This window comes from Agrobacterium sp. P15N1-A, assembly GCF_044626815.1.
GTDB classification, from domain to species: domain Bacteria; phylum Pseudomonadota; class Alphaproteobacteria; order Rhizobiales; family Rhizobiaceae; genus Agrobacterium; species Agrobacterium leguminum.
In genome coordinates this window covers 1-54915 of sequence record NZ_JBIUPF010000002.1, presented here as the reverse complement: position 1 = coordinate 54915, position 54915 = coordinate 1, and the positions used below count along the sequence as shown (strand labels likewise).

Annotated in this window: 56 protein-coding genes and 1 pseudogene (1 of these 57 only partly in view); 22 read left to right on the top strand and 35 right to left on the bottom strand. The window is 59.3% G+C overall.

Annotation, left to right across the window (positions count from 1 at the left end; all coding sequences use genetic code 11):
* Positions 1–2989: the 3' portion of a transcription-repair coupling factor gene (gene mfd, locus ACIK7D_RS08125; RefSeq protein WP_400156049.1), read on the top strand. Its footprint begins 509 nt before the window's first position; the window shows 2989 of its 3498 coding nt (coding positions 510–3498); the start codon falls outside the window, past its left edge; it ends in the stop codon at positions 2987–2989.
* Positions 2990–3220: 231 nt separating this feature from the next.
* Positions 3221–3565: a hypothetical protein gene (locus tag ACIK7D_RS08120; RefSeq protein WP_400156048.1), complete on the top strand. Its 345-nt coding sequence runs from the start codon at positions 3221–3223 to the stop codon at positions 3563–3565.
* 58 nt (positions 3566–3623) lie between these two features.
* Here the strand turns inward: ACIK7D_RS08120 and ACIK7D_RS08115 are convergent, their stop codons facing one another.
* The 3 genes from ACIK7D_RS08115 to ACIK7D_RS08105 are packed head-to-tail and all read right to left on the bottom strand — an operon-like array spanning position 3624 to position 7169.
* Entirely contained in the window at positions 3624–4556 is a 933-nt protein-coding gene (locus ACIK7D_RS08115) for a DMT family transporter (protein ID WP_137453098.1), read from the bottom strand.
* 51 nt (positions 4557–4607) lie between these two features.
* Positions 4608–5276 carry a DsbA family oxidoreductase gene (locus ACIK7D_RS08110; RefSeq protein WP_262532943.1) on the bottom strand — a complete coding sequence of 223 codons (669 nt, stop codon included), beginning with the start codon at positions 5274–5276 and terminating at the stop codon, positions 4608–4610.
* Between the two features lie 45 nt (positions 5277–5321).
* A complete protein-coding gene (locus tag ACIK7D_RS08105) occupies positions 5322–7169 on the bottom strand; it encodes an extracellular solute-binding protein (RefSeq protein WP_269314790.1) in 1848 nt (615 codons plus the stop codon).
* 307 nt (positions 7170–7476) lie between these two features.
* Here ACIK7D_RS08105 and ACIK7D_RS08100 point away from each other — a divergent pair, with 307 nt between their 5' ends.
* On the top strand, positions 7477–8133 hold the full coding sequence (locus tag ACIK7D_RS08100) for an invasion associated locus B family protein (protein ID WP_003523420.1): 657 nt from the start codon (positions 7477–7479) through the stop codon (positions 8131–8133).
* 92 nt (positions 8134–8225) lie between these two features.
* Here the strand turns inward: ACIK7D_RS08100 and hspQ are convergent, their stop codons facing one another.
* From hspQ to ACIK7D_RS08080, 4 genes are all read right to left on the bottom strand, one after another.
* On the bottom strand, positions 8226–8555 hold the full coding sequence (hspQ, locus tag ACIK7D_RS08095; RefSeq protein WP_003523419.1) for a heat shock protein HspQ: 330 nt from the start codon (positions 8553–8555) through the stop codon (positions 8226–8228).
* Positions 8556–8644: 89 nt separating this feature from the next.
* Positions 8645–9565 carry a DMT family transporter gene (locus ACIK7D_RS08090; protein ID WP_137003661.1) on the bottom strand — a complete coding sequence of 307 codons (921 nt, stop codon included), beginning with the start codon at positions 9563–9565 and terminating at the stop codon, positions 8645–8647.
* A 95-nt stretch (positions 9566–9660) separates the two neighbouring features.
* Positions 9661–11070 (bottom strand): type I glutamate--ammonia ligase, encoded by a 1410-nt coding sequence (gene glnA / locus ACIK7D_RS08085; RefSeq protein WP_003523416.1) that lies wholly within the window; start codon positions 11068–11070, stop codon positions 9661–9663.
* 71 nt (positions 11071–11141) lie between these two features.
* Positions 11142–11480: a P-II family nitrogen regulator gene (locus ACIK7D_RS08080; RefSeq protein ID WP_003515720.1), complete on the bottom strand. Its 339-nt coding sequence runs from the start codon at positions 11478–11480 to the stop codon at positions 11142–11144.
* A 358-nt stretch (positions 11481–11838) separates the two neighbouring features.
* Between ACIK7D_RS08080 and ACIK7D_RS08075 the strand changes: the two genes are divergently transcribed.
* Positions 11839–13314: an NAD(P)H-hydrate dehydratase gene (locus ACIK7D_RS08075; protein ID WP_400156047.1), complete on the top strand. Its 1476-nt coding sequence runs from the start codon at positions 11839–11841 to the stop codon at positions 13312–13314.
* A gap of 237 nt (positions 13315–13551) precedes the next feature.
* Here the strand turns inward: ACIK7D_RS08075 and ACIK7D_RS08070 are convergent, their stop codons facing one another.
* Positions 13552–14592 (bottom strand): GlxA family transcriptional regulator, encoded by a 1041-nt coding sequence (locus tag ACIK7D_RS08070; protein WP_065655157.1) that lies wholly within the window; start codon positions 14590–14592, stop codon positions 13552–13554.
* Between the two features lie 271 nt (positions 14593–14863).
* Entirely contained in the window at positions 14864–15082 is a 219-nt protein-coding gene (locus tag ACIK7D_RS08065) for a hypothetical protein (RefSeq protein ID WP_262532934.1), read from the bottom strand.
* Between the two features lie 126 nt (positions 15083–15208).
* Between ACIK7D_RS08065 and ACIK7D_RS08060 the strand changes: the two genes are divergently transcribed.
* Positions 15209–16147 carry a LysR family transcriptional regulator gene (locus ACIK7D_RS08060; protein ID WP_020810641.1) on the top strand — a complete coding sequence of 313 codons (939 nt, stop codon included), beginning with the start codon at positions 15209–15211 and terminating at the stop codon, positions 16145–16147.
* 156 nt (positions 16148–16303) lie between these two features.
* Here ACIK7D_RS08060 and ACIK7D_RS08055 read toward each other — a convergent pair whose 3' ends face one another.
* Positions 16304–17224, bottom strand: coding sequence for a methylenetetrahydrofolate reductase (locus ACIK7D_RS08055; RefSeq protein WP_400156046.1), 921 nt, complete (start codon positions 17222–17224; stop codon positions 16304–16306).
* Positions 17225–17314: 90 nt separating this feature from the next.
* A complete protein-coding gene (locus ACIK7D_RS08050; RefSeq protein WP_400156380.1) occupies positions 17315–18091 on the bottom strand; it encodes a formyl transferase in 777 nt (258 codons plus the stop codon).
* A gap of 192 nt (positions 18092–18283) precedes the next feature.
* Between ACIK7D_RS08050 and ACIK7D_RS08045 the strand changes: the two genes are divergently transcribed.
* Together ACIK7D_RS08045 and ACIK7D_RS08040 are read left to right on the top strand one after the other, a co-directional pair.
* Positions 18284–18445 (top strand): entericidin A/B family lipoprotein, encoded by a 162-nt coding sequence (locus ACIK7D_RS08045; protein WP_003495552.1) that lies wholly within the window; start codon positions 18284–18286, stop codon positions 18443–18445.
* A 118-nt stretch (positions 18446–18563) separates the two neighbouring features.
* Positions 18564–19316: a phosphodiester glycosidase family protein gene (locus tag ACIK7D_RS08040; RefSeq protein WP_400156045.1), complete on the top strand. Its 753-nt coding sequence runs from the start codon at positions 18564–18566 to the stop codon at positions 19314–19316.
* A gap of 318 nt (positions 19317–19634) precedes the next feature.
* On the opposite strand, the gene ACIK7D_RS08035 is transcribed toward ACIK7D_RS08040, so the two are convergent.
* Together ACIK7D_RS08035 and ACIK7D_RS08030 are read right to left on the bottom strand one after the other, a co-directional pair.
* Positions 19635–19985, bottom strand: coding sequence for a hypothetical protein (locus tag ACIK7D_RS08035; RefSeq protein ID WP_080816830.1), 351 nt, complete (start codon positions 19983–19985; stop codon positions 19635–19637).
* A 387-nt stretch (positions 19986–20372) separates the two neighbouring features.
* A complete protein-coding gene (locus ACIK7D_RS08030; RefSeq protein WP_162935857.1) occupies positions 20373–20639 on the bottom strand; it encodes a hypothetical protein in 267 nt (88 codons plus the stop codon).
* Here ACIK7D_RS08030 and ACIK7D_RS08025 point away from each other — a divergent pair.
* Entirely contained in the window at positions 20638–22041 is a 1404-nt protein-coding gene (locus tag ACIK7D_RS08025; RefSeq protein WP_059760254.1) for an L-serine ammonia-lyase, read from the top strand. The two genes, ACIK7D_RS08030 and ACIK7D_RS08025, sit on opposite strands and share 2 nt — an antisense overlap.
* 65 nt (positions 22042–22106) lie before the next feature.
* A complete protein-coding gene (locus ACIK7D_RS08020) occupies positions 22107–22541 on the top strand; it encodes a DUF1489 family protein (RefSeq protein ID WP_400156044.1) in 435 nt (144 codons plus the stop codon).
* Between the two features lie 82 nt (positions 22542–22623).
* On the opposite strand, the gene ACIK7D_RS08015 is transcribed toward ACIK7D_RS08020, so the two are convergent.
* From ACIK7D_RS08015 to ACIK7D_RS08005, 3 genes are all read right to left on the bottom strand, one after another.
* On the bottom strand, positions 22624–23232 hold the full coding sequence (locus ACIK7D_RS08015) for a transglutaminase-like cysteine peptidase (RefSeq protein ID WP_035260634.1): 609 nt from the start codon (positions 23230–23232) through the stop codon (positions 22624–22626).
* A gap of 712 nt (positions 23233–23944) precedes the next feature.
* A complete protein-coding gene (locus ACIK7D_RS08010; protein ID WP_003508056.1) occupies positions 23945–24562 on the bottom strand; it encodes a PilZ domain-containing protein in 618 nt (205 codons plus the stop codon).
* A 183-nt stretch (positions 24563–24745) separates the two neighbouring features.
* Complete coding sequence (locus tag ACIK7D_RS08005) at positions 24746–25303, bottom strand: PAS domain-containing protein (protein WP_162936632.1); 558 nt, start codon at positions 25301–25303, stop codon at positions 24746–24748.
* Between the two features lie 354 nt (positions 25304–25657).
* On the opposite strand from ACIK7D_RS08005, the gene ACIK7D_RS08000 reads away from it, so the two are divergent.
* Together ACIK7D_RS08000 and ACIK7D_RS07995 are read left to right on the top strand one after the other, a co-directional pair.
* Entirely contained in the window at positions 25658–26395 is a 738-nt protein-coding gene (locus ACIK7D_RS08000; protein WP_003523400.1) for a rhomboid family intramembrane serine protease, read from the top strand.
* A gap of 154 nt (positions 26396–26549) precedes the next feature.
* Entirely contained in the window at positions 26550–26984 is a 435-nt protein-coding gene (locus ACIK7D_RS07995; RefSeq protein ID WP_080816834.1) for a CBS domain-containing protein, read from the top strand.
* A 52-nt stretch (positions 26985–27036) separates the two neighbouring features.
* On the opposite strand, the gene ACIK7D_RS07990 is transcribed toward ACIK7D_RS07995, so the two are convergent.
* From ACIK7D_RS07990 to folE, 4 genes are all read right to left on the bottom strand, one after another.
* Positions 27037–27366, bottom strand: coding sequence for a hypothetical protein (locus ACIK7D_RS07990; RefSeq protein ID WP_400156043.1), 330 nt, complete (start codon positions 27364–27366; stop codon positions 27037–27039).
* Between the two features lie 55 nt (positions 27367–27421).
* Positions 27422–28363, bottom strand: a complete 942-nt coding sequence (locus tag ACIK7D_RS07985) for a patatin-like phospholipase family protein (RefSeq protein WP_080816837.1) — start codon at positions 28361–28363, stop codon at positions 27422–27424.
* 94 nt (positions 28364–28457) lie between these two features.
* Entirely contained in the window at positions 28458–28910 is a 453-nt protein-coding gene (hisI, locus tag ACIK7D_RS07980) for a phosphoribosyl-AMP cyclohydrolase (RefSeq protein WP_269314784.1), read from the bottom strand.
* A gap of 126 nt (positions 28911–29036) precedes the next feature.
* A complete protein-coding gene (folE, locus tag ACIK7D_RS07975; protein WP_003495569.1) occupies positions 29037–29663 on the bottom strand; it encodes a GTP cyclohydrolase I FolE in 627 nt (208 codons plus the stop codon).
* Between the two features lie 282 nt (positions 29664–29945).
* Here folE and ACIK7D_RS07970 point away from each other — a divergent pair, with 282 nt between their 5' ends.
* The 4 genes from ACIK7D_RS07970 to thrS all read left to right on the top strand — a co-directional run bounded on the left by ACIK7D_RS07970 (position 29946) and on the right by thrS (position 33406).
* The gene (locus ACIK7D_RS07970) at positions 29946–30392 is read left to right on the top strand and encodes an iron-sulfur cluster assembly scaffold protein (protein WP_142859264.1); all 447 of its coding nucleotides are present in this window, start codon (positions 29946–29948) and stop codon (positions 30390–30392) included.
* A 3-nt stretch (positions 30393–30395) separates the two neighbouring features.
* Entirely contained in the window at positions 30396–30755 is a 360-nt protein-coding gene (gene yidD / locus ACIK7D_RS07965; protein WP_080816842.1) for a membrane protein insertion efficiency factor YidD, read from the top strand.
* Positions 30752–31276 (top strand): DUF1697 domain-containing protein, encoded by a 525-nt coding sequence (locus ACIK7D_RS07960; RefSeq protein ID WP_400156042.1) that lies wholly within the window; start codon positions 30752–30754, stop codon positions 31274–31276. The genes yidD and ACIK7D_RS07960 overlap by 4 nt, the downstream gene beginning before the upstream one ends.
* A 126-nt stretch (positions 31277–31402) precedes the next feature.
* A complete protein-coding gene (thrS, locus tag ACIK7D_RS07955) occupies positions 31403–33406 on the top strand; it encodes a threonine--tRNA ligase (RefSeq protein WP_400156041.1) in 2004 nt (667 codons plus the stop codon).
* A 259-nt stretch (positions 33407–33665) separates the two neighbouring features.
* Here thrS and ACIK7D_RS07950 read toward each other — a convergent pair whose 3' ends face one another.
* Entirely contained in the window at positions 33666–34646 is a 981-nt protein-coding gene (locus ACIK7D_RS07950; protein WP_400156040.1) for a hypothetical protein, read from the bottom strand.
* A gap of 110 nt (positions 34647–34756) precedes the next feature.
* On the opposite strand from ACIK7D_RS07950, the gene ACIK7D_RS07945 reads away from it, so the two are divergent.
* The 3 genes from ACIK7D_RS07945 (at position 34757) to ACIK7D_RS07935 (ending at position 37215) form a co-directional block, all read left to right on the top strand.
* Entirely contained in the window at positions 34757–35338 is a 582-nt protein-coding gene (locus ACIK7D_RS07945; RefSeq protein ID WP_400156039.1) for a nitroreductase, read from the top strand.
* Positions 35338–35949 (top strand): flavin reductase family protein, encoded by a 612-nt coding sequence (locus ACIK7D_RS07940; RefSeq protein ID WP_080816851.1) that lies wholly within the window; start codon positions 35338–35340, stop codon positions 35947–35949. Before ACIK7D_RS07945 ends, ACIK7D_RS07940 begins: the two co-directional genes overlap by 1 nt.
* A 75-nt stretch (positions 35950–36024) precedes the next feature.
* Positions 36025–37215, top strand: a complete 1191-nt coding sequence (locus ACIK7D_RS07935) for a DUF2336 domain-containing protein (protein WP_400156038.1) — start codon at positions 36025–36027, stop codon at positions 37213–37215.
* A 60-nt stretch (positions 37216–37275) separates the two neighbouring features.
* On the opposite strand, the gene ACIK7D_RS07930 is transcribed toward ACIK7D_RS07935, so the two are convergent.
* The gene (locus tag ACIK7D_RS07930) at positions 37276–37683 is read right to left on the bottom strand and encodes a hypothetical protein (protein ID WP_400156037.1); all 408 of its coding nucleotides are present in this window, start codon (positions 37681–37683) and stop codon (positions 37276–37278) included.
* Positions 37684–37788: 105 nt separating this feature from the next.
* Between ACIK7D_RS07930 and ACIK7D_RS07925 the strand changes: the two genes are divergently transcribed.
* Entirely contained in the window at positions 37789–38244 is a 456-nt protein-coding gene (locus ACIK7D_RS07925) for a GNAT family N-acetyltransferase (RefSeq protein WP_127756945.1), read from the top strand.
* Between the two features lie 192 nt (positions 38245–38436).
* On the opposite strand, the gene ACIK7D_RS07920 is transcribed toward ACIK7D_RS07925, so the two are convergent.
* On the bottom strand, positions 38437–39675 hold the full coding sequence (locus ACIK7D_RS07920; protein WP_137003645.1) for an AI-2E family transporter: 1239 nt from the start codon (positions 39673–39675) through the stop codon (positions 38437–38439).
* Positions 39676–39906: 231 nt separating this feature from the next.
* On the opposite strand from ACIK7D_RS07920, the gene ACIK7D_RS07915 reads away from it, so the two are divergent.
* The gene (locus tag ACIK7D_RS07915; protein ID WP_400156036.1) at positions 39907–41640 is read left to right on the top strand and encodes an ABC transporter ATP-binding protein; all 1734 of its coding nucleotides are present in this window, start codon (positions 39907–39909) and stop codon (positions 41638–41640) included.
* Positions 41641–41664: 24 nt separating this feature from the next.
* Here the strand turns inward: ACIK7D_RS07915 and ACIK7D_RS07910 are convergent, their stop codons facing one another.
* Positions 41665–41892 carry a hypothetical protein gene (locus ACIK7D_RS07910; protein ID WP_003523379.1) on the bottom strand — a complete coding sequence of 76 codons (228 nt, stop codon included), beginning with the start codon at positions 41890–41892 and terminating at the stop codon, positions 41665–41667.
* Between the two features lie 373 nt (positions 41893–42265).
* Here ACIK7D_RS07910 and ACIK7D_RS07905 point away from each other — a divergent pair, with 373 nt between their 5' ends.
* Positions 42266–43591 carry an Nramp family divalent metal transporter gene (locus tag ACIK7D_RS07905; protein ID WP_400156035.1) on the top strand — a complete coding sequence of 442 codons (1326 nt, stop codon included), beginning with the start codon at positions 42266–42268 and terminating at the stop codon, positions 43589–43591.
* A 6-nt stretch (positions 43592–43597) separates the two neighbouring features.
* Here ACIK7D_RS07905 and ACIK7D_RS07900 read toward each other — a convergent pair.
* The 10 genes and pseudogenes from ACIK7D_RS07900 to ACIK7D_RS07855 all read right to left on the bottom strand — a co-directional run.
* Positions 43598–43759: pseudogene (locus tag ACIK7D_RS07900) on the bottom strand (helix-turn-helix domain-containing protein); the annotation flags it as partial.
* Between the two features lie 18 nt (positions 43760–43777).
* Positions 43778–44773 carry a RelA/SpoT domain-containing protein gene (locus ACIK7D_RS07895; RefSeq protein ID WP_400156034.1) on the bottom strand — a complete coding sequence of 332 codons (996 nt, stop codon included), beginning with the start codon at positions 44771–44773 and terminating at the stop codon, positions 43778–43780.
* Between the two features lie 281 nt (positions 44774–45054).
* On the bottom strand, positions 45055–46968 hold the full coding sequence (locus ACIK7D_RS07890; RefSeq protein WP_400156033.1) for a TniQ family protein: 1914 nt from the start codon (positions 46966–46968) through the stop codon (positions 45055–45057).
* 11 nt (positions 46969–46979) lie between these two features.
* On the bottom strand, positions 46980–48053 hold the full coding sequence (locus ACIK7D_RS07885) for an AAA family ATPase (RefSeq protein WP_400156032.1): 1074 nt from the start codon (positions 48051–48053) through the stop codon (positions 46980–46982).
* 15 nt (positions 48054–48068) lie between these two features.
* Complete coding sequence (locus ACIK7D_RS07880; protein WP_400156031.1) at positions 48069–50306, bottom strand: integrase; 2238 nt, start codon at positions 50304–50306, stop codon at positions 48069–48071.
* A complete protein-coding gene (locus ACIK7D_RS07875) occupies positions 50303–51082 on the bottom strand; it encodes a hypothetical protein (protein WP_400156030.1) in 780 nt (259 codons plus the stop codon). Before ACIK7D_RS07875 ends, ACIK7D_RS07880 begins: the two co-directional genes overlap by 4 nt.
* Complete coding sequence (locus tag ACIK7D_RS07870) at positions 51072–51344, bottom strand: hypothetical protein (protein ID WP_400156029.1); 273 nt, start codon at positions 51342–51344, stop codon at positions 51072–51074. The genes ACIK7D_RS07875 and ACIK7D_RS07870 overlap by 11 nt, the downstream gene beginning before the upstream one ends.
* 3 nt (positions 51345–51347) lie before the next feature.
* Positions 51348–51707 carry a hypothetical protein gene (locus ACIK7D_RS07865; RefSeq protein WP_400156028.1) on the bottom strand — a complete coding sequence of 120 codons (360 nt, stop codon included), beginning with the start codon at positions 51705–51707 and terminating at the stop codon, positions 51348–51350.
* Between the two features lie 141 nt (positions 51708–51848).
* On the bottom strand, positions 51849–52160 hold the full coding sequence (locus ACIK7D_RS07860; protein ID WP_400156027.1) for a hypothetical protein: 312 nt from the start codon (positions 52158–52160) through the stop codon (positions 51849–51851).
* A gap of 10 nt (positions 52161–52170) precedes the next feature.
* A complete protein-coding gene (locus tag ACIK7D_RS07855) occupies positions 52171–52566 on the bottom strand; it encodes a hypothetical protein (RefSeq protein ID WP_400156026.1) in 396 nt (131 codons plus the stop codon).
* Positions 52567–53082: 516 nt separating this feature from the next.
* Between ACIK7D_RS07855 and ACIK7D_RS07850 the strand changes: the two genes are divergently transcribed.
* Positions 53083–53802, top strand: coding sequence for a hypothetical protein (locus ACIK7D_RS07850; protein ID WP_400156025.1), 720 nt, complete (start codon positions 53083–53085; stop codon positions 53800–53802).
* Here the strand turns inward: ACIK7D_RS07850 and ACIK7D_RS07845 are convergent.
* Positions 53756–54781, bottom strand: coding sequence for a DNA cytosine methyltransferase (locus tag ACIK7D_RS07845; protein ID WP_400156379.1), 1026 nt, complete (start codon positions 54779–54781; stop codon positions 53756–53758). The two genes, ACIK7D_RS07850 and ACIK7D_RS07845, sit on opposite strands and share 47 nt — an antisense overlap.
* Between the last annotated feature and the right edge of the window lie 134 nt (positions 54782–54915).

Here is a 54915-nt window from a genome sequence, read left to right as displayed (position 1 = left end):
CGGTATTCTCGATGTCTTCGTGCCGGGCACGGAAGAGCCGGTGCGGCTCGATTTCTTCGGCGATACGCTGGAAAGCATTCGCACCTTCGATCCTGCCAGCCAGCGCACCATCGGGCAGGCGCGCTCGCTCGATCTGAACCCGATGAGCGAAGTGACGCTGACGCCCGACACGATCAGCCGTTTCCGCAAGAATTACCTGTCGCTGTTCGGCGCGGCGACCCGCGACGATGCGCTTTATCAGGCCGTCTCCGAAGGCCGCCGTTATGCCGGCATGGAGCATTGGCTGCCGCTGTTTTACGAGCAGCTGGAGACCGCCTTCGATTATCTGAAGGATTTCCGCATCGTCACCGACCATACGGCGCGGGAGGCGGCGAAAGAGCGCTCCAAGCTGGTGCTCGATTATTACGATGCGCGCCGCAGCTCCGGCGAAACCAAGGGCTCGACGCAGGGTGCGCCCTACAAGCCGGTTTCGCCCGGCCAGCTCTATCTCGATGGAAAGAGCTTCGATGCCGCGCTTGCTGCCGTCAATGCGGTGCGTCTGACGCCTTTCAACGAGCAGGACAGCGAAGGCCGCCCGGTCGCCACGCTTGACGCCCATGTCGGGCCGCGCTGGGCGCGCCCGCCAACCGCGGGTGAGAGCGAAGAACGGGTCAATGTTTTCGATCTGGCGGTGAAGCACATTGCCGAGCGCCGCGCCAAGGGCTGGAAGGTGCTGATCACCGGCTGGTCGGAAGGTTCGCTCGACCGGTTGTTACAGGTGCTGAACGAGCACGGGCTTGAGAAGATCAAGCCGGTTACTTCGCTGAAAGAGGTGGAGAAGCTCGGCAAGGGCGAGGCGGCCTCGGCGGTTCTCAGCCTTGAGGCGGGTTTCGAAACCGGAATGCTGGCCGTTATCGGCGAGCAGGATATTCTCGGCGACCGCATGGTGCGCCGCTCCAAGCGTCGCAAACGCGGCGCGGATTTCATCTCGGAAGTGGCGGGGCTGGATGAGGGCTCGCTGGTCGTCCATGCCGAACATGGCATCGGCCGCTTCGTCGGCCTGCGGACCATCGAGGCGGCGGGTGCGCCGCGCGCCTGTCTCGAACTGCATTATGCCGATGACGCCAAGCTGTTCCTGCCCGTTGAAAACATCGATCTTCTGTCCCGTTACGGTTCGGATGCGGCGGAAGCGCAGCTGGACAAGCTTGGCGGCGGCGCATGGCAGATGCGCAAGGCCAAGCTCAAGAAACGCCTGCTGGACATGGCCGACGAGCTTATCCGCATTGCAGCCGCGCGTCTGGTGCGCCATGCGCCGGTGCTGACTGCGCCGGATGGGCTTTACGACGAATTCGCCGCCCGTTTCCCCTATGATGAGACGGAAGATCAGCTGAACGCGATTGAGTCCATCCGCGAGGATCTGGGCGCCGGCCGGCCGATGGATCGGCTCATCTGCGGCGATGTCGGTTTCGGCAAGACCGAGGTGGCGCTGCGCGCCGCGTTCCTCGCCGCCATGAACGGCGTGCAGGTGGCGGTCGTGGTGCCGACCACGCTGCTTTCCCGCCAGCATTTCCGCACCTTCTCGGAACGTTTCCGTGGGTTGCCGATCCGGGTGCAGCAGGCTTCGCGCCTCGTGGGCTCCAAGGAACTGACGCTTACGAAAAAGGAAGTGGCGGACGGCAAGACGGATATCGTCGTTGGTACCCATGCGCTGCTCGGCGCAGGCATCAGCTTCGCCAATCTCGGCCTGCTGATCATCGATGAAGAGCAGCATTTCGGGGTGAAGCACAAGGAGCGCCTGAAGGAGCTGAAGAGCGACGTGCATGTGCTGACGCTCTCTGCGACGCCCATTCCGCGCACCTTGCAGCTTGCCATGACAGGCGTGCGCGAACTATCGCTCATCACCACACCGCCGGTGGACCGCATGGCGGTGCGCACCTTCATCTCGCCCTTCGATCCGCTGGTGATCCGCGAGACGCTGATGCGCGAACACTATCGTGGCGGCCAGAGCTTCTATGTCTGCCCGCGTCTTGCCGATCTCGCCGATATCCACGCCTTCCTCCAATCCGATGTACCGGAGTTGAAGGTTGCGGTGGCGCACGGCCAGATGCCGGCGGGCGAACTCGAAGACATCATGAACGCCTTTTATGACGGCAAATATGATGTGCTGCTGTCGACCACCATCGTTGAATCCGGCCTCGACGTGCCGACCGCCAATACGCTGATCGTGCATCGCGCCGACATGTTCGGCCTCGCGCAGCTTTACCAGCTGCGTGGCCGTGTCGGCCGTTCCAAGGTGCGCGCCTTCGCGCTTTTCACCCTGCCGGTCAACAAGGTACTGACGACGATGGCGGAGCGGCGGCTGAAGGTGCTGCAATCGCTCGATACGCTGGGCGCCGGCTTCCAGCTTGCGAGCCACGACCTCGATATTCGCGGCGCGGGCAATCTGCTCGGCGAGGAACAGTCCGGCCATATCAAGGAAGTCGGCTTCGAGCTTTACCAGCAGATGCTGGAAGAGGCGGTTGCCGAAGTGAAGGGCGACGAGCAGGTGCAGGATAGCGGCTGGTCGCCGCAAATCTCGGTCGGCACCTCTGTCATGATCCCGGAGGATTATGTTCCCGATCTGCATCTGCGCATGGGTCTTTACCGCCGTCTCGGCGAGCTTGCGGATATCAGCGAGATCGATGGTTTCGGTGCGGAAATGATCGACCGTTTCGGCCCGCTGCCGAAAGAGGTGCAGCATCTCCTCAAGATCGTCTACATCAAGTCGCTCTGCCGCACCGCCAATGTCGAGAAGGTGGATGCCGGGCCGAAGGGCGTTGTCGTGCAGTTCCGCAACAAGGAATTCCCCAACCCGGCGGCGCTTGTGGGGTATATCGGCAAGCAGGGTTCCATGGCGAAAATCCGCCCCGATCACAGCCTGTTCCTCAACCGCGATCTGCCGACGCCGGAAAAGCGGCTGGCGGGTGCGGCGATGATCATGACGCAGCTGGCGGAACTGGCGCGGTCGTAGATTGGGGGCGTTGGGGCCCATTGAGAGTTTTCCGAAGGGGGGTAAGCCTCACCCACCCTCGGCCTGCTAACAAATGGCCAATCCTCGAAAAACCCAACCCCTAAGCCTCCGCGAAAATTACCACGATGTAACGAAACGGACATGCGCCGGTAGTCTTCACCGGCGTAGTCTCAGCTCCATACGCGGTGCGGCGGATCGGTAGATGCCGCCGGGTGATGAAGGAGCAGGACGATGTGGACCAATATCAACAGGTTTGCCACCGCTGGTCTGGTTGCCTTGACAATTGCGGGCACCACAATTGCCACCACCAGCCAGGCGGAAGCGCGCAATAATTTCGGCCGCGGCCTTGCCGCCGGCATTGCCGGCACGATCATTGGCGGAGCGCTGATTGCGGGTGCAAGACATCCCGGCTACGCTTATGGCCCCGCATATTACGCGCCCGCCTACGGTCCACCCGTTTATGCTGCACCGGCCTACGCCCCGCCGGTTGTTTACCAGCCGGTCTATCCGCGCTGCCACGTGGCGTGGAGGCAGAACGCCTGGGGCGATATGTATCGGGTCAGGGTTTGTGATTGATCGAATGCCATGCCGGCGACGCGAATACGCGTTGCCGGTTCTTCGCATTCGTTAGGCTTCAGCGCCCGTCTTCCGGCGTGATGCCGACGGCCACGTTCTGATCGGTGGCGGCGATCGAGGCGGGCAGCGGCACTTTTCTCTGTTTCTCGCGGATCAGCGTCAGCAGGCCGGAGCCGACGATGAGGGCGATGCCGACCAGCATCCATCCGTCGATACGGTCGCCGAAAATCAGGTAACCGAACAGGATGGCCCAGAGCATCTGGCTATATTGCGTTGGGCCGATCATGGCGGCGGGCGCATATTGGGCGGCATACATGACCAGTACGTTGCCAAGCGCGCCGAGCAGACCATATCCCGCCAGCAGCAGCCATTGCTCGCCGGCTGGCATAATGAAGGTCGGCACCATGGCGATGCCGCTTATGGTGAGACAGCCGAGCACACCAGCCCCATAAAGCGAGACGTTCTTTTCCGACGGTCCCATGGCGCGGAAGATGACGATGCTGAGCGCACCGCTGAAGCCGCCGATGATGGCGCCGAGGTGGCCGACGCCCAGGTCGCGGAAGCCCGGCCGCAGGATGACCAGCACGCCGAGGAAACCGATGATGACGGCCGACCAGCGCTTGATGCCCACCTGTTCCTTCAGGAACACCACCGACATGATGGTGACGAAGGAAGGGAGCAGGAAGATCAACGCGAAGGCTTCCGCCATGGAAAGATGGGTGAAAGCGGTCACGCTGCCGACTGCGCCGGTGCCGGCGGCAAAAAAGCGGATGATCCATAAAGGGCGGTTCGTCGTTCTGACGATATCCACCCAGCGGTCGTTGCGCTTGCGGATGAAGGGCAGGGCGGCAAAGCCGAAAAGGGCGCCGAAGAAGGCCGATTCGATCGGCGAAATCTGGCCTTCTATGAGTTTAACGCTTGCATCGCTCCAGGCGTAGGCAGCGAAGGCGGCAAAGGCGAGCAGAATGCCTTTCAGGGTCTGGTCGGACACGGAAACACCGGCGAAAAATCGAGTTGATGAAAACCGCCGGCGGTTTGACCGTCAGTTCATCGATCTATGCTCGTCCGCCTTGATTTTTGCAATATCCCGCAGTGCAGCAATCAATACATCCGGCGTTTGTGCACCGCTAATGGCGTATTTCTGGTCGATGATGAAGAAGGGCACGCCGGCGACGCCCATTTGCTGCGCCGCATCAATTTCGGCAACGACGGTATCTTTGTCGGCGTCCGAGGCCAGAAGCCGCGCCACGACCTTGGCGTCCATGCCGGATTTTTCGGCCACATCGGTCAGCACCGCGTGATCGCCGATGTTGCGCCCTTCCTCGAAATTGGCCTTGAACAGGGCGGTGACGACTTTTTCCTGAACGTCGCGGCCTTCGGAATGCGCCCAGAGAGACAGTCGATGGGCGTCGAGCGTGTTCGGGCCGATCTTGATCGCATCGAAATCGTAATTGATGCCCACTTCCCTGCCGAGCTGCACCAGCGTGGCATGCGCCTGTTCCAGGCGTTCCTTGCCGAGCTTTTCCTCGAGAGCGGCTTTCTGGTCGACGCCTTCAGGCGGATAATCCGGGTTGAGGCGGTAAGGACGCCAGTTCACGTCGACGCTGATTTCGTCCTGCACCTCGGCAATGGCGAGATCGAGCCTTGCCTTGCCGAGATAACACCACGGGCAGACCATATCCGATACGACGTCGATAACGATGCGTTCCATGGTTTTATCTTCCCTTTTCTCTGCCGGGGATGGGTGCGGTACGGTTTATTGCGCCCGCGCATCCCACCAGGTCTGTTTCTGATTGCCGGATATCGGCGTCATATCCGGGCGGTCGATATATTTCCAGCGGGCCACCCATTGCGCGCCGATGTAATAGAGCGGAATGACATAGTGGCCGGCAACGAGAAGGCGGTCGTAACCGCGCACCGCCGCCTGAAAATCCTCCGTCGACCTTGCCTGCAGCAGGGCCTCGATCATGCGGTCTATATCGGGATTTGCAGCGCCCGCATAGTTGAAGCTGCCCTGCGCATCCCGCGAGAGCGAACTCCAGCGGTTGAGCTGTTCCATCCCCGGCGAAAGCGAGGAGGGCAGGGAGCGGATGATCATATCATAGTCGAAGCTGTTGGAGCGGGCCTGATATTGCCCGTCATCGACCGAGCGGATGCCCATGGCGACGCCGATCAGGTTGAGCGAACGCTGATAGGCGAGCGCGATGCGCTCCTGCGCCGGGTTCTGGGTCATGATTTCGAAGGCAAGCTGACGGCCGTTGGCGTCGGACATCCTGCCGTTCTTGATGCTGTAGCCAGCCTCTTTCAGCTTGTCGACGGCCATTTTCAGAACCTTGCGGTCTGCGCCGGTGCTATCGGTGGTCGGCATGGCATAGGTTCCCGCCAGCAGTTCCGGCGGCATGGTTTTCGCCGCGTCGCCAAGCAGGGCAAGCTCGCGCTCGTCTGCGGCATTGCCATAGGCGCCGAGCGGGGAGTTCTGCCAGTAACTCTGTGTGCGCTTGAAGGAGCCGCCGAGGATGTTCTTGTTCATCCATTCGAAATCGAGCGCATAGGACAGGCCTTCGCGCACCTTTTCGTCGGCGAAGACGGCGCGGCGGGTGTTGAAAACGAGGCCGAACATGCCGGTGGGCAGGCGCGGCTGGAAGACGTCCTTGACGATATCGCCGCGATGGACGGCCGGGAAATTGTAAGCCTGTCCCCAGTGGGAGGTATCGGAAGTGCCGTTGATGGCGTCGCCTTCAGGGTAAATGTCGATATCGCCCTTCTTGAAGGCCTCGAACATGGTGGTGACCTGAAGGAAATAGGTGACGCTGATCTCGTCGTAATTGTCGAAGCCGACCTTGCCCGGAGTATCCTTGCCCCAATAATCCGGGTTCCGCTCCCAGATGATTCGTTCGCCCGGCCGCAGGGTTTTGATTCGGTATGGACCCGAGCCGACGACCGGGCCGAGGCCCGCCTGCTCGAATTTTTCCGGATCGATCGCATGTTTCGGGAGAATCGGGGTGGAGGAGGCGAGAATGAGCGGCGTTTCGCGGTTCGCCTTGTCATTGAAGGTGAAACGCACGCTGCGATCGCCGATCTTTTCCAGCTTCGCCACGCCGTCCAGACGGGTGTTGAAGGGCGGGCGGCCTTTTTCCTTCAGGAGGTTGAAGGTGAAGATGACGTCATCTGCGGTCACCGGCTCGCCGTCGGACCATTTTGCCTTCGGGTTGAGGTTGAACTGGACGAAGCTGCGTTCCTCATCCCACTCCGCGGTTTCGGCCAGCAGGCCGTAAAGGCTGAAAGGCTCGTCGCTGGAGCGCAGCATCAGCGGTTCGTAGAGAAGATTGCCGAATTCCGGGTCCCAGACACCGCGTGCGGTGGTGCGCATTCCCTTGAGAACGAAGGGATTGAGGCTGTCGAAGGTGCCGACGACGCCATAGGAGATGCGGCCGCCTTTCTTCACGTCGGGATTGACGTAAGGGAGGTGGCGGAAATCTGCCGGCAGGGCGGGGGTGCCATGCATGGAAATGCCGTGAAGCGGCTGTGCCAGGGCGGTTCCGGCGGGAAGCAGGGATGATCCCAGAAGGAACAATGCGGGGATGAGGGCCGCAAGGTTGCGCATGTCACTATCCTGTCTCAACGGTCAGTCCGATATGTGGACCTGACCGGTTTATCGTCATGATTCTGGCAGATATGTAGCACACGGACATTGCATGACCCATGCAACGGCGGGAAATCTTGGGTCAGCTCAAGAAAAAGTTAAAGAAGTGCTGGATATCGCCGCGATCGGCATGTAACAGGGGGACCGGAAGAGACGGGTCACGCATTTGCCTCATTTAAACGACAGTTGAACGGGCAGAAGGATACCGCCATCGGCGAACAGGATCTTGCGGTTCTGTTCTGGCAGACATTCAGGAGACGGAACTCTTATGATGCACAAGGCAAACACATTCACTCGGACGGCTCTGTCCGCTCTGGTCCTTTCTCTCGGCGCAATGTCCGCTCCGGCCATCTCGCAGGCACAGGATGCTGCTCCCGCCGCCCAGGGCGCCGGCGCTCCGCCGCTCGGCTGGTTCAAGACCTGCTCCAAGCAGGAAGACAACGATGTCTGCGTCGTGCAGAACGTGGTTCTTGCCCAGAACGGCCAGATGATCACCGCCGTCGGCCTCATCACCGTTGAAGGCAAGGTCAACCGCAAGCTGCTGCAGGTCTCCGTTCCGACCGCGCGTCTCGTTCCTCCGGGCGTGATGATGCAGATCGACGGCGGCAAGGGCCAGAAGCTCGATTACGCCGTTTGCCTTCCCGACAAGTGCACGGCCGAAGTGCCGCTGACGGACGCCATGATCGCTTCCCTGAAGAAGGGTAGCGAGGTGGTCTTCACCTCCATCAACTTCCGCCGCGCGCCGAACCCCATCAAGATCGCACTCTCCGGCTTCACCGGCGCCTATGACGGCCCGGCGATCACCCAGTCGCAGCTTGCCGAAAGCCAGCGCAGCCTGCAGGAAGGCATGCAGAAGAAGGCTGAAGAAGCCCGCAAGAAGCTGGAAGCCGCACAGGACGCTGCCAAGGGCGCGCCGAAGCCCTGATTACAGCGTAAGCTCCAAAAACAGGAAAACCGGTCTGGCGACAGACCGGTTTTTTTATGCCCCTGGGAGGGAGGGAAGAAATTTGGCGGGCGTCAATGCGCCGTCGACATTTTCGGGCGCCATTCGCCGTTCGGCGCCTTGTCGAAGATGCGGCCGATATTGGGGTTTCTAAGCGGCGTCTCGTTTTCGTCGTGGACGAGGTTCTGTTCGGAAACATAGGCGACATATTCCGTCTCCTCGTTTTCGGCCAGAAGATGATAGAAGGGCTGGTCGCGATCCGGCCTGATTTCCGCAGGGATGGCGTTCCACCATTCCTCGGTATTGGCATATTCCGGGTCCACGTCGATCACCACACCGCGGAACGGAAACACCTTGTGGCGGACGATTTCGCCAAGCGTGAATTTTGCGTTTCTTTGTTTCATGGCATGTACTTCCTTTCCCACTAATAGTTGGGGGCGGAATGCGAAATATCAAGGGCTAGGGGGTATCCCGCCCAATTGCCGTTCTTCGCTCAGGCCCTTCGGCCGATTGGCGCGGTGGCGATGACCACACCGCCGGTGACCAGCACGATGCCGATGGCGTGATAGGTCTCGAAGCTCTCCCCAAGGAAAAACGTTGCCATGATGATCGAGACCGGCGGCATCATATAAAGCGTGATGCCGGCTGTGGCCGGGCCGAAAACGCGCACCGTATGGGTGAAGCAATAAAAGGCCAGCAGCGAGGCGAAAAGAATGATGCCACCGATCTTCGCCCAGGCCATCGGCGTGGCCGGCAGCATTCCGCCCTGCACCAGTTCGAGGGCTGCTGGCGGCAGCAGCACCAGCGCGCCGGACAGCGCAATCAGGCCGAAAAGGCTGAAGGAGGCCATCTGCCGTGCTTCCGGATCGCGCAGCAGCAGCGAATAGATCGCAAAGGCGATGGCCGCAGTCAGTATGGCGAAATCGCCGATGTTGAAATTCATGTGCCAGAGAGCGGACATATCACCCTTGAGCACGATGGCCGCCACGCCGGCAAAGGCGATGACCATGCCCGCGACTTCGAGCTTTCTGATGCGGCGGCCCTGGAAGATGCGCTGGAACAGGATGATGAACAGCGAGGACGTGGTGTAGATCAGCGTGCCGTTGGCGGCCGTCGTCATGGTCAGCCCCCAATAGACCACGCCGCCGCAGATGCCCATGCCGAGAATGCCGAGAACGAGCCACAGCAGCGTTTTGTGGCGCAGGAACGCCAGGCAGTTGCGCCAGTCGGCGATCATGAAAGGTGCGATGATGAGGGTCGAGCCGATCCAGCGGATGAAGGCGGCGATGAAGGGTGAGACCTCACCGACGACGCCGCGACCGAAAATGACGTTGCTGGAGAAAAAGAACGGCACAGCCAGAAAGATGAGCCAGTCCGTAAGGCGGGTTTGCTGAGAGGCTGGCTTGTTCGACATCGTTCGCGATATGGCTGGGCTTCAAAAGAAAACGGCGGCCTCCGGAGAGGCCGCCAGACTGGAGTGGACACCCTGCAGAGCGTCCGGATTACGACTTAGGCCGAGTAGTACATGTCGAATTCGACCGGATGCGGGGTCATTTCGAAACGCATGACTTCCTGCATCTTCAGCTCGATGAACGAGTCGATCTGGTCGTCGTCGAATACGCCGCCGGCGGTCAGGAACTTGCGATCCTTGTCGAGGCTTTCCAGCGCTTCGCGCAGCGAGCCGCAGACGGTCGGGATCTTCTTCAGTTCCTTGGCGGGAAGGTCGTAAAGGTCCTTGTCCATCGGCTTGCCGGGGTGGATCTTGTTCTTGATGCCGTCGAGGCCGGCCATCAGCATGGCCGCAAAACCGAGATAGGGGTTCTGGGTCGGGTCCGGGAAGCGGACTTCGACGCGCTTTGCCTTCGGGTTGGAGCCGAAGGGAATACGGCAGGAGGCGGAACGGTTGCGCGCGGAGTAGGCGAGCAGAACCGGCGCTTCATAACCCGGCACCAGACGCTTGTAGGAGTTGGTGGTGGGGTTGGTGAAGGCGTTGATCGCCTTGGCATGCTTGATGATGCCGCCGATGTAATAGAGGCAGGTCTCGGAGAGGCCGGCATATTCGTCGCCTGCGAAGGTCGGCTTGCCGCCCTTCCAGATCGACTGGTGAACGTGCATGCCCGAGCCGTTGTCGCCGAAGATCGGCTTCGGCATGAAGGTTGCCGTCTTGCCATAGGCATTGGCGACCTGGTGCACGACGTACTTGTAGATCTGCATCTTGTCGGCGCTGGATACCAGCGTGTCGAACTTCACACCCAGCTCGTGCTGTGCGGCAGCCACTTCGTGGTGGTGCTTTTCAACAACGACGCCCATTTCGGCCAGAACCGTCAGCATTTCGGAGCGCATGTCCTGCAGGCTGTCGATCGGCGGAACCGGGAAGTAGCCGCCCTTGACGCGCGGACGATGGCCGAGGTTGCCGGTCTCGTAATCCGTGTCGTCGTTGGACGGCAGTTCGGACGAATCCAGCTTGAAACCGGTATTGTAGGGGTCTGCCTTGTACTTCACGTCGTCGAAGACAAAGAATTCAGGCTCGGGGCCGACAAAAACGGTGTCGCCGATGCCGGATGCCTTGAGGTAGGCTTCGGCCTTCTTGGCGGTGCCGCGCGGGTCGCGGTTATAGGCTTCGCCCGAGACCGGGTCGAGAATGTCGCAAAGGACGACCAGGGTGGACTGGGCGAAGAACGGGTCGATGTGGGCGGTAGCCGGATCGGGCATCAGCACCATGTCGGACTCGTTGATGGCCTTCCAGCCGGCGATCGAGGAGCCGTCGAACATGACGCCATCGGCGAACATGTCTTCGTCCACACAGACAACATCCATGGTGACGTGCTGCAGCTTGCCCTTGGGGTCGGTAAAGCGCAGGTCCACGAACTTGATGTCGTTATCCTTGATCTGCTTCAAGATATCGTTTGCGGTCGTCATTTAAACGTTTTCCTTGAGTGTGATGATGACGAGGTGAAAACCCAAGCCTCCCCGGCTCGGGACGTTCTTGATTATATGGCGTCCACGCCTGTTTCACCGGTACGGATGCGGATGACTTCCTCGACATTGGAAACGAAAATCTTTCCGTCGCCGATACGTCCTGTCTGCGCCGCATTGCGGATCGCCTCGATGACGGCTTCCGCATTCTCATCCGCCAATACGACTTCGACTTTCACTTTCGGCAAAAAGTCCACGACGTACTCCGCTCCGCGGTAGAGTTCCGTGTGGCCCTTCTGACGACCAAAGCCTTTTGCTTCCGTGACCGTGATTCCCTGAAGTCCGACTTCCTGAAGGGCTTCCTTCACTTCATCGAGCTTGAAAGGCTTAATGATCGCTTCGATCTTTTTCATGAGAAAATATCTCTCCGCTTCTCCCGTTAAAGCAGGTAACTCCCGCTCTGCCACAAGAATGCACGTATTGTGCCAGATCGGAAGCGGGCTTGAAGAAAAAACTTCGATCCCCCGGCTTTCCGACACAAAATGCATTCGCTTTTTGCGCTTTTCCAGCCAATTTCTCGCGGAAACCCGAAAAATCCATCAGCATTTCTGTGAATTTGTATTATTTTAGTTTTTTTGAATATTTGGAAAAGTGCGAGCGGAGCAATGGCTGTTTGTTTATATTTTATGCATTTGTCTATTATTTAGACATGGCTATTTGCTTATTTTTGTATCGATTGCCTTTCCGGCGTTTTGAAGGGATGATCGGGACATGAAATCCCTTCCGCGCCTCTTCCTGATCGATCCTGTTGTCATGGCCCGCATCGATGCGGCGGCCGGGCAATCCGGCATTCCTCTTTATGACCTGATGGAGCGGGCGGGGCAGGCGGTTGCGGCCTCGGTGCTGCGTCACTATCCGCGGGCGCAGCGTTTCGTCGTGCTCTGTGGTGGCGGCAACAATGGCGGCGATGGTTATGTGGCGGCGCGGGCGCTTTTGCAGAGCGGGGCGGTCGTTGCGGTTCATCATCTCGGCGATGTCGGTGCGCTCAGGGGCGATGCACGGACGGCATTCGAGCGGAGCGGCGTGACGCCGCTGCCGCTTGACGGGTATTCCCCTATTGCCGGCGACGTGGTGATCGATGCGGTGTTCGGGGCCGGACTGTCCCGCGATGTTCCGCAGGAGCTTATTCGAGTGATCGAGGCGGTCACGCGGGCGAAGGTGCCGGTTCTCGCCGTCGACCTGCCCTCGGGTCTCTGCGGCAGGCGGGGCGTGCCTCTCGGCGCATCGTTCAGGGCCGAGCGGACGGTGACCTTCATGGCGCGCAAGCCGGGTCATGTGCTGATGCCGGGGCGAGAGCTTTGTGGAAAGCTCGAGGTGTTCGATATCGGCATTCCGTCCCGCATCCTTGATGCCCATGCGGGATCGGTGGCGGAAAATAGCCCTCTGATCTGGCGGGATGCCTTGCCTCATGCCGATATGGAAACCCATAAATTCCGTCGCGGGCATCTGACCGTTTTTTCCGGCCCGGCCCATGCGACGGGCGCAAGCCGCATGACCGCGCTTTCGGCACTGAAGGCGGGGGCGGGGATCGTCACCATCGCTGCGCCGAGGCAAGCGCTCGACGTGCTGTCCGTTACGCTGACGGCGGTGATGAACGCACCGGTGGACGATGCCGACGATCTGCAGTCGTGGCTGGACGATGGGCGTCATGGCACCTTCGTTCTCGGCCCGGGTTTCGGCGACCTCGAAAAGGCGCGGCAATTCGTGTCCCTGCTTGGAGACAGGGCTGTGGTGCTGGATGCCGATGCGATCACGGCTTTCAGGGATCATAAGGAGGCCCTGTTTGGGCTTGTCACGTCAGGCACGGGCAAATTCGTGCTGACGCCGCATGAGGGCGAGTTTGCGCGACTTTTTCCCGATCTTGCCGCCGACAGGATGCTGAGCAAGATCGAGAAGGCGCAGGCCGCCTCGGCCCGCAGCGGCGCCGTGCTGGTCTATAAGGGCGCGGACACGGTGATTGCCGCGCCGGATGGGTGGGCGCTGGTCAACACCAATGCTCCCGCGAGCCTTGCGACGGCTGGATCAGGGGACGTGCTGGCCGGTATCATCGGCGCGCTGCTGGCGCAGGGAGCTCCCGCCTTCGAGGCGGCTGCGGCCGGGGTCTGGCTGCATGGCGAGGCGGGCCACCGGGCGGGAGACGGCTTGACGGCGGAGGACCTTGCCCATGCGGTCCGGCCGTTTGGGTGAATTGGTCTGATTGTGTTTGCTAGCCGCTGACAGATTCGGGGGTTTAGCAAAGTTCCATCATCCGCACTCGGTCACCCCGGACTGGATCCGGGGCCTAGCGCGATCAAGTTCTGATCGCAATAGACTCTTCTCACGGCGCAGACGCGCCGTGACTGGATGCCGGATCAAGTCCGGCATGACGGAGGAGAGGTTTATCCCTGAAACAAGTCCGTTGCGTTTGCGGCATTCAGCCCGCATTCAATGCGCGGCCTTGCCTGCCTGGCTCGCCATCGCCATTCGCGAGGCGCTGATCAGGAGCTTGCGCTCGGCGCGTTCCTGCTGCGGCGTGCGATTGTAGATTTCGCGATAACACTTGGAAAAATGCGAGGCGGAGACGAAACCGCAGGCGACGGCGACTTCGACAACCGGCATGGCCGATTGCACCAGCAGGTGGCGGGCGCGGTCGAGGCGGATTTCGAGATAATAGCGGGCGGGCGAGCGGCCCATTTCCTGGCGGAAGAGGCGCTCCACCTGCCGGCGCGACAGATCGGCGGCATCGGCGATGTCGAGCAGCGACAGCGGTTCGGCGAGATTGCCTTCCATCAATTCGATGATCGACAGGACCTTGCTGTTCTGTACGCCGAGACGGGCGCGCAGCGGCAGGCGCTGGCGGTCGTTGGGGCTGCGCACCCGGTCGGTCAATTGCTGTTCGCAGACGCGGTTGACAAGGTTTTCGCCGAAATCCTGGCCGATCAGGCTCAGCATCATGTCGAGTGAGGCCGTGCCGCCGGCGCAGGTATAGATGTTGCTGTCGACTTCGAAGAGGTCCGCGTAGACTTCCACCTGCGGGAAGGCTTCGGAAAAACCGGGCAGGTTTTCCCAGTGGATCGCGCAGCGCTTGCCGTTCAAAAGGCCCGCCTGTGCGAGAATATGGGCGGCGGTACAGAGGCTGCCGATGGCGATGCCGCGATTATAGGCTTCGCGCAGCCAGGCATTGACGGATTTGTTGATGTGTTGATCCACATCGATGCCCGAACAGATGATCGCCATTTCCGGGCGGTTTTCGCCGTTGACGTAGCGCCGCTCATCGGCAAGACAGGTGTCGGGCTCAAGACAGATGCCGCTTGACGACATGACCTTCTGGCCATCGAGCGAGGAGAGGCGCCACTCATAGGCCTGATAGCCCAACATTCGGTTGGCGATGCGAAGCGTTTCAACCGCTGCGGCGAATGGCAGCATGGTAAATTGCGGAATGAGAAAAAAGACGATTGAGCGCTTCTTCTGGGAGTTTCTGCTCATTTGCCCGTGCTCCGTTGCGAATACGCAATTCCTCCCTTGGAATTGGTCTTCTGGATGTCCTGTCTACGACATCTTTAACGAAAAATACGCCGTGGAATCGGGGCTGTCAAAAAATCGCTTTTGAAATATGCAAATTTTGCGACAAGCCTTTAAAAAAGGCGGCGTGTCGCATGTAAAACAGGCAGGCTATTTTGCGCCCTTGTCCTTCCATTCGAAGGGCGGGCAGGGATGGCTCGCACGTCTCGAAACGTTGCGAGCCACCGGTTGAACGTCATCTGCGGATGACGTTTATGCGGCTGTTGTCCGTCGTCGGCCATCCGATATCCTTCAATGTTTCAGGCGGCAATGCCTCCAGTGCGCGAAGCATTTTTGCGCGACGCCATGCGGCGTAACGGGCGGCAACATGGTCAGACAGGCGATGAAGCCAGCCGCTGGATGACGGACGGTGCGAGGAACGGTTCGCCACGGGGAGATAATGTATCATGGTCATGTCTTGATCCTTTCCTGAACCACGATCCTGTTTGCGACTTCGGTATGCGCTTGCCGACGAGGCCAAATCCGCCCCGTCAATCGATGTCCCGGATGGTGCGCGCTTGTTGACATTCAATCAAACGAAATGATATCCATCTATAAATCAAAATATTTGAAGGTGCGTGCCATGACCGTGACTTTCCGCCAACCGCTGCCGTTGCTGGATAACGACATATTGAGAACCTTCGTCGCCATCGCGGAAACGGGAAATTTCTCCACCGCCGCGGAAGTGGTGTTCCGAACGCCCTCTGCCGTTTCCATGCAGATCAAGAAGCTTGAAGAGCAGTTGAAAACGACGCTTTTCCTGCGCGATGCCCGCTCGGTGACATTGACGGCGCATGGGGAGACGCTTCTGACCTATGCGCGGCGCATGATCGCGCTCTCCAACGAGGCCGTATCGCGTTTCGTCATGCCGGAGCTTTCCGGCGTCGTCCGTCTCGGCGCGCCGGAGGATATTGGCGAGCGTGGCCTGCTGCCGGGCATTCTCAAGCGTTTTGCCGAAGCTTTCCCCGGCATCATGATCGATGTCACCATCGATTCCAGCTCCAATCTCTATAAGCGCATGGATGAGCAAAGGCTCGATCTTGCCCTCGTCAACTGCGCCTCCCATCCCCTTCGGGATACGGGCGAGGTGCTGATGCGTGAGCGCCTCGTCTGGGCGGGCGCCAAATGCGGTACCGCCTATCTGCGCGATCCGCTGCCGATCTCGATCTGGGAAGAGGGCTGCATCTGGCGCTCGGAAGCGATCCATTCGCTGGAAAAGCGCGGCCGCAATTTCCGCGTGGCCTATCTCAGCGGCCATACCATGGCGCAGCGCGCGGCGATTGCCGCCGATCTCGCCATCGCGCCGCTGCCGCGATCCTATGTACAGAACGACATGGTCATTCTGGGCGACAAGGAGGGCCTGCCGGAACTCGGCTGTTTCGATATCCGCCTGATCATGGGTGACAAGGCGTCCCGCCCTGTTCTTGCCGTGGCTGAAAGCATTCGAAACGCTTTTGTCGAAGTCGCCAAGGCGGCGTGAGATATTGGCAGTGCGCGGCGGCCGTGGCCCGTCGCGCCTCCAGAACGGCGGTTTTCAGAGTTTTTTCGCTTTTCTTCGAATCGCGAAAACACTCTGACTCTTTGTTTTGGGGCATTTCCGGACGGAAAACCGGGTTCCACTTTTCCTGGAAATGCTCTAGCCCGCCATTGAATCCGGCGATGCCGAACGGTCCACCGCACCGGTTTGCCAGCTTCCGCGTTTGACCAGCCAGTCAGCCGAATTCTGCAATCCGCCGAAGGGGAAGACGTGAATTTGCCGTATCGGCCCTTGCGGATTGGCCTGCCAGTGCCGCTCGATCGGCCCGACGATGCTTTCCGGTGAGTGCCCCTTGGCAAGCGTCGTCAGCGAAAGCGCGTTCTTCTTGAGATAGGCGATGGAATTGCCGACGCCGCAGAGCGCGGCATATTTCAGAAGCGTCGTGATCTTGGCCGGGCCGGAAACGCCGATATGCACCGGAAGCTCGATGCCTGACGCCGCTAACCCTTCCGCCCAGGCGATGAAACGCGCGGGATCGAAACCGAACTGGGTGACGATGCGCATTGCGGCATCGCTTCTTTCGGCAAAATCACGTTTCAGCCTGAGTGCGGCCATCGCCGTGTCGTCGTTGAAGTCGGGGCTGCCTTCCGGGTGGCCGGCGATGGCGATCTGTCTTATGCCGCAACGGTCGAAAATGCCGGTGGACAGCATGTCCATGCTGGATGCGAAGGGACCGACCGGCCGGTCGACGCCGCCGCCGACAACCAGAACATCGGTTACGCCCGCTTCTCCGGCAAGCCGTTTTACCTGTTCCTCAAACGCTGCGCGGGAGGGGATGCGCCGCGCTGCAAGATGCGGCACCGGCTCGTAACCGAGGTCGCGCAAATGTCCTGCGGCTTCGACGACCCTTTCCTGCGAGGCCGCTCCAGTGTCGGTGAGATAGACGCGCACACCCTGCGGAAAGAGACCGGCAAGGTCGGTCGAGCCAAGCACCTGCGCGGGCGAGGCTTCGATGGAGGCGGGAATGATGGAAGCGACGGAAATATCGGGCAATTTGTGCGTGATCCTTTTTATTATCATGCACCTATTTTGCGGCGAAGTCTGTGCCTGTTGCGGCAAGACAGGCTTGCATCTGCGACGAAGCTCGTCCCCAATCCCTGACGCGCGGCTTCACCAGATCCGTTTCGTCAGGCCGTTCCAAAGCCATGTCCAGATGGTCGGCGGGAAGCGCAGTACCGATTTGCCGGGTGAGGGCGGCTGCGGCGCAAGGCTGCCGGAAAGGGCGTCCTCGATGGCGCTGACGGCGATATCCACCGAAGCGGCGGTCAAAAGCAGCGGATAGGTGGCGATCGTGTCGGAAGGGGACGGTTTCAGCCGCTTCTCGTAGAGCGTGGCGCCGGTATCCACGCCCTTGTCGACCAGATGCACGGTCGCGCCGAAATTGCCGCGGTCTTTTTCCACCAGCGCCCAGTATCCGCCCATCTGCCCACGATAGGCGGGGTTGATGCCGGCGTGGAAATTGATGACCGGGCATTGCAGGGCCTGAAGCGTGGTCGGCGTCAGCAGGCGGCAGGAAATGGTGAAGATCGCCGCCGGTTTCAGCAGACTGGCGGCCTTGCGGCATTCCTCATCGTTGAGCGAGGCGAATTGGGTGACGGGGAGGCTGTGATGGAGATCGGGAGAAAGGCCGTGTTCGGCGATGATCGCCTCGCTTCTGCGAACCGTGAAGCGTTTGCCGAGCCGCGAGGCGATCATCGTCGCCATCTGGCCCGCAGCGACTATCCAGCCGAGCCTTCGCGCGCGCCGCCTGAGAATGACCGACTTGCTTTCCGGCTGCTCCATGAAAACATGGATGTCGGGAAATCGGGCCGCCAGCGCATTGATCATGACATTGGGGTTCACCCCGCCCGCCGTCATCACCAGAAGCCGATTGTTGATGTCAGTCATATCACCCACGGGATTTTCCTAAGCCATGATCCAGACGCCGAGTTTCACGCGTGAACTTCAAAACCATGTTAATTTTCATCGACAGGATTTTTTGAAATGCCGCTGGAACGGATTTTTGGGACTCACGTTATTGTGACGCATATCACATCGGTACTTGCCTTTGGACGGCAAGTCATAGGGGAGTAGTTTCACATGATCACACGCATTCTTTCGACCGTTTTCGTGGCTTTGTTGACCGTTGTCACCCTGAGCTCCTGCGGTAACACCATTCGCGGCATGGGTCGGGACACGGCGAACGCCGTCGACGCGACGCAGGATGCCGGCCGCAATGTGGACCGCGCCGCACGTCGCTGACGACATCTCCCCTTAAAGGTCCGGCGTCATCCTGAAACACGGGTGACGCCTTTTCTTTGTCCGAATTTTCCTGCGAATGTGCCCGAACGAGAATCACGGGGCGGGCATGAACGGATCGATGAAAAGACTGGCCAAGCTACTGTTGCCATTGCTGTTGCCGTTTTCGGCTCAGGCCGGCGGGCAGGCGGATTTCTGCAGGATCATGGACCATGCGGGCGGTCGTTATACCGTCTGCAGTTTCGATCCGGCAAAAAGCACCATCCGTATTTACGACCGCGATCATGTCTCCGGCCAGGGATATGGCTCCTTTGCCGCTCTCTCCTCGGCGCTGTGGCGGCAGCACATGTTCAGCGTCTTTGCCATGAATGGCGGCATGTACCATTCGGACTATTCCCCCGTCGGGCTCTTTATCGAAAATGGCATCGAACGCTCGCCGATCAGCACCGGCGGCGGCTGGGGCAATTTTCATCTTCTGCCCAATGGCGTGTTTTATCTGAAGGGGACTGCGGCCGGCGTGCTGGAAACGCAGGCCTATCTGGCGGCCGGCGTGAAACCGGACTTCGCCACGCAATCCGGGCCGATGCTCGTCATCGATGGCAAACTGCATCCGCGCTTTCTGCCCGATAGCGACAGCCTGAAGCGGCGCAACGGCGTCGGCGTTTCCCGCGATGGCATGGTGCATTTCGCCATTTCGGAAAATACCGTGCGCTTTTACGATTTCGCCACGCTGTTCAGGGATGTGCTGGACGCGCCGAATGCGCTCTATCTCGACGGCACCATATCCAGCGTCGATATTCCCGCGATGAAAAGGCGGGACTCGCTGTTTCCGATGGGGCCGATCATCGCCGTTGTCGACAGGGTGCCGGATTAGGTGTTCGCTTTCAGGAAGTTGTCCATTGGCAACGGGTCAAGGGTGTGTGGGGCTTTACCCCCCTCTGTCCTGCCGGACATCTCCCCCTCAAGGGGGGAGATCGATCTGCGGCAAGGTCTCGCCCATCTCAACGTCGGCGAATGAAGCGGTGACAATGCCGCTTGCCGATCTCCCCCCTTGAGGGGGAGATGTCCGGCAGGACAGAGGGGGGTAGAGCCCCACGCACCTCCGGTCCGTTGCCAATGGACAACCTTCTGAAAGCTAACAGCTAGAGCAGGTTTTCGCCCGAAATGCCGCTCCCATGCTCCAGCCGGAAGATCAGATCGGCGCTTTGGGATAGGCTTTTTCAAGACCCGCGGATGCCGTCAACCCTTTGCGGAAGGCCAGATAAGCGGGGTGCTGGCTGGTTTTGGCTGTTTCCGCGAGGCGAATCTGCAGGCGGGCAGGGGCGTTGGTGCCGAGCCATTCACCAGCGGCTTCCAGTTTCAGGCTGTTGAGGAAGCGGGCACTGGCCTGCTGGTCGAGATATAGATTGAGGCCGGCCAGCAGGTTTTCATCCTGCAAGGCGTTTTCCATCAGCAACGACACCCATGCCTTGTCCTCGCTTGCAAGCGAAGTCAGTTTCGAAGCGACCGTTTCGCGATCGGGAAAAGAGGATGCCTGCTGCATGAAATGAGTCCCGTTGTCGTTATCCGTCGTCGATAAAGCAGAGGTGTTGTGCTTTCAAGGCGCGGCGACTGTGGAATAAATTCGACTTTGCCGTGTCGGCGGCCAAGGTTTTCAACAGGTGTTTGTAGGAAAGCTTTAAATAACGGTTACACTTTAGCCTAAATTGCGGCGAAGCCCAAAATGGCGCTTATGCGGGCCTCACGCTAACACCTTGTTTTTTCACATACCTATGCACGGGGCGAATGGCAGCCTGTCGAAAACGCCTTCATTTAGCCGCTTTTTGCATTTGCCTTCGCCGCCGGATTTTAATAAATGCTTGCCTCAACGGGCCGGGTCTTGAAGATCCCCCGGAGAGTGAATAGCTGGAGTAATCATGGAAGAAACCGCTCAGAAATCCTGCTGGGGCGTCACCTTGCGCGCACTTGCAGGCTTTGCCGCTTTTCTCGCATTGACGTACATTTTTGGCAGCCCATAAGCATCTCTCCTGAATGACGGGTTTTGAAACGGCGCGGTTTTCCTTTGGAAACCGTGCTGTTTTCGTTTGAAGGCAATTATGTCGCAGCTGCGCAAACCGCTGACGCTCTTTTGTGGCGATCCGTTTCGGCTTTGGATATGATGGTGGTGGAATCCATTCTTATTCAAGGCGAACTTCATGTTTCTTTCGGTCTTTGACGTCTTCAAGATCGGTATCGGTCCTTCGAGCTCCCATACGATGGGGCCGATGACGGCAGCCAACCGCTTTCTGGCGCTGATCCTCAGCGATGAGTGGCCGCGGCCGGCAGGTGCGGCCGTTGCGCAACTGAAGGTCAGCCTGCATGGCTCTCTCGCCTTTACCGGCATCGGCCACGGTACCGGGCGTGCCGTCATTCTCGGCCTCACCGGCGAACGGCCGGATATTGTCGACCCCGATGCGATGGACGCCATCATCGAGACGGTGGAAAAGGCCGGCGCCGTGACGCCGCCCGGCCATCCGTCCTATGTGTTCCGCCCGGCCGAAGATCTGGTCTTCGACAAGAAGAACCCGCTGCCAGGCCATGCCAACGGCATGACCTTTTCCGCCTTCGACAATCAGGGCAGGCTGCTCATCAAGCGCATCTATTATTCCGTCGGCGGCGGGTTCGTCGTGACCGATACGGAGCTGGAGGCGATCAAGCAGCGCGGCAAGACCATCGATAACGGTCCGCGCGTGCCTTATCCCTTCGCCACCGCGCGGGAGATGCTGGATATGGCGGCCCGTTCCGGCCGCACCATCGCCCAGATGAAGCGGGCCAACGAGGAGACGGTGGTTTCCCGCGAGGAGCTGAACGAGCGTCTCGACCAGATCTGGGAAGCGATGAACGGCTGTATCGAGCGCGGTCTGAAAGTGGACGGCATCATGCCTGGCGGCCTGAAGGTGCGCCGCCGCGCCCGTTCCATTTACGAGAAGCTGAATGCGGAATGGCGCAGCAACCGGCTGAACCCCGTCATGGCCAATGACTGGTTGAGCGTCTACGCCATGGCGGTGAACGAGGAAAACGCCGCCGGCGGCCGCGTGGTGACCGCGCCGACCAACGGTGCGGCAGGCGTCGTTCCGGCCACCGTCAGATATTTCCGGCATTTCCATGAGGATGCGAGCGTCGATGACGTGCGCGACTTTTTGCTGACGGCGGCCGCCATCGGCGGCATCATCAAGCACAATGCCTCGATTTCAGGCGCGGAAGTGGGCTGTCAGGGCGAGGTGGGCTCGGCTTCCGCCATGGCGGCGGCAGGCCTTGCCGCGGTTATGGGCGGATCGCCGGAACAGGTGGAAAATGCCGCCGAGATCGCGCTCGAGCATCATCTCGGCATGACCTGCGATCCGATTGCCGGGCTTGTGCAGGTGCCGTGCATCGAACGTAATGCCATGGGAGCGGTGAAAGCGGTGACGGCGGCCTCGCTGGCGCTGAAGGGCGACGGCCAGCATTTCGTGCCGCTCGATGCCTGTATCGAGACCATGCGCCAGACCGGCAACGACATGAGCGAGAAATACAAGGAAACTTCCACCGGCGGCCTTGCCGTGAACGTTGTGGAGTGCTGAGCGGGCAGGGCGTCAGGCATGGTTGCCATGCTTGACGCCCGCCGCAAAAAGGCATTGATAGAACCATGCCTTTACATCTCATCAAACTTTGCGTCGGCGCGGATTCAATCCAGGACTTGAGAGACTGGGTCGCGCATCGTGCTCTGACTGCAATTGCCGCGGGCCTCGAGCCGCATAGCGTCCACACCACCCGCATGATCCCGAAACGTGTCGAGGAATTGCTCGAGGGCGGTTCGCTCTACTGGGTCATCAAGGGGCAGGTTCAGGCGCGGCAGAAACTTCTCGATATCCGCTCCTTCAAGGGCGAAGACGGTATCTCCCGCTGCGATCTCATTCTCGGCCCGGAGGTCATCGAAACCTCACCTGCGCCGAAGCGCCCGTTTCAGGGCTGGCGTTACCTGAAGGACGACGAGGCGCCCCGCGATTTCGGCGGCGGCACGGGCGGCGAGGATATGCCTTCCGATCTCAGGCGGGAACTGGCGGAGCTTGGGCTGCTCTGACGCTTAACGGATTTGAATATGAAAAAGCCGGCATCCTTTCGGAGCCGGCTTTTTCATTTGGGGAGACGGGTCGGTCGTGCGGTTAGTTGATGCCGCCGACCGCATTGGTGGCGCGGCCATCCTGAATTTTGACCCAGCGGCCGGGATTGGCGGTGTCCTGGCGCTTCAGGTAGGTATATTCGGTTTCCGACCAGTTCATGACCTTGTTGCGCATGTTGTCGAGAACGAAATCGCCACGATCGGTGCGGACGGTCAGAACGGCATGGCCTTCACCATTCGGCTGCAGAACCACGGTGATCAAGAGGTTGGAGGCGGAGAAGCCCTTGTTCATCAGCATCTTGCGCTTCAGGAGCACGAAGTCTTCGCAATCGCCGACCGTGGTGGGATAGGCCCAGCGTTCTTCGACGCCATAGATTTCCATGTCGGTCATCGGCGTGATGGTGGTGTTGACGGTGTAGTTGACGTCGAGCATCGTCTTCCAGCGCTCTTCGGTCAGCTTCATCGGGCCGTTGTCCAGCGAGGTTGGCTGGCATTCGCTCTGATAGGTCTGGCAGAATTCATAGTGGCCGATCGGCGGATTGGCCTTGCCGATGACGCGCATGACGGCGGCCGGCGAGGCGCTTGCCTGATGCGCGAAGGCGCTGACGATGAATGCGATCAGAGTGAAAACGAAACGGTTGTTCTTGTTCATTGCTTGTCTCCCCGTGGTGAGGAGACATTCGCAGGTATATTTTGACCCGGCGGAAATTTGCGAAGCGCAATTTGAGCTTAAATTTCAGCAAATTAGCCGTTGTTTTGAACTGTATTCGAACTAGTTTTTATGCGTGTTTGAAGCAAATTTTATTACAATTTTACGCATCCTGGCTTTAGGCTTTTGGTAGCCATCTAGACTACTGTATTGACAGCGGTTTTCCGCGTCCTGCGGCTTTCGTGGTTGCGCGCGGCTGGCTTGCGGCGCGTGGCGAAGAGGTGGATTTCCCGTTTTGGGATGGCTGTTTCAGGCTGGGACAGGCCGGAAAAAGCGACAAAAAAACTTCAAAAAAAACGCATTTTTTCTGGAAAAAGTTTTGCGGAGCGATTTTCGTGCCGTTGATGATCTGGCCAAGGGCGCAACATGTTCCGCCGCGCCCATCCTCTTTACCGACTATGGTGGATCCAGGACAGCCCGCCGCATGCCTAGGCGTCAGGGCATGAAAATGGAAGTTCGGTAGCGAGAAGTGAGAATAAAGCACCTGACGCCAGGAGCGGCTGGTGAACCCGATATGGCGGAAGACAGGGCACAGCTTGCCAAGACGCCATCCGGGAATCTTCGCAATGATGCGATTGGGGCGAGCGCAAAACGCGCCAAAAATGCCGCAGGCATTCTTGCAGGCGTAAAACCTGCCGTGTCCGGGTGGAACTGCTTAGAGAAATTCGATCAGTGCGTCGGGCGACTGGACGCGGTCGAATTCGACGGCGACGCCCTCCATGAAGTGGCGCACGATCTTGCCGCTCATGTTCTTGCCGAGCTGGACCCGGCTTCCGAGCGGCGGCCGGTTTTCGATCTCGATTGCCGCGCCCGACAGGGAAAGGTCGATCAGCCGGCAGGCGACGAGCACGCCGTCTTCCAGAACGAGCTGGGCTCTCGCATTGCGCGGCGTCAGGCGATCGTGGCGACGGTCTTCCGGCAGTCCGAGCAATTGACGCTTGGCGATCCAGGCGAGCTGCGCGGCGAGTTTTTCTCGCTTGCGCTCCGGCGCGTTGATGGCGATGAGGAAGCCCGATGCGGTGAGCGATGTCACCGTGCCTTCGATGCGGCCGATATGCTGGAGATAGGCGATGACGCGGTCGCCGTGGCGGGCAATGCCCGAGCAGGTGAACTGCGCTCTTTCGGCGGTCATCTCGGTCGCGGTGCAATCATATTCTTCATGGTCGGGCAACATCAGGCGGCCGGTGAAGGACACGCGGACGGCGTCGTCGAGATGAGCTTCCTCAACCGGACGCAGGATTTGGGCGGTGTTGACCGAACGGGACGAAAACATGGGCAGCGCAATTGTAATGAATGATGACGGTAAGTTTCTACCCTGCGCGAGTTAACAGACTGTATTGTTTAATCTCTACAATTTTTCTGATCGGCAATATCGTTACAGTTCTGACGTATTTTTTTGAAATTCCGGTGCTGCCGGACCTCTCCCGGAGGAGCGGAGAGCGTTGGAACAGGTCCGTCAGCAGCTTTCGGCGCGCGGTGTATCCTCGGCCCCCTTGTTCAGCGGATACCCTTCCGGCGCGATGTCCAGGCGCAGCAGGCGGCTGCTTTTCATGGACAGGCACTGGATGGGCGCGGCGAATTCGTGTCTCGGCCGCTCCGCAAGCAGCGCCCCGAGCAACCTTGGGGCGGCGTCGGGATCGGTGCGCAGCGGCAGGAGCAGCATTTCGAACGCCAGCGGTGCCGCGCCATAGCCGTCCTCCGCTTCGACATCGAAGACCACGGGCAACTGGTGGTGCAGGATGCCGCGCGCGACGCGGCAGGGGAAGACGGCATTTGCCGGCTGCCACAATTCCGAAAACGGGCGATCCCGCAATTCCCGGCCGAACAGGTCGCAAAGACGAGTACCGGCAAGGCGGAAGAACGGGGTGTTCTCTCCCTTGTCCGTGAGGATAAAAAGATCGCCAAGGTGATGTTTCAGCTTTGCGGGATCGATGTCCTCGCGCCGCGGGGCCGATCGCTTGCCGCGCAGTTCATCCCAATAGGCATATATGTCCAGTCCGGCCATGCTCTTCATAGCATCTCTCCATGTTCGTTTTTGGGACATCATGTCCATCCGAACGTCTGTATCTGGAGGTGTAGCGATTTTCGTGCCAAGCGGATTTGTTAAGGTTAACAAAGGGTTGATATTGAATGACGGCGGCGGTCGTGGCATCGGAACGGCCATGTCGGGGAAAGCTCCGTCAGCACAATTCGATGGCGTCGCCTGTTCATTTACGGCGGGCCTGCAAGCCGGACCGCCCCTGGCCCGGCGCCTTCACCGGCTACGGTTCTGGCGTCGCGCGCTTCAAAGGCGGGACGGCTTTTTTTTCGTTCGGGCTTCCTATATTGCTCGGGGAACGCAAAATTCGACCAAGACAGGGATGGGATCATGTCCTACGGGGACGGCGAACAGCCGCCGGTTTCGGAAACGCCGGAGCCGAAAGACGACACGAACAATCCCGTCTTCAACCTGCCGTCGCTGCTGGTGGGCATTCTGGCCGCGCTGATCGTCGCTTATGTGGTTCCCGCCTATCTTCTGTCAGAGGAAGGCAATGGCTGGTTCATCTTCACCTTCGGCTTCATTCCGCTGCGTTATGCGGTGCCGTTTTCCCAGCAGGGGCTGGAATGGCTCTGGACGCCGGTGACCTATTCTTTCCTGCATGGCGGCATCGAGCACATTCTCTTTAACGGATTGTGGCTGATGGCCTTCGGCGCGCCGGTTCTGCGCCGGATCGGAACAGTGCGCTTCGTGCTGTTATGGTGCATTTCCGCCGCCGTTTCCGCCTTCGGCCATGCGGCGCTGAACTGGGGCGATGTGACGGTGCTGATCGGGGCGTCCGGTGTCGTTTCGGCGCTGATGGGGGCGGCCTGTCGCTTCGCTTTCCCGGCACGTGGCGGATATAGCGCCTCCTTCGGCCATCTTATGCCGCGGCAGAGCATTCTTGGGGCGCTTTCCAACCGCACCGTGCTGATCTTCACGCTGATGTGGCTGTTCGGCAATGTGCTGATCGCGGTCGGCGTGCCGCTTTTCGGCGATGTCGGCGGTGAAATCGCCTGGGATGCGCATGTCTTCGGCTTTCTGCTCGGCTTCCTGTTCTTCGGGCTTTTCGATCGACGACTGGTCTGAGCCGATCACGCTCCTTGTCGGCCGTGGCGCAAATTTGCTTTCGCGCGTCCCATCCGGGATTGCATTCATGCCGACCTCAGCGCACCATATCCCCTGATTTGCAACCGCCGGGGGAGACTGCGGCGCTGCGTATCGCTGAAAAGAGGAGGAAGGCATGCCAACATTCGTAAAGGATCTTCTCGACCGCAAGGGCCGGGACGTCGTGACTGTCGGTCCTGAGGTCAGCATCGGCGAGGCGGCGGGAACGCTGCACGCGCATAAGATCGGTTCCGTTGTCGTGACCGATGGCGATGGCGTCGTTCTCGGCATTTTCACGGAGCGCGATCTCGTAAAGGCCGTGGCGGGCCAGGGTGCCGCTTCCCTCCAGCAATCCGTGTCGGTGGCCATGACCAAGAATGTCATTCGCTGTCATCACAATTCCACCACCGATGAGTTGATGGAAATCATGACGGGCGGGCGCTTCAGGCATGTGCCGGTTGAAGAGAACGGCCGCCTTGCCGGCATCATTTCCATCGGTGACGTGGTAAAGGCGCGGATTGGCGAGATCGAAGCCGAAGCGGAGCACATCAAGGCCTATATTGCCGGATGATCTTGTGTCCCGGCGTGCAATGGCTGGAAAAGCTTCAGTCTCGGGCCGGGACTCATACATCGCCTTCCGTCACGTATCGCCACTGAAGAAAGTCGGCTATTTTGGTGGATATTTCCACGTAGAAGTCTCGCTGTGGATGATCGGCGCAGACGATTTCAACCCGATTGAACTGTGAAATCAATTCGCCGCTGCTTGACCAGTTGCCATCGGCCGTTCCTTTCACGATGGTGATGTCGATCCACGGCTGACCCTCCGCCGACGCAAAGGTGACATCGTTTGCGCGTTTGAGTTCAGGTTGTTCTTCCAGAAACCCGATCAATCGATTCGTGTCGTACAGTGTGTTTTCGTCGGTCGGGGGCAGGATTGAGATATACCAATACATGGTCTCACCACGGCTGGGCGTTTCATCTATCCGTTTCGTGCTTTAAAGCAGGGCGCTAGCGCCGGAACGCCTGCTGCATGCGCTCAAGCTCCGGAATGCGGGAACGTGTTTCCTCATATCCCCGGTCGATGGCTTCGCTGGCGCGGTGGAATTCCGAGAGGCCGATATCGTTGATGCGGGGGTGCATCATCAGGTCGGGAGGATCGCCCGCCAGGCGCGAGCGTGAAATCCGGTCCTGGATGATGTTGAAGGCCTGCACCATGACGCCCGGCAGGCCGGGACGCGGCGGGCTTTCCACAGCCGGTGCTACGCCGCCATGCGATGGCGAGGCGGCGTGCTTGACCACGGCGGAGCGGCCGAAGAGGTCGTAATTCAGATTGACCGCGACGACCAGCGCCTGCTCATAGGCGCGGCAGACGGAAACCGGCACGGGATTGACGAGCGCGCCGTCAATCAGCGTGCGGCCGTTGCACTGCACGGGTTCGAAAATGCCGGGCAGGGCATAGGATGAACGCAGCGCGGTGACGAGGTCGCCCTGATGGATCCAGACCTCGTGGCCGGTGCGCAGCTCCGTGGCGACGGCAATGAAGGGATGGTCGAGATCTTCGACGCGCAGACCTTCGAGATGCTCCTGCATGCGCTTCGTCAGCCGCATGCCGCCAAAAAGGCCGCCGCCGCCGATTGTCAGATCGAGCAGGCCGGCAATGCGGCGCATCGTCAGCGAACGGGCGAATTCCTCCAGCTCATCGAGCTTGCCGGCGAGATAACAACCGCCCACCAGTGCGCCGATCGAGGTGCCGGCGATCATGCCGATCTTCACGCCGGCCTCATCCAGCGCCCGCAGAACGCCGATATGGGCCCAGCCGCGGGCCGCACCGCCGCCAAGGGCGAGCGCTATCCGGTGTTTGTCGACGATCTGGGTGACGGGCGGCTCATTGCCGGTGGCTTCGGGATTTCCTGCCGCAAGATGATTGTGACGATTTCCCCATCCCAACATGACCGCACTCCCTGCCAGTTCCGTCAGGCTCCGTCCTATCCCCGGAACCCGCTATATTGGTAGCAAATTGGTGCGGCCGATGGAAGGTGGCCGTTCAAGTTGCGGAATAGGTGGTCGCCGGATCGAAATGGCGGGTATCGTCGGTGATCTTCGTCACCGCCTGGCCCTCGGAGAGTTCGACCGTGCGATAAAAACAGGAGCGGCGACCGGTGTGGCAGGTCGCGTCATGGCCGGCGACGGAGACCTTCAGCCATACGGCGTCCTGATCGCAATCGGTGCGGAATTCCTTCACCGTCTGCAGATTGCCTGACGTTTCGCCCTTCTTCCAGATCTTGTCGCGCGAACGGCTGTAATAGTGGGCGATGCCGGTCTCCAGCGTCAGCGACAGGGCTTGCGCATTCATATGGGCGACCATCAGCAGCTCGCCATCACGGGCATCGGTGACAACGGCGGTGACGAGGCCGTGAGCGTCGAATTTCGGTGAAAAAAGACCTGCGTTTTCGAGCACTTCCTTATCCGCAGGGGCGGATGGAAAGGGAATGGACATGGTAACCCCGGAAAATCAACTGGCGGAACGATTGGAGCGGCGGATAAAGGGAATCGTTTCCGCCACTCTGGATTTTCTTGCGCATCGGATTTTCCGAAAACCGCGTTACGGCCTTCGGTCCGGCGCCTAGCGGTTCCGCACCATGGTCATGAAGCGCACCTGTTCGGCCGGATCGTTCTTGAACGTGCCGGTAAAGCTGGTGGTCAGCGTCGTCGACCCCTGCTTGTTTACGCCGCGCATGGACATGCACATATGTTCGGCGTCGATCATGACGGCCACGCCGCGCGGTTTCAGGGTTTCCTCGATCGATCTGGCGATCTGCGCGGTCATGTTTTCCTGCGTCTGCAGGCGTCGGCCGAAGATTTCGACGACGCGGGCGATCTTCGACAGGCCGAGCACGCGGCCCGCCGGAAGATAGGCGACATGCGCCTTGCCGACGATCGGCACCATATGGTGTTCGCAATGGGAGAAGAAGGGGATGTCGCGCACCAGCACAACATCGTCATAACCGCCGACTTCCTCGAAGGTCGTGCCGAGCACGTCCTGAACGTTCAGCTCATAACCGGCAAAAAGCTCGCGATAGGCCTTGGCGACGCGCTTCGGCGTATCCAGAAGTCCTTCGCGGGCGGGATTTTCTCCTGCCCAGCGCAGAAGAACGCGCACTGCTTCTTCCGCTTCGGCCTGGCTTGGGCGAGCTTCTGCCACGTCGGGTTTTGCGCCAGCGCCGGGGAAATTCTTCACGATCGCATCCATTCCGTCTCTCCCGATGCGGGTAAAGGCCGCACCTGAATTCGTTTTTCATCGCGAACTCTTGTTCGCAGTTGCTGCTATCTGGTTGTTTTACAGCATTTTGGCAAGACCGATGCTGTTATTTCGGTATCGGAGCCGTTAATTTCATCACGGCTTGATGTCCAGAAAGCTCGTTAGCATATAATGAGAATGAAGGGCAGGAAAGCTTCACTGCGACAAACGCTGTGTTTGAAAAATTTGACCTGTCCTGTTTTTGGGCAATCTTGAGCGCGCCGGGCACCGACGATGGACGATATCTACAATAATCGCATTCTGGACTTTGCCGGGAATATTCCGCTCATCGGCGTTCTTGAGGATGCCGACGCCAGCGCCGAGAAACACTCCCGGCTGTGCGGCTCCAAGCTCAAGGTCTATCTGAAGGTCGAAGGCGGCGTCGTGACCGCGTTTTCGCATGAGGTTCGCGCCTGCGCGCTCGGCCAGGCCTCCGCCTCCATCATGGCGCACCACATCATCGGGGCTTCCAGCGGCGAAATCCGGCAGGCGCGGGAAGACATGCTCGCCATGCTGAAACAGGACGGCGAGGGGCCGACGGGCCGTTTCGAGGATATGCGGGTGCTTCAGCCCGTCCGCGATTTCAAGGCCCGCCACGCCTCCACCATGCTGACCTTCGAAGCGGTGGTCGATGCGCTCGACCAGATCGAGGGGCGGCCGGCTCTCAACGCCGCGGGTTAGGCGATGTGCGGCGAACCGGGCTGCCGGCATCAGCAGACGGCGGAAAAAGCGGGCCGATCCCGCAACTGGACGGGTAGCTTCGCCAAGACGCCGGGGCGGCTTCTGGGCGTCGGTTTCATCCGGCTTTATCAGCTGACGCTTTCCGGCTTCATCGGAAATTCCTGCCGCCATATCCCTACCTGTTCCGAATATGGCTATGAAGCCATTGCGCGACACGGGCTTTGGGCCGGCGGATGGATGACGCTGTTTCGCGTCGCGCGCTGCGGGCCGGGCGGAACCAGCGGGCTGGACCCGGTGCCGGAAGTGCTCGATGGCGGCAGGCGCTGGTGGATGCCGTGGCGTTACTGGAGCCTGCATCGATGAATGACTATGTGGCCCTGCTGCACAGCATCGTGCTCGGCGCGGGCAAGCGGCTCGTCATGGCCGATCTCAGGGCCTTGGCGGAAGAGCTGGGATTTACCGAATGCAGAACGCTGGTCGCGACTGGAAATCTGGTTTTTCGCGCCGGGGCGGCACCTGTTCGTGAGATTGAGGACAGGCTGGAGCGCGCCTTCGAAGACCGCTTCGGCAAACATGTCGATATTCTCGTTCGTTCGGGCGGCGACTGGCTGAAACTGGCGGCGGACAATCCCTTCGCCCAGGGCAATCCGCCGGATGTCTGCGTTCGGGTGATGCGGGCGCCGCTGGACAACGGCGTCCTCGAATTGCTGGAGAAATACCGCGGGAGGGAAAAGATCGCTCTCGCCGGCGGCGATCTATGGATCGATTTTTGCGGCAAGCCGAGCGAGAGCAGGCTGCTTTCCGTGCTGACCACCAAAAGGCTCGGTATCGGCACGACCCGTAACGCCAATACGGTCAATGGTCTCGCGCAAATGCTTCGCTGAGCTATCCTTCGCCTTTGACTGCAATGGCAAAAGCCTTTATCAGCCTGCCTGTCCGCTTGTCGCGGGCAAATCATTATTCCAACACCACCCGCATTCGTTGGCGGGACTGGACAGGAGCACTAGACGATGTCTGAACCCATTTCCCTTACATTTCCCGATGGATCCGTGCGCAGCTACCCCGCCGGTACGACCGGCCGCGAGGTCGCCGAATCCATTTCCAAATCGCTTGCCAAGAAGGCCGTCGCCATTGCGCTTGATGGCACCGTGCGCGATTTGTCCGAGACCATCACCGATGGCAAAATCGAGATCGTCACGCGTGAAGACGGTCGTGCGCTGGAACTCATCCGCCACGATGCCGCCCACGTCATGGCTGAGGCCGTGCAGGAGCTTTGGCCCGGCACGCAGGTGACGATCGGCCCTGTCATCGAGAACGGCTTCTATTACGACTTCGCCAAGAACGAGCCCTTCACGCCGGAAGATCTGCCGAAGATCGAAAAGCGCATGAAGGAAATCATTCTGCGCAACAAGCCGTTTACCCGCGAAATCTGGTCGCGCGAAAAGGCCAAGGAAGTCTTCGCCGCCAAGGGCGAGAACTACAAGGTCGAGCTGGTCGACGCCATTCCTGAAGGTCAGGACCTGAAGATTTATTATCAGGGCGACTGGTTCGATCTCTGCCGTGGGCCGCATATGGCCTCCACGGGGCAGATCGGCACGGCCTTCAAGCTGATGAAGGTGGCCGGAGCCTATTGGCGCGGTGACAGCAACAATGCGATGCTGTCGCGCATCTATGGCACCGCCTGGGCGACGCAGGAAGAGCTGGACAATTATCTCCACGTGCTGGCGGAAGCCGAAAAGCGCGACCACCGCCGTCTCGGCCGCGAAATGGACCTGTTCCATTTCCAGGAAGAAGGCCCGGGCGTCGTGTTCTGGCACGGTAAGGGCTGGCGCATGTTCCAGACGCTGACGGCCTATATGCGCCGCCGGCTCGCCAATACTTATCAGGAAGTCAATGCGCCGCAGGTGCTGGACAAATCGCTGTGGGAAACCTCCGGTCACTGGGGCTGGTATCAGGAAAACATGTTCGCGGTGAAATCCGCCCATGCCTTTACCCATCCCGATGACGAGGAAGCCGATCAGCGCGTGTTCGCCTTGAAACCGATGAACTGCCCGGGTCACGTGCAGATCTTCAAGCATGGCTTGAAGTCTTACCGCGAAATGCCCGTCCGCCTTGCGGAATTCGGCACCGTGCATCGTTACGAAGCTTCGGGCGCGCTGCATGGACTGATGCGCGTTCGCGGCTTCACGCAGGACGATGCGCATGTCTTCTGCACGGAAGAGCAGATGGCGGCGGAATGCCTGCGCATCAACGACCTGATCCTCTCCGTCTACGAGGATTTCGGTTTCAGCGAAGTCGTCGTCAAGCTCTCTACGCGCCCTGAAAAGCGCGTCGGTTCCGACGACCTCTGGGATCGCGCCGAAAGCGTGATGATGGATGTTCTGAAGACTATCGAGGAGCAGTCCGAAGGCCGCATCAAGACCGGCATCCTGCCGGGTGAGGGCGCTTTCTACGGGCCGAAGTTCGAATATACGCTGAAGGACGCCATCGGCCGTGAATGGCAGTGCGGCACGACGCAGGTGGACTTCAACCTGCCGGAACGTTTCGGCGCCTTCTATATCGACCAGAACTCCGAAAAGACGCAGCCGGTGATGATCCATCGCGCCATCTGCGGCTCGATGGAGCGTTTCCTCGGCATTCTCATCGAGAACTTCGCCGGCCATATGCCGCTGTGGTTCGCGCCGCTTCAGGTCGTGGTTGCGACGATCACCTCTGATGCCGATGATTACGGCCGTGAGGTTGCCGAAGCGCTGCGCGAGGCGGGCATGGCGGTCGAGACCGACTTCCGCAACGAGAAGATCAACTACAAGGTCCGTGAGCATTCGGTGACCAAGGTTCCGGTCATCATCGTCTGCGGACGGAAAGAGGCGGAAGAGCGCACCGTCAACATCCGCCGTCTCGGTTCGCAGAACCAGACGCCGATGTCGCTGGAAGATGCGATTACGAGCCTCGTGGACGAGGCGACGCCGCCGGATGTGAAGCGCAAGCTTGCGGCGAAGAAGCAGGTTGCGTGAGAAATGACAACGGCCCCTTCGGGGGCCGTTTTTGTTTGTGGGGCAATGTGCTCAGCAGCGGTATGATTGGCAGAAGCGGGGCATCCGCATTCCGTCACCCCGGACTAGATCCGGGGTCCAGCGCGATCAAGTCCTTGATCGCGAAAGACTCGTCCCTCACGGCGCATACGCGCCGTGGCTGGATGCCGGATCAAGTCCGGCATGACGGAGGAGAGGTTTTTGGGTCTTGCCGCTGGCCTCGCGATTAGTTCAATCGAACCTACTCGAAATCCCCGGTCATATCTTCCGGCGCCTGATCCTTCATCAGCACTTCCACATCCGAATCCCGACCGGAGGTCACTTTGAAGTTGCGCTGGAAGACCTTGTCCTTGTTGCGGGCGATGGCGGTATATTCGCCTTCCGCCAGCACCATGGTCGAAAAGGCGCTGACGCTTTCGTTCACCACGTCGCCGCCGCCGTTCAGCACGGACCAGGCCGTATCGGCAATGGCCTCGCCGCCTTCTTCGGAAACGAGCTTGAGGGTGATCTGCGCCGCCTGATGCTGGAGCGTCGCTTCCGTCAGCTTGCCGGCTTCCACCTGAATATCGGCGCGCACCACCGCGTTGACGTTGCCATATTCGGAAACCACGTGATAGGTGCCGGCATTCAGGCGCACGATGGTGTTGGGCTTGATATCGGCCATGACGAGGCCGCGCTCGCCATCGGGGCGGGCGTCTGACGAATAGACGGAAAATTTGAGCTGGTTGCCCGAAATCTGCTTGTCGGAACCCGCAACCGCATTCAGCACGAAGCCGCCGGCATCGAGAATCAGCACCTGTTTCTGCACATTGCCGGAGGTTGGGACATTGAGTTTCTTGGTGACGCCCGCACGGCCGAAGGCGACGTTGACGAAATATTCGCCCGGCACCAGATGGAATTCCGCCGAGCCGCCTTCCGAACTTGCCAGCATCGGCAACTTGCCGTCCGCGGCGGGAATGGGGCTGAAGACGCGCCAGGACAGGCCTTCCTTCACCGCTTCGCCTTCGCTGGTCAGCTTGGCTTCCATGTTGATATCGCGGGCGGTGCTTTCCGGGGCGTTGGGTGCGGAAGGGGCGGTGAAAGCGTTAAGCTTCGGCATTTTCGGCGTGCCGCCGAGCTGCTTGAAGTCTTTGAAGGCATCCTGCGAAAAAGCGGCTTGCGATAAAAGGCCAAGCACGGCACATGCAATGGTCAGACGTGCCGCGATTTTGATTGCCGACATTTTCGATACCGATTGACTTCTTGATTTTCCCGGATCACTTCAAAACCAATGCCGTGGCTATTTCAAGGCCCATGTTTTTGCGATGACAGCAGAATGGAAGATTTTTGATCATGACAAATGATATCAAGCTCCTCGATTATCTCAAGGTTCGCCGTTCCACGCCGGCCCTGCAACTTGCCGAGCCGGGGCCTTCGAAGGGGCAAATCGAGGACATCTTGCGCCTTGCCGTGCGCGTGCCTGACCATGGCAAGCTCGCCCCCTGGCGTTTCGTCGTCTATCGCGGCGAGGAGCGCGTGCGTCTCGGTGAGACGGCGCTGAGGATCGCGCTTGAAAAGAACCCGGAACTGGACCTGCAGCAGCAGGAAGCGGAACGCACGCGTTTCACCCGCGCGCCCGTCGTTATCGCCGTCATCAGCACTGCAAAGCCGCATTTCAAGATTCCGGAATGGGAACAGGTCATGTCCGCCGGTGCTGTGTGCCTCAACCTCATCTTCGCCGCCAATGCCAGCGGTTTTGCAGCGAACTGGCTGACCGAATGGTTGGCTTTCGATTCCGCATTTCTGGCGGAAATCGAGGTCGGCGCGGAAGAGAAGGTGGCCGGGTTCATTCATGTCGGCTCGACGACATTCCCACCGGTGGAGCGGCCGCGGCCGGAGCTTGCCGATGTCGTCACCTGGGTCGGGGACGTTTGATGTTCTACACCACGGACACCAATCAGCACGGCCTGCCGCACGATCCGTTCAAGGCCATCGTCGCGCCGCGTCCGATCGGCTGGATCGGTTCGAAGGGCAGGGACGGTTCCCTCAACCTCTCGCCCTATTCCTTCTTCAATGCGATTTCAGACCGGCCAAAGCTTGTGATGTTCTCCTCCAGCGGCAGGAAGGACAGCCTGCGCAATGTCGAGGAAACCGGCGTCTTCACCGCCAATCTCGTCAGCCGCCATCTGGTGGACCGGATGAATGCGTCTTCTGCACCCGTTGGCTATGATGTCGACGAGTTCGCCCTTGCCGGTCTCACCGCCGTCGATGGGCGGGTGGTGGATGCGCCTTTCGTGGGCGAGGCGCTGGCGGTTCTGGAGTGCCGCGTGACCCAGATACAGCAGCTTAAGGACGTTGACGGTCAGCCGGCGGATTCGTGGATGGTGATCGGACAGGTCATGGCGATCCATATCGATGAAACGATCATTCGCGACGGGCGCATCGATATGGGGCTGTCGCGACCCGTGGCGCGCATGGGCTATATGGATTACTGCGATGGCGGCAGCGATGTATTCCAGCTGCAGCGCCCCTCTACTGCGCCGTAAATATAGTCCGTCTTCGGCTACGGTTAATTTTTATGGTGAACCAAACGTAAACCATTTGCGCCTAGAGTTTTATACATGGTGGCGGCGATGATGCCGCCATCCATTGTTGCGAATGTTTTCGAGGCTCAGGTGATCGTACAGGCATTTCTTCGCTGGTCTGAAAAGGCTGGCTCGACCGAGCGGGCGAAAGCCGCCAATGCTCTCGGCCGTGCCTATCTTCAGTCCGACATGGCGCGCGAGAACCGCGATGCCGCCTATATGGCGATGACCTATCTGCTCGACGATCCTTCGCCGCGTGTGCGGCTGGCGCTTGCCGAAGCGCTGGCGGATGCCCATGACGCACCGCGCGCCATTCTCGTTTCACTCGCCGAAGACCAGCCCGAAATTGCCTGCACCGTCATTGCCCGTTCGCCGGTTCTCGGTGAGGCCGATCTGGTCGATCTCGCCGGGCGTGGAGAAAGCCTGACGCGCTCCCTCATCGCCGCAAGGCCGGGCCTGCCGCGCGGTGTCTGCGCAGCGCTTGCCGAAGTGGGCGACCTGCCGGAAACCATCATCCTGCTCGAAAACGACGATGCCTTCATCACGCCGTTTTCGCTCAGGCGCATCGCCGAGCGCCATGGTTCGGACGCCGATATTCGCGACCTCCTGCTTCGCCGCGAGGCGCTGCCCGCCGATGCGCGTCACCTGTTGATGGGCCGCATCAGCGAAGCTCTCGCAGGCTCCGCGCTGGTTCACGCAATGATCGCGCGCAACCGCGCCGACAGTCTTTTCCGCGAGGCGGAAGATTCCGCCACCATCCTTATCGCCGCCAGCGTTTCCTCGCTGGAGCTGCCGGCGCTGGTGGAGCATCTGCGCCAGCGGCTGGAGCTGACGCCGGCGCTGCTCATCCATGCCGTCTGTTCGGGCCGGCTGGAATTCTTCACGGCGGCCATGGTCAATCTCTCCGGTCTCGATGACCGCAAGGTGCGCGCCATTCTGGCGACGGGGCGGCCGCATGCGTTGAAGGCGCTGTTCCAGTCGGTCGGTCTCTTCGGCGATGTTGTCGACGTCTTCATCGAGGCGACGCTGATGTGGCGCCGTGCCGCCCGCTCGCAGCTCTCTGATGTGGCGGCCTCCGTCTCGGCGGAACTGCTGGCGCATTTCCGTGACGTCAACGGTTCCGAAACGCTGTTCGAACTGCTGCATGCCGTGCGCAAGCTCTCCATCGCCGAAGAGCGGCAGAAGGCGCGGTATTATGCGGAAGCGCTGACGGTTGAGGCGGCGTAAGCCCCGAGGGGTTTTACAAGACGCCGCTGCGATGTTTCCAGGTAAGCGGTGATCCCGCAATCACTTATCGAATCGCTTGGCGATCCACGAATAGCTGTTTTCAACCATCCTCACCGGTGTCCCCAAAAGATGCTTTATGCCTTCGGTGGAAGGCAGGATACGGCTGACGCGGCTGATTGCCTGTTTGGTGAGGCTTTCCTCCTCCTTCGGCGTAACAGTCGCCGTTGCCTGCGGTGCCGAGGCGGGAGGTTGCGCGCCCGCCGTCTGCGGGGTCTGCTCGCCCGGTGTCTGGCACACGGCTACCACTACTGGGTAAGGCGCGTTGGCGTAACGCTCCAGCTCCTTTTCCGACACGGCGTCGCACAGTTCGATGCTCGTCCAGCGCTGCTGCGAGGTCGCGAGGTAATGGCAATCGGTGGCGCTGTCGTCGCAGCCAAGGAAGGTCATGAGAACGAGGGCTGTTTTCATGGTGTGTGTTGCCTCTGTCGGGATTTATGCTCTAGAAACTCATCTATCCCGATTGCAGTGACATTACGACGAAATACGCATTTTATAGAGAAGGCAGGCATCGCATTGGCCACCGAAATCAAGCTTGAAACACCCCGGCAGGATGCGGTTCTGCGCCTCATCGACCTTTCCAACGCCTATATGGCCTCGCTTTATCCCGCAGAGAGTAATCATCTGGTCGATATCGGCGCGCTTGAGCAGGACAATGTCTCGTTTTTCGTGGCCCGGCACGATGGCCGCGTCGTCGGCTGCGGCGCGCTGGTGGAGGCGGGTGACGGCACGGCGGAGATCAAGCGCATGTTCGTCGATCCCGAAGCGCGGGGATTGCGGATCGGCAAGCTGATCATGGATACGCTTGTCGCGCGCGGTGCCGAGCTTGGCCTTTCCGCCATCCGTCTCGAAACCGGCATCAGCCAGCCGGAGGCGATCGGTCTTTACCGCAAGGCGGGGTTTGTGGAGATCGAGGCCTTTGCGCCCTACAGGCCGGATCCACTCAGCCTGTTCATGGAGAAGGTGCTTTAAGCTAAGGCGCGAGTTTGCCGCGAGCTTGCCGCATCCTATACGTCATTCTCGGCCCCGTGCCGGGAAGCTAATCACGTATCGTAGAATCAATCGGTAGCAGGCGCTCGGGACAGGCCCGAGCATGACGGATGCGCGGTTTAAGGACTATCTATAGGCACCAGCGTCGAGGCGTCCGCCCGCAGGCTTCAACGATCAAAACGCCGCTTTCCGAAACGCCGTCGTTTCCTCGCTATTGTCTTCGAGCGCGGCAACCTCATCAATGGCGTCTTCCTGCGAGGGCGGTGGCGGCGGAGCCTCGGCGCTGGCGGCGGCGGAGATTTCCACCTCACGTACCCATTCGCGCCAGATCGCGACCAGGAGCGCCATCAGCACCGGGCCGATGAAGAGGCCGAGGAAGCCCATGGTCTTGACGCCGCCGACGAGGCCGAAAAAGGTGGGCAGGAAGGGCAGCTTGATCGGCCCGCCGACGAGTTTCGGGCGAATGGTCTTGTCGACGATGAAGAGTTCCACCGAACCCCAGACGAACAGCGCCAGCCCGTGGGCGGGCGAGCCGCTGGCGACCAGATAGATCGACACCAGCGTAAAGGAGAGCGGCGCACCGCCTGGAATGAGCGCCATGACGCCGGTGAGCACGCCGAGCGTGACGGGCGAGGGCACGCCGGCGATCCAGTAGGCGATGCCGAGGATGATGCCTTCGCCGATGGCGATCAGCGTCATGCCTGTGACCGTGGAGCTGATGGTGGCGGGCACCACGCGGGAAATGCGTTCCCACCGCGTCGGCAGGATGCGTTCGCCGACCAGATCGACCTGCCGGGTGAAGCCCGCGCCGTTGCGGTAGACGAAGAACAGCGCGATCAGCATGAACAGCAGGGTCAGCACCAGGTGGAACGCGCCGTTGCCGGCGGCGAGGATCGCCCGGTAGATATTGCCGATATTGGCGCCGCTGACGAGCTGGATGAGCTCGCCGATGGCGCCCGGCGTGCCGATATATTTCACCCATTGTTCGCCGAGCCAGGGGCCGACGGCGGGCAGCGCCGCGATCCAGTCCGGCACGGGCGCGCCCGTCTTGTTGACATGCACCGCCCAGCCGAACCATTCGCGGATTTCGCTTGCCGTATAGGAGGCGGCGATGAAGATCGGCACCACGAGGAAGGCGAGGATGAGGATGATGGCGATGGTGGCGCCGAGCGTGGTGTTGCCGCCCACCTGCCGCAGAAGCCGGGTGTAAACCGGCCAGCTGGCGAAACCGATGACGAGAGCGGCGAGAACGGGAACGAGAAAGCCGTGGAAGAAATAAATGCCGGCAAGGGCGACGAGAACGAGAAGCCAGCGCGCAGCCGAGATGGGCGGGATCAGGGCGATCCGCGTCGGGCTGGCGGGACCAAGCCATCTCGGTTCGCCACTGGGCTTACGGCTGTCAATGTTACTCACGGCAGGCTCTTTCTCGCATTCTCCCCCAAAGGGGTGCATTCACTCTGTCACACCGATACATATAAGTGCAATATAATCCGATCACATTACCGTTGTGTGTTTATTGCTGAACCTATTGAACGATTTTGGTAAAAATAGAACATCGGTCTTGGCGCGCGCATTGAAATATGACAATTAAACTCCGTTTTTCTTGCGGCGTAAGGTTGCCGCGCCCGATCTCCAGGTCATGCCATGCTCCGCCGTTTCTTCGCCTATTATCGCCCCTATCGCAGTCTGTTCATTCTCGATTTTTCCTGCGCGGTTTTGTCGGGCGTGCTCGAACTCGGTTTTCCGATGGCGGTGAAGGCCTTTGTGGATGTGCTGCTGCCGGGCGGTGAATGGGCCATCATCCTTGCCGCCTCCGTGGGGCTGCTGCTCATCTATGTGCTGAATACCGGGCTGATGGCGACAGTCACCTATTGGGGACACATGCTCGGCATCAATATCGAGACCGACATGCGGCGTCTGGCTTTCGACCATCTGCAGAAGCTCTCCTTCCGTTATTTCGACAACCAGAAGACCGGTCATCTGGTCGGGCGGCTGACCAAGGATCTGGAAGAGATCGGCGAGGTGGCCCACCACGGCCCCGAGGATCTGTTCATCGCCATCATGACCTTCATCGGCGCGTTCCTCTTGATGCTCTCGGTCAATGTGCCGCTGGCGCTCATCACCGCCGCCGTCGTGCCCGTTACCGCCTGGGTAACCAGCCGTTACGGCGGCCGCATGACGCAGAATTTTCGCGCGCTTTACGGCCGGGTGGGGGATTTCAACGCCCGTATCGAGGAAAATGTCGGCGGCATGCGGGTGGTGCAGGCCTTCGCCAATGAGGATCACGAGCGGGCGCTGTTCGAGAAGGACAATCAGAAATACCGTCGCACGAAGCTCGACGCTTACAAGATCATGGCCGCCAGCACCTCGCTCAGCTATATGAGCATGCGCCTGACGCAGATGATCGTGATGATCTGCGGCGCCTGGTTCGTGCTGACGGGCAGCCTGACGGAAGGCGGCTTTGTCGGCTTCCTGCTGCTGGTGGGCGTATTTTTCCGGCCGGTGGAAAAGATCAATTCGGTCATCGAGACCTATCCGAAGGGCATTGCCGGTTTCCGCCGCTTCACCGAGCTGCTGGACACCGCGCCCGATATCGTCGATGCGCCGGATGCGGTGGAAGCGCCGCTGCTGCGCGGCAATATTGAATATCGCCATGTCGGTTTCGGTTATGCCGAGGGCAAGACGGTTCTTACCAATATCGACCTGAAGATCAGCGCCGGCGAGACGGTGGCCTTTGTCGGGCCTTCGGGGGCGGGCAAGACGACGCTCTGCTCGCTTTTGCCGCGTTTTTACGATGTCACCAGCGGCGCGATCACCATTGACGGCATTGATATCCGCAAGATGAAGCTTGCTTCGCTGCGCAACCAGATCGGCATCGTGCAGCAGGATGTCTTCCTGTTCGGCGGCACGATCCGCGAGAATATCGAATATGGCCGGCTCGGCGCTTCGGATGCGGACATCATGGATGCGGCGCGGCGCGCCCGTCTCGATGGCGTCATCGAGGCCATGCCGCTCGGGCTCGATACCGTCATCGGCGAGCGCGGCGTCAAGCTTTCCGGCGGCCAGAAACAGCGTCTTGCCATTGCCCGCATGTTCCTGAAGAACCCGCCGATCCTCATTCTCGATGAGGCGACCTCGGCGCTCGACACGGAAACCGAACGGGCCATCCAGCAATCGCTGACGGAGCTTGCCAAAGGCCGCACCACGCTCGTCATCGCCCACCGGCTGGCGACGATCCGCGATGCTTCGCGCATCGTGGTGGTGGACCAGACCGGCATTGCCGAAACCGGCGCCCATGCCGAACTGCTGGCCGCCAAGGGCCATTACAGCCGCCTGCACGAGGCGCAGTTCAGCGGACACCTTGCGGGCCTGAGCTGATAAGCGGCGCGCCTGCGCCGCAATCTATCCGCCGTTTTCCGCTGCCTGTTCCTCCACGATGCCGGGGTTGGGCTCCGGCTTGCCGGGATGACTGGTGACGAGATAACCCATGGCGACCGCGGCGGCGACGATGAACAGCAGCACGATGCCGCTGATCGTCATCAGCCAGTCGCGCGGCTTTCTGTGCGCCATGATATATTTCGGCCATCGGCTCGGATGGTTCACCAGGCTGAATTTGTGGCCCTGTCGCATGAACTTTCCCGCAATAGGTTGCTTCCTGAAAGATCAACGCAGGCGGGTGCGCGGCCGTTCCGAAATCGACGGGACACGGCGATGACAAGGCCGTGAGGCCTCCTGCATGACAGCCTCTCCGCATTCGCTGCCGCCCTTTCCCCCGACCTCCATCATCCCTGCCTCAGACGGAATCCAGCCGACGCAAGGCGGGGAGGAGAGGAGGGCTAGCCACAAGAGCGTGATCGTCTGCCGGTTCGCGCCCGAACCAGACACGCGTCTGCGTCATCGTACCCTGATATCCGGCCACAAAACGCCCCTTGCCAGTCGGCGCTGCTTATGCGAATGATTTGCAATTGCATCAATTCAATCTCCCATTTTGAAAGCGCAGAAAATGGACAAGCCAGTCTTTGGATGGCGACGAAACGGCGACGATCTCTCGTTGTCCGACGTTCACAGCTCGATCCGGATCAAACCGAATGCCGGCACGTTTCGCCGGGCGATGGCCTTTTTCGGGCCCGGCTATCTCGTTGCGGTCGGTTACATGGATCCCGGAAACTGGGCGACGTCGCTCGCCGGCGGCTCCAGATTCGGCTACACGCTGCTCACCGTCGCGCTGGTCTCGAACATCATGGCGATCGTGCTGCAATCGCTCTGCGCCCGTCTTGCGATCGCCTCCGGCCGCGATCTCGCCCAGGCCTGTCGCGATGCCTATCCGAAACCCGTGGCGATGGTGCTGTGGCTGCTGGCCGAAATCGCCATCATCGCCACCGATATCGCCGAGGTCATCGGCACGGCCATCGGCCTCAACCTTATCTTCGGCATTCCGCTCGAACTCGGCGTCCTCATCACCGCGCTCGATGTATTCCTGATCCTTTATCTGCAGAAGCTTGGCTTCCGCTGGGTGGAGGCGCTGGTCATCACGCTGCTTGGCGTCATCGCCGTGTGTTTCGCCATTCAGGTGGCGCTCGCTGACCCCGACTGGGGGCAGGTGATCCTCGGTTTCGCGCCGACGACGGAGATCGTCACCAATCCGGACATGCTGTATCTGGCGCTCGGCATTCTCGGCGCCACCGTCATGCCGCATAATCTCTATCTGCATTCGGGCATCGTGCAGACCCGCGAAATCGGCGAGACGATTGCCGAAAAACGCGAGGCGCTGAAATTCGCGACGCTCGATTCCACCATTGCGCTGATGTTCGCGCTCACCATCAACGCCTCGATCCTCATTCTGGCGGCGGCGACCTTCAACAAGGCGGGGCAGACGACCGTTGCCGAACTCGGCGAAGCCCATAATCTGCTGGCACCGCTGCTCGGCCTTGCCATTGCGCCGACGCTGTTCGGCGTGGCGCTCCTCTGCTGCGGCATCAATTCCACCGTCACGGCAACGCTTGCCGGCCAGATCGTGATGGAGGGTTTCCTCAAGATGCGGCTCGCCCCCTGGCTGCGCCGCCTCATCACCCGCGCCATCGCCATCGTCCCAGCCGCCGGCGTCACCATCTTCTATGGCGATAGCGGCACGGCGGAACTACTGATCCTGACGCAGGTGGTGCTGAGCCTGCAACTCTCCTTCGCCGTCTTCCCGCTCGTCATGTTCACCGCCGATAGGGCCAAGATGGGCGAGCTGCGCTCACCGCTCTGGCTCTCGGCCTTTGCGTGGTTGATCGCGGTGGTGATTGCGGCGCTGAATGTGAAGTTGCTGGTGGATTTTATGGGGTGAGATGGGTCAGGCCGCACCTTTACGGAGTGCGGCCGCCGTTCCCTCCGGATCGACGGCGATGACCTTTAGATAGGCGCGGGCCGGTTGATCCGGCTCGCTACGACCCTGTTCCCAATCCCGTAGGGTGCCGAGCGGGATATGATGTGCAGAAAACTCTTCCTGTCTGATATCAAAATATGGAGCCATTCACCTTAAGGCAGAACGCATCAATGATGTGAAGTCGCGGGCGTCTGAAAAATAGTTTCGGAAGGCGCTGCGAATTCCTTCGTTTGTATCACCGCGAACGAAAACAATATCGTCGTCTCCTTCCTCTTCCTCCAATTCGAAGTATCGTTCGAGTGCTGTCTTCGTCTTCGTGAAACCATAGACAGTTAACCCACCCTTATGGCCCATCCGCAGTATCAGGTTTCTCGCTTCTTTTAATTTTTCTGCGGAAACATGAATTCCTTCGAGCAACCTTATCACGCCTATTTTCTTTTCGATGGCGATAATTTCTCCGACTAATTCTCTATTGGTAAGATCGGGTAGGCATGATTTTTTTTCTTCGTGATGCCTTGAAAGAAGCTCGCTACTAAGCCTGAAAAAATGTTGATGGTCTTCGTCACCGCGGTCGAATTTTGACTCATTGCCTGTAAGTGAACCAACAATTTCTACTGCTGTTGCCCAAGCATGCTGTGTTTTCGTTCGGTATTGGAGTTCTATTTGAAGTCCATTCCATTTATCCGCACTCCCCGAATACGAAACGTACTCATACACGTCGTGAACTCCCCGATACCCAGTTTTTTTTGGCGACATTATATAGTCATAGTCGCCAAGCGAGTTTCGTAGTCTGTGCTTGAATTTTGATCCAAGTATCTGTCGGCGTGTTTCATTAAGCGATGCAATATCTTCAAAAATCAGTCTGCAGCCTGCAATGTCGTGCATCCTAGCAAGTTGCATTTCAGGCTGCCTCTTTAATTTGTCATAGATCGTAAGGCGCCTCTTAAGTCGCTGTGCGACCGTGATATCCTTACCGCGGGCATGACGCCGCAACGTCGCCTGAAACGTATTCAGAACGTAGTTGTGAGATGCGCGCCAATTTTCGATAACGTCGATATCCTCTTGATTTTCTGTGCCTTCGCGAACTGCGCTGCCCGCCTTGGAGACTCTTTTTTTTGAATAGTCTGGGTAGATAGTGAACATCTCGGATCCCAAATAAGGAACGCCGAGTTCATTGGTGGAACTCGGCGTGAAAAGCGTCTTTTTACAGCATATGGATAGACCCCACTGAAGAGTCATAAAATCAAGTCGCGGACGAAAATTAGCTAACGATTTCAACTATCTTAATTTACGAATGCACGTTCCGAGTCACATTTTGCCCCTCTGCTGAGTCATATTTTCCCGAACATCGATCTGCCCTGAATTGCAAGCAAAGAAAAACCCGCGAAAGCGGGTTTCAAATTTCGGTATGTTGCCGCGGGGTTCTATGCTGCCGGCAGCGCATCCTTCCTATAGAAGGTAGCCACTCCAGCTTTCTCAAAGACAGGCATGATCCCCGCTTCTTTCAATCTCTTCTTCACCTCGCCGATCTGACCGCGCCCTTTTGAGTACACGAACAGCGAGATGTGGGTTCTTTGAAATTCCTCAAGCTTGGCCGGCAAGATGAAGGTCTGACTTTTTCCTGTTGCTGGATTTTCGGCGATGATGGACTCCAGGAGACCTGAAGCAACGAGCTGCTCTACGGTTTTCCTGGTAGTACCTAGCTCACGTTCCGCGAGTTGCAATGTGATCCCGGGGGAAGAAAGTCTCGGAGAAGCTCCCTTAACTTCGATCGGGTCAACGAAGATGCTGTCAAAGCTTAACGGCTCCTCATGATGTGCGTCTCTGATCACGTTCTTGATGGTTCCGTCGATGATCAGTCCGATGACTTCACCATAGGTCCGTCTTCCCATCTTTACCATCTCCGTCAGTCTCTTCATGCCGTGGCTTGGCACGCCGAGTGGTAGTCGCTCCAGGAAGTTCATCAACTCTTCGAAGGAGCCTCGCGAGATATTCCTTTGGCGGTTCGGATCGTCGTCCTTGCGAAGCAAGCCGCTTTCGACCATGGATTTCAGTGCGGCTCCGCTGATGCCAAGACGTGCTTTGGCTTCCTCGGTCGGAAGGCGGTCCTGCCAACCAGCGATGAGCGTCTCGAGAGTCTGGGCCTCGACGACAACGCGACCATCACCCAGCCGAACAGCGCCTGGCGGTAGCAGTCCTACGGAGTTCAAGATGCGCCTCAGGGTGACGCGGTGGATGCCATGCGCAACCTCCGCCGTCCGGACGCTGTGAAGACGTCTCGGCAGACTGAATCCCAAAAAGGTGTCTTCAGGACCGAGAGCGTGATGGGTGTAGGCATGCTCGGCAACGAAGCGTGTGACTTTCTCGTATCCTTCGGATCCCACACGGCTTGAGAGCGTCTCCTGCAGCGTGCCGTAAAGTTGCTTGAAGCTGCCTCGTCGTTGTACGCGCCAGTGGCTTTCATCACGCTTCTTCAGGAAGCGAGACAAGCCAGCGTAGCCACGATGGGTGAATTCATAACCGGCAACCATCGCCGCCTGCCGTTCCTTGTCTGTAGCCTCACTTCGTCGGTACCGTTCACCGAAGAGCTCCATACCACCAACTACCTCGGTAAGCAGTAGTCCCGCTTGAACGGGCATATCGTCGAGCATCTGAAGGCCGTCACCTTCGGAAGTGTCGATGTGGTGGGCTGCCAGAGAAGCAGGGAGATGGTCAGTCCGGACGTTGACGGTACGGTCCGCCGCCGTCGCTGCGATGCGACCTTGGAAGTAGGTATCCGAGGGCTGCGGAGTTTTGCCGCTCGACGGGAAAATACGACCACTCGCACCAGCCTTGGAGCTATCATTGGCAAGTTTTGTCACCGGCGACACTCCCCAACTTTGCGCAATTGTTGCAGCAAAATCTCCCATTGAAAACCGGTCGTAGTCGGGCCCGATCGTCTCAAACGGAGTCCCATGAACCGCGCAACGGCCGAGCGTCCGGAGCATCCAGCCAAATCTCAGCCGCGGCCGTGCCTCGAGTCGCCCAACACCCGTTTTGATATCGTCCTGGATGCAGCAGGGGCACGCACGCGCGGATTTCGTCCAGATGTCATTGACGTCAAACGTCATGTCGAACGTTTTGAATGTCCCACCGTGTGGCACCAGGTCGTGCCGCTTGAGAACTGCAGGAGTGAGCCCCGTCACAACCGACATGTTCTCATAGTAGCGGGTTGAGTGGTTGCGCAGACGGATGCCTCCGTGCACGCGAAAGTCCCACAAACGCACTCCACGCGATGCCGCCAGACGCGACAGGTAGCCGGATAGCGGTTCGTCGCTCGCAATCTCGATTGTCTGCATGTTCCGTCCCCTTATTTCCCTGTCTTGGCGCGCTTCTGCTGCGCCATACGGCCTTCGTCGACAAGCTCTCGCATCGAGTTCGCGGGAAGAATATCCTTCCAGTTCTCCTTTGCGGTGAAGATGTTCTGCGACGGACGGCAACCGCTCTCGAGCGCATAAGCTGAGGCGAATAATTCGGGGCCGACGGTCTCGGCTCCTCGTCGCAATGCGACTTCACATACGTGCCGGGTGGTTTGGATCATCGACCCGAACGCACCGCAGGAGGCGTGAAGTAGGCGATGAACGAATTCCTCGCTGAGGATCACCGGATCGGCCTTGAGGCTGGCTTCTACGGTGACGATCTTGTTCACGACCTTCGTCATGACGGGAATATCCTCCGGGAAGGTCATTCGACGAAATTCGATGACCTTGCTGCGCTCTTTGAGCTGGCGGTTTGTCTGGCCGGATTGGTGAAGAAAACCAGCGAGTTCCGGAACTCCGCTCAAAATAAGATGAAGCGGCCACCCAGGGATCTGAAGCAGGCTCTTGATTACGTCGGCGACCGTCTGCAGCTCCTTGACGTTATCGGACTTCAAAACATGCTGGAGCTCATCGATCGCGAGAAACAGCACGCGCTGCTGGCGAAGTTGATCCTTCCAAAGCTCAAAGAGTTCGCCTGCTGTGAGGCGGGGATTGTTGACGTAATATCCGAGCCGCTTAAGGCCATTAGTAGCCAGACCCTTGACTGTGAGCGGCATAGGAGCCTCCATGTCGATCAGCAGATTGTAAGGAGTACCGTCTGCAGCCACCTTTGGTGCGAGTTCTGACCGCTTGGAGATGTGCTTCGCTACTGCGGTGGTCTTGCCCGAACCGGATTCGCCGACGACGAACAAGGCGCGACGCTTTCCGGATTTGCCGAACAGTTCCGCTACAGAGTTCACGATGAGCGCCTCAAAGGCCTCGTCGAGTTCGATATCGCGCGCCGTTCCGATATAGGCGGTGTTCATCTCTCCGATATGGGCAGCGCGATCGCGGAGCTTGGGATCCATCGAGCCAAGAAGTGATTCCGCGGCTTCGCGGAAGTAGGAATCGTAGGACTGCTGCATAATATTCTCCTTTTATCAGTAATCGAAATCGAGGCCATCGTTGGCCTGTTCTGTTCCGCCGCCCATACCGGCGAAGCCCGATTCTTCGGGTCGGAGGACGTCTTCTGCCTCTGCCGCCGCCTGCGCTGCACGACGGCTGGTTCCGAGGTGACGGAATGCATCGATGCCAACAGTGGTGGGATCATGCGGAATACGCAGTTCCGACAGATCCGGCTGCGCCCCTTCGAGATCGTCCTCGATGTCGAGTTCGAAGTAGTTTTTCTCGACGAGGGCGTACTGCTTGGCGGAGGGGATGTCCGTACCGAGTTCAGCTCGTGCGCTGGCAGCGTGCCCGGCTTCGCGAAGATCATTGACAGCCTTCAGCAGTACGGACAGGTGCAGTTTCGCGTTTGCACGGTGGATCGCACGCAGCTCCTTCGTTGCGCCAACCCATTCCCAGACCGACACATCGTCCGGCAGACCCATGGTGGCTTCGGCCTCAACCCAACGGGTTCCGTCCCAGAAGGAGATCTTTCGGAGACTAAAGCGGTCCACGCGGATCTCGGTGCGGGGAGCTTTCGTCCCGGGCAGGGCGGCTTGCTCGGTGCGCATTTGCTGAAGGCGGGAATGCTGGTAATGGATCCCCAGGAAGCGCACCCCCTTGTCCCCGATCGCCTTGACGATCTTGGTGCCGAAGACGTGGCGACGCTGGTCGGGATGCAGAGGCGGCAGAATTCCATATTTGGCGGTGAGGCGAAGCCACTCGTTATGTGGCGTGGCACCATTCAGGCCGTCGTGCGGGGTGTGGTGGTAGATGTCCACAACGGCGCGCACGAGCATTCGGTTGAGTTCGTCGATGTTGAGTTTTGCCTCGGTTCCGTTGGGGCCGCGCTCAATGACGTTCGAGAAGGTTCGTCCTTCGAACCAATGCATGAACCGCATCCCCTGCGTTTTGAAGACGGATTCGATCGTGCCGCGACCCGCCGCCCAACCTGCTGCGGTGAATTCATGGGTAGCGCGCACCTGTGCGACGGCGGTGCGCAGTCGGATTGCGCGGAATGCGGGTCCCCAGTCAGTGACCAAGCTCGAGAACAGCACGTTGTAGATCCAGGGTGTCCCAGCCCCGATTACAGCCGACAACATGGTCTTGTCGGAGACCGCCATTTCGAGAGCAGCCATCGAGGAATCTTCGGACGGTGCACGGGCGCTGAAACGCATGGCCAGAATGCAACGTGTGGCCACGTCGATGACGACGGTAACCCAGATGCGAGTGCTCTTGATAATCTCGCGTTCCTCGTCCGTCATTTTCTGCGCGAGACCCGCGAAGATCAGCAGTACGAGCAGGTCGATCTTCCATTCGTCCATCTCGACGCGCGCGCCTGGACGCCTGATCTGCAGACCGTTCCCGGTCTTGGATAGCGTGGCCTTCGCCACATCGTCACCAAGCCGAGACGCAGTCAGGAAGTAGCGACCGAGCCCTTTGATCATCTTGTTGAAGAACTTAGGCTTTGGCATTTCGTGCGGACGCAGGCCGTGGATCGCACGAATTCCATTCAACTCTTCGATCTTCGCCTGCAGCATCAGGAGCGCACCGCTGATCTTTGGTCGCTTGGAGGCCGCATACAGTCTCGCGTGCTCCATCCAAATGGCAAGATCCTCGCGATCGAACTGCGACGGCATTGCGCCTGGGCCGTTGGCGGTGCTGACCAGCGCCTCGACGCGGAAGCCATTCTCCGCATACCGGTCATAAAGGCGGAAGAAGTGCCGCGGGCCCACGATCGACACATACTTGTAGGTCTTGCCGCCACGCTGGTTTCCCTTGCGGGCGTTGTCATTCACCGTTCGCTCAATGAAGGGCAGGAGGTCCTGGAGGCAAGTCGAACCGGTCGTAATCTTCTTCCGGGTGAATCCGAACTCTGCCAATCCAGGGTAGGAGGGTCCCACCGTCTCGATCTCCAGGAAGAGATCAAGGCAATCGGCGAGAAAGAAAGCTCGCTCGAGCTTCTTTTCCGAGAAGTCTCCAAGATCAGGCATGCCAAGAGAGAAATCCGCACCGCCGCGTTCGACCTTAAGGCGGCGGGCGCAATGGAGGGCGTAAATGTGTTGATGGGAGAACTCCTCATCGAAGCCCTGCCTGTCGCGCAGCACGGTCTTCTTCATGTCCTGTGACACAAGAAGGTATTCCTGCTCATCGATCAGGATCTTCGTCGCGTCGCCGAGATAGTACATCGGGACGACCGTAGGGTCGTCAAACTGAAGCGGGAGATCCTTCATACGGATTCACCTTTTTGAGGTGAGCAGACTTCCATCAGCGTGTGGTCTTCGATGAGCGCCGGAATGACGGGACGCAACCAGCCTTCACCAATGAGAACCCAGAGGGCGGTGCGTCGGAACGCCTGGATATCAAGTCCTTTGAGGAGTTCGCCGAAGCGGATGCGTCCTTTGACCTGACGGAGAAGCTCCTTCGCCTCTTCGACATCGGCATCGTTGCGGGCGCGGCGCGCGAAAAGGATTTCCTCGGCGTTGGCGGCCGCGTACTCGCTGGCGAAGTGCTCGGTGATGAAGCTCACGTCGTCCGCGATACCGCCGATGCCCTGGTCCTTGATCAGGATGAGCATGTCGATCAACTGTTTCGAGGCCAGCTTCTCGAAAGGCTTCACGGCGATAGCGACGCGTTTCCCGCAGCGCTTTCGAATCCAGAAGTCGAAAGTGTGGGTGTGCACGACACCGTCCAGATCGACCCATTCGATCTTTACCTGCTCGCGGAGTTCGACAACGTCCATGGTCTTCAGGATTTTGCCTGCCTTGAGCTCAAGCGCACTCTCCATCAGGATGATGGTATCGTTGAGCGGGTTCACCGCGGTCGCCCGGGTATTGAATGGGGACTTAGCCGACGGAACGCGGGAGGCGCTGCTTGACTTCGGCACGGTGTCAAACGTTTCGATCACTGTCGGCCGCAGGTGTGTTACGACGGCGGGGATACGGTGATCAGGAACGAGGCCGGCGCGCTTCTCCATGAGATGCTGCTTGATGTGATGCTCAGGTCTCATCGATCACGCTCCAGGTTTCCTGCTGGGCGAGGGTGACAAGGGCCGGGTTCAGGTCAGCCGGGTCAAACACGGTCTGCAGGCTGGCCAACAGAAGATGTTGTGATGCGGCGAGCTCGCTGCAGATGTGCAACGGCGTCTCCCGCAATTCGGGCGGGAGCTCCTGCAAGAGTTCCAGTGGCAGGATTTCATGGCCGCGAGACTTTACGGAAATCGTGGCGACGTCGTTGCTTGTCTTCATGGAAGCCTCCTGTTCGATCGCCATCGCTCAGTCCTCGACCGTGTGATCGAGGGACAGGAGCAGCGTCTTGAGATCCGCTGGGCGCGAATTTTTCGGCCAGAACTTCGGGTGGTCTCGCCAAGTGTTGGCGCGGAGGAAATCGGACCGATAATTGTGCGAGGCATTGACCCGGTTGCAGAATTGCCGGAATCCGCATGCCCGCAGCCCACGCCGCACGCATTCAATGCGCAAGGTCTGGAACTGTTTGTACGTGTGGTCGAAATCCGACCCTTTAGCTGCAGCTTTCGCGAAACGATCGTGGAGGCTGAGTTCTTCGGAGTTGAAGCGGGTCTGGTTCCAGGTGACTGCTGAGTTGAGCTTTTCGTGGCAACGGGATGCGATGGTCACTGTGGTCTCCGTTTCTTGCGTGCGGACACAGGTTCCCGATCCCCGGTGTGACCGGGGTTGCAGAACCTTGAAAATGGGTGGGGAAGGGGGCTTTAGTTTCCGGTCAGGTCGGAGCGCAGCACCGACCTGACCGATCCATCATCACGTCGACTGGCGGCGGTCGCTATCCTTGAGGATTTCCAAGAACGTCGCGTAATCAACGAACTTGAGTTCCGGTGCCCCGTTCAGACGAAGCGTGGTATTCATCTGCTGGAACGACTCTGCGATCGATTTCCAGATATCCCATTCGAAGCCAGGGAATTCCTCCGCCATTTCTAGGGCACCATCCATCGCAACGGCTTCGATATGCACGTACTCATAGGGACGGGAGCCGTTTGAAGCCGACCAGGTAGGGATGCGGTCGAGACGCGTGCTGATCTCGTTCAGCAGAGAGGCGATATGATCAGTGTCCATGGGGCGCTCCTTAGTTGACGTGCGATGTGGTTTCGGACGCGAAGCCAACCTCGTCCGAGGAAGCGAGAACGTCCCAGATGTTCCAGCTTCGGCCGTAGCGCATGTGGTCGACGAACGTTGCCGGAAGAGTCAGAACCAGCTTGCGAAACTCGGGCAGCGTCGGATGAACCGGGCATGCGCCGGAGAGGACGCTGTCACGGTCCAGCATTTCGCAGAGTGCTGCGTGGAGCTGACGGATCGACGGTCGACGAGGATCGGCATAGAAGAGCGCCACGCAATGATGCAGCGTCACCTGGTCGTCGGGGTACGACAGGTTATGGTGTTTATTGCTCCATTTGCGGACGGCTTCACGGTGCTCGGCGGTAATGTTTCCGAGCGGCATGGTAGTCTTATGGCTATGCGTCATGGCGCGACTCCTCGGCGGTTGATCGTCAACCGGATCGCGCCCTGCGTTGGGAAAGGCACATCTCCGGCTTCCAGCCCGTGTAATGGGTGGCAGCGGAGAGGGCTAAGCTTGAGACGCGAAAATTTTAGAGGGAAGTTTTTTCCGAATTAAATTCGGGCAGTTCGGAATGGCACATGCAGCGCTCCGATGACGCGACCGCGCGACGTAAAACACGTCGTAAACGGCGCTGGCTCGCGTGTCAGAAGCGTGCTGCTATGTTCGCCGATTGGCGTATGATCCGAATGCGCATCAGCGGTCTCCGACGGAAATCCCTATTGAGGCGCTTAAATTAGACTACCGACGCCAAAGTTTGTCCATAGATTTATTTCAACCGGTGGGTGTTGACGTCGATCGCGCGACGCCGTTGAATGTGCTCGCGCGCGGGACTGCGGCCGTGAGATCAGCCGCTTAGGTTGATGCATGTTTGTTACATGCATGGCGGCATCGAATCCTGACGGGGTCAACAGGGAACCCGTCATGCGCCACTATATGCGAAATCGCGTCGCAGAAGCCCGAGAGCATCTCCGCCCAGTGCTCAAGGAACTCGGTCTCAATCTCATGGTCTTGGATAAGGAGAACCAAGAGGAAATTTACTTCGTTGGAAAACCTCTCGAACGTTTCGGCGGGATCCGTCCACTTTCCCCTGTGACGATCCGTTTCAATAAAGGTATCGCACCCGCTGACCGCAAGGAAGCGCAGTGGCAACGTGCCTATCTCTGCATCGAGGATTGGCGTCTAAAACCTCTGGGCAGAACAGGTCGCGTCCATAGAAGGTGTTGGGATCGCGAGTTCCTTCCCGTCGAGAAGACGGGCAAGGAGATGTTCGCCTGGATGGGAAGAATGATCCGCAAGCACGAGGCATTCATTTATTCATCAGAGCCGGGACATGTGGATTCTGAGGAGCTTGCGGATACGTACTGGGAGCTCTTCCGCGGACGCAAGATCAAGGATCTTGATATCGTGACCATTGAAGGTGAGCGCCGGAACCACGATGCTTTGACATTCCAGGATCACCTCGGTCGACGAATCCACATGATATACGCCGGGGTAGGGAAGCTGATGATCGATGGCGAGTTGGTTGGTACCTTTAAAAAGGACACACCGTCCAAAACACAGCTCGCGGAGAGCCTGAAGATCGGCCGCAGTTGGGTTAAAGGTATGTATAATCCTTTGGATCCGGGGCTGAAGCCTCGGTAGGAAAGCAGTCCCGATCTCGCTGCAGACGGGTCGCCGTTGCGATCCGTGCGACGGCAACGCGTTCCTTCCTGGAAAGCGCTGCGCCTTTGCCGCGTTTCATCGGGACGAGTTCTTCCATGTATGTAGCGAGTAGACGCCCAGCTTCGTCAGGATTCAGTTTCTCGACCTCGTCCTCACGATCCATGTACTTCTCCGCCTTCAGGGCCCGCGAAGCCGTGTACCACTTGGGCGTCAGAGAAACACGCTCCGGCAAAGGCTGCCCAATCCGCTGCTCGTCAATGAGGGGGTCCCGAATGGCGGTTTCGAGATCGACGCGCGTTCCAGTAAGGGCCTGATAGATGTTCAGGCCCATCACGCGTGCCAGGATCGGAGGCATGGCTTCGGCTATCATATCGACATTTCCGGAGAGTTCGGCTTCGAAAGACCACTGGTCGGGAAAGCCTTGGAGGCAAGCGATAGCTGGTACGGTCAGCTTTGGCAGGAAATGATTGTCATTGACCTCTCCAACTCGCGGAGGAGCCTCGGCGTAAGATTCAGGGTCGATTCCAGCCTCCTTCATTGCTTCCCATGTGGAACTTTCTTTGCTTGGTGGTGAAACCGGGATAATGGGCAGTAACTTGCCGTCACTGTACCACCGCCGCCAATCTTTCGCCCATGTGTTGTAGAGGCCTTGAGGCGAATATGAATCTTTACGATCAAGTGGTTCTGTAGACGTATCGTATTTGATGAGTACTTGCCCGAGCACTTCTCCGACGCTTCGGGGAAGTGGATTGACGAGTGATGGGATGACAAAAGTGCCAGCCTCGTTGGTCCTAACGCCTATGATTAACAACTGGGCGCCTTGTTGCGGAAGCCCAAAGTTGCTCTTCACAAGCCTCACTTGTTCGACCTTGTATCCCAAGCGGGTCAGGTCAGAGCAGACCTCAGCCAGATAGGCGGCATGCTGAGCGAATGTAACGGTCTCGACAATCGTGAACATAAAGGAATGAACCGCACCGGGTCTGCCGGAGGCTGTTTGGTTTAAGTTATGCGGCCATGGCTGGTTCGTCCAGCATGGCGTAATATCGCTCCTCGGCTTCGGCTGGCGGAATATTTCCAATGGGCTCCAGAAGA

Excerpts from the sequence above, each read along its gene's own strand:
- ACIK7D_RS08120 (WP_400156048.1), top strand. The coding sequence starts at position 3,221 with ATGTGGACCAATATCAACAGGTTTGCCACCGCTGGTCTGGTTGCCTTG.
- ACIK7D_RS08110 (WP_262532943.1), bottom strand. The coding sequence starts at position 5,276 with ATGGAACGCATCGTTATCGACGTCGTATCGGATATGGTCTGCCCGTGG.
- ACIK7D_RS08105 (WP_269314790.1), bottom strand. The coding sequence starts at position 7,169 with ATGCGCAACCTTGCGGCCCTCATCCCCGCATTGTTCCTTCTGGGATCA.
- ACIK7D_RS08100 (WP_003523420.1), top strand. The coding sequence starts at position 7,477 with ATGATGCACAAGGCAAACACATTCACTCGGACGGCTCTGTCCGCTCTG.
- hspQ (WP_003523419.1), bottom strand. The coding sequence starts at position 8,555 with ATGAAACAAAGAAACGCAAAATTCACGCTTGGCGAAATCGTCCGCCAC.
- ACIK7D_RS08090 (WP_137003661.1), bottom strand. The coding sequence starts at position 9,565 with ATGTCGAACAAGCCAGCCTCTCAGCAAACCCGCCTTACGGACTGGCTC.
- glnA (WP_003523416.1), bottom strand. The coding sequence starts at position 11,070 with ATGACGACCGCAAACGATATCTTGAAGCAGATCAAGGATAACGACATC.
- ACIK7D_RS08080 (WP_003515720.1), bottom strand. The coding sequence starts at position 11,480 with ATGAAAAAGATCGAAGCGATCATTAAGCCTTTCAAGCTCGATGAAGTG.
- ACIK7D_RS08075 (WP_400156047.1), top strand. The coding sequence starts at position 11,839 with ATGAAATCCCTTCCGCGCCTCTTCCTGATCGATCCTGTTGTCATGGCC.
- ACIK7D_RS08070 (WP_065655157.1), bottom strand. The coding sequence starts at position 14,592 with ATGAGCAGAAACTCCCAGAAGAAGCGCTCAATCGTCTTTTTTCTCATT.
- ACIK7D_RS08065 (WP_262532934.1), bottom strand. The coding sequence starts at position 15,082 with ATGACCATGATACATTATCTCCCCGTGGCGAACCGTTCCTCGCACCGT.
- ACIK7D_RS08060 (WP_020810641.1), top strand. The coding sequence starts at position 15,209 with ATGATATCCATCTATAAATCAAAATATTTGAAGGTGCGTGCCATGACC.
- ACIK7D_RS08055 (WP_400156046.1), bottom strand. The coding sequence starts at position 17,224 with ATGATAATAAAAAGGATCACGCACAAATTGCCCGATATTTCCGTCGCT.
- ACIK7D_RS08050 (WP_400156380.1), bottom strand. The coding sequence starts at position 18,091 with ATGACTGACATCAACAATCGGCTTCTGGTGATGACGGCGGGCGGGGTG.
- ACIK7D_RS08045 (WP_003495552.1), top strand. The coding sequence starts at position 18,284 with ATGATCACACGCATTCTTTCGACCGTTTTCGTGGCTTTGTTGACCGTT.
- ACIK7D_RS08040 (WP_400156045.1), top strand. The coding sequence starts at position 18,564 with ATGAAAAGACTGGCCAAGCTACTGTTGCCATTGCTGTTGCCGTTTTCG.
- ACIK7D_RS08035 (WP_080816830.1), bottom strand. The coding sequence starts at position 19,985 with ATGCAGCAGGCATCCTCTTTTCCCGATCGCGAAACGGTCGCTTCGAAA.
- ACIK7D_RS08025 (WP_059760254.1), top strand. The coding sequence starts at position 20,638 with ATGTTTCTTTCGGTCTTTGACGTCTTCAAGATCGGTATCGGTCCTTCG.
- ACIK7D_RS08030 (WP_162935857.1), bottom strand. The coding sequence starts at position 20,639 with ATGAAGTTCGCCTTGAATAAGAATGGATTCCACCACCATCATATCCAA.
- ACIK7D_RS08020 (WP_400156044.1), top strand. The coding sequence starts at position 22,107 with ATGCCTTTACATCTCATCAAACTTTGCGTCGGCGCGGATTCAATCCAG.
- ACIK7D_RS08015 (WP_035260634.1), bottom strand. The coding sequence starts at position 23,232 with ATGAACAAGAACAACCGTTTCGTTTTCACTCTGATCGCATTCATCGTC.
- ACIK7D_RS08010 (WP_003508056.1), bottom strand. The coding sequence starts at position 24,562 with ATGTTTTCGTCCCGTTCGGTCAACACCGCCCAAATCCTGCGTCCGGTT.
- ACIK7D_RS08005 (WP_162936632.1), bottom strand. The coding sequence starts at position 25,303 with ATGAAGAGCATGGCCGGACTGGACATATATGCCTATTGGGATGAACTG.
- ACIK7D_RS08000 (WP_003523400.1), top strand. The coding sequence starts at position 25,658 with ATGTCCTACGGGGACGGCGAACAGCCGCCGGTTTCGGAAACGCCGGAG.
- ACIK7D_RS07995 (WP_080816834.1), top strand. The coding sequence starts at position 26,550 with ATGCCAACATTCGTAAAGGATCTTCTCGACCGCAAGGGCCGGGACGTC.
- ACIK7D_RS07990 (WP_400156043.1), bottom strand. The coding sequence starts at position 27,366 with ATGTATTGGTATATCTCAATCCTGCCCCCGACCGACGAAAACACACTG.
- ACIK7D_RS07985 (WP_080816837.1), bottom strand. The coding sequence starts at position 28,363 with ATGTTGGGATGGGGAAATCGTCACAATCATCTTGCGGCAGGAAATCCC.
- hisI (WP_269314784.1), bottom strand. The coding sequence starts at position 28,910 with ATGTCCATTCCCTTTCCATCCGCCCCTGCGGATAAGGAAGTGCTCGAA.
- folE (WP_003495569.1), bottom strand. The coding sequence starts at position 29,663 with ATGGATGCGATCGTGAAGAATTTCCCCGGCGCTGGCGCAAAACCCGAC.
- ACIK7D_RS07970 (WP_142859264.1), top strand. The coding sequence starts at position 29,946 with ATGGACGATATCTACAATAATCGCATTCTGGACTTTGCCGGGAATATT.
- yidD (WP_080816842.1), top strand. The coding sequence starts at position 30,396 with ATGTGCGGCGAACCGGGCTGCCGGCATCAGCAGACGGCGGAAAAAGCG.
- ACIK7D_RS07960 (WP_400156042.1), top strand. The coding sequence starts at position 30,752 with ATGAATGACTATGTGGCCCTGCTGCACAGCATCGTGCTCGGCGCGGGC.
- thrS (WP_400156041.1), top strand. The coding sequence starts at position 31,403 with ATGTCTGAACCCATTTCCCTTACATTTCCCGATGGATCCGTGCGCAGC.
- ACIK7D_RS07950 (WP_400156040.1), bottom strand. The coding sequence starts at position 34,646 with ATGTCGGCAATCAAAATCGCGGCACGTCTGACCATTGCATGTGCCGTG.
- ACIK7D_RS07945 (WP_400156039.1), top strand. The coding sequence starts at position 34,757 with ATGACAAATGATATCAAGCTCCTCGATTATCTCAAGGTTCGCCGTTCC.
- ACIK7D_RS07940 (WP_080816851.1), top strand. The coding sequence starts at position 35,338 with ATGTTCTACACCACGGACACCAATCAGCACGGCCTGCCGCACGATCCG.
- ACIK7D_RS07935 (WP_400156038.1), top strand. The coding sequence starts at position 36,025 with ATGGTGGCGGCGATGATGCCGCCATCCATTGTTGCGAATGTTTTCGAG.
- ACIK7D_RS07930 (WP_400156037.1), bottom strand. The coding sequence starts at position 37,683 with ATGAAAACAGCCCTCGTTCTCATGACCTTCCTTGGCTGCGACGACAGC.
- ACIK7D_RS07915 (WP_400156036.1), top strand. The coding sequence starts at position 39,907 with ATGCTCCGCCGTTTCTTCGCCTATTATCGCCCCTATCGCAGTCTGTTC.
- ACIK7D_RS07910 (WP_003523379.1), bottom strand. The coding sequence starts at position 41,892 with ATGCGACAGGGCCACAAATTCAGCCTGGTGAACCATCCGAGCCGATGG.
- ACIK7D_RS07905 (WP_400156035.1), top strand. The coding sequence starts at position 42,266 with ATGGACAAGCCAGTCTTTGGATGGCGACGAAACGGCGACGATCTCTCG.
- ACIK7D_RS07895 (WP_400156034.1), bottom strand. The coding sequence starts at position 44,773 with ATGTTCACTATCTACCCAGACTATTCAAAAAAAAGAGTCTCCAAGGCG.
- ACIK7D_RS07890 (WP_400156033.1), bottom strand. The coding sequence starts at position 46,968 with ATGCAGACAATCGAGATTGCGAGCGACGAACCGCTATCCGGCTACCTG.
- ACIK7D_RS07885 (WP_400156032.1), bottom strand. The coding sequence starts at position 48,053 with ATGCAGCAGTCCTACGATTCCTACTTCCGCGAAGCCGCGGAATCACTT.
- ACIK7D_RS07880 (WP_400156031.1), bottom strand. The coding sequence starts at position 50,306 with ATGAAGGATCTCCCGCTTCAGTTTGACGACCCTACGGTCGTCCCGATG.
- ACIK7D_RS07875 (WP_400156030.1), bottom strand. The coding sequence starts at position 51,082 with ATGAGACCTGAGCATCACATCAAGCAGCATCTCATGGAGAAGCGCGCC.
- ACIK7D_RS07870 (WP_400156029.1), bottom strand. The coding sequence starts at position 51,344 with ATGGCGATCGAACAGGAGGCTTCCATGAAGACAAGCAACGACGTCGCC.
- ACIK7D_RS07860 (WP_400156027.1), bottom strand. The coding sequence starts at position 52,160 with ATGGACACTGATCATATCGCCTCTCTGCTGAACGAGATCAGCACGCGT.
- ACIK7D_RS07855 (WP_400156026.1), bottom strand. The coding sequence starts at position 52,566 with ATGACGCATAGCCATAAGACTACCATGCCGCTCGGAAACATTACCGCC.
- ACIK7D_RS07850 (WP_400156025.1), top strand. The coding sequence starts at position 53,083 with ATGCGCCACTATATGCGAAATCGCGTCGCAGAAGCCCGAGAGCATCTC.
- ACIK7D_RS07845 (WP_400156379.1), bottom strand. The coding sequence starts at position 54,781 with ATGTTCACGATTGTCGAGACCGTTACATTCGCTCAGCATGCCGCCTAT.